This window comes from Spirosoma humi (assembly GCF_054776575.1).
Genome location: NZ_BAAHBR010000003.1, coordinates 517,620 through 562,715, shown reverse-complemented (window position 1 = coordinate 562,715; position 45,096 = coordinate 517,620). Strand labels below are relative to the sequence as shown.

Genomic DNA, 45,096 nt, shown 5'->3' with positions numbered 1-45,096 from the left:
CCCTCTCGAGGGCCGCCCTGGAGAGGGCCGCCCTGGAGAGGGCCGCCATCCCGGCGTTTTCTGTTATCGCGCCCGGTCCGGCCCGAGCCTCCTTTGCCACGAAGTCCGCTGAACCGTTTGGGATCGAACACGGGCGATTTACCCATGCCTAACTCTTCGGTGATCGACAGTTTGTCAACCTCCCGTTCGATGAGTTTTTCGATGTTGACAATGCGGTTCTGGTCCTGATCGCTGATAAACGTAATGGCGGTTCCGGTCGTGGCTGCCCGTGCCGTTCGACCAATCCGGTGTACATAATCTTCGGCGTCGCGCGGAATATCGTAGTTAACCACATGGGTCAGGTTATCAATATCGATACCCCGAGACAACACATCGGTAGCGACCAGGATCGGGAACACTTTATTTTTAAAATCCCGCAGCACGACCTCCCGATCATCCTGCTCCAGATCCGAGCTGATGCCCCGCGAATCGTAACCCAGCTTGCTCAACGCCCGCACAATGCTGTTTACTTCCATTTTACGCGACGTGAACAGCACCATGCTCTGAACAGGTTTTGTGCTGTTCGTGATCAGGTGCGCCAGCAACGGCAATTTCTGGTTGTCGAACGCCAGGTAAAATTGCTGGTCAATACCGGCTGCCGGCTTGGATACGGCCAGTCTTATTTCTTCCGGGTCTGTCAGTAATTTCTTCGAGAACTCCCGGATTTTATTGGGCATCGTGGCCGAGAAAAGAAGCGTCTGACGCTTGGCCGGAATTTTCTCAACGATATTCATAATATCGTCAGAAAAACCCATATCGAGCATTTTGTCGGCTTCATCCAGCACCAGGTAGTCAATTTTATCGAACTTGACGTAGCCTAGCTGCATGTGGGCAATGAGCCTTCCAGGCGTCGCAATAATAATATCGGCGCCTGTTTCGAGGGCTTTGCGTTGCTTGTCCCAGTCGTCGCCCTTTCCACCCCCATAAATGGCAATGCTATTGGCCTGAACGAAATAGCCAAATCCTTCTACCTGCTCGTCGATCTGTTTGGCCAGCTCGCGGGTAGGCACCAGAATAAGCGTGCTGGTATGATCGTGGTCCGTGTGCGAGATCCGGTCGAGGAGCGGAATAAGGTAGGCCGCCGTTTTGCCCGTACCGGTTTGAGCGCTGGCAATCAGGTCGCGCCCTTCGAGGATTTTTGGAATAGCCATCTCCTGAATAGGAGTGGCCTTAATGTAATTCATGGCGTCCACGCCGGACAGCAGGTCGTCGTGGAGATTAAATTCCTGAAATGTCAAGGTAACAGCTAGTGAAAGTGAAAAACCGCTGACCTTAACGTCCGGGCCAGCAAACCGCTTGATTTGAAACAAATATAACGAAAAAGGAACAAATAAACCACTGAATTGAGCCTATTCTCCCAATCTCTGCCTACGAAATGAGAGGAGTAATCAGCGGGATTTCCCAGAGCGGTGGCCACTCAACTCCTCGGCCAGATGGGGAAACGATTGCCGGTTCCTTTCTTTCGAAACCTTCCCGAAATTGGGCTGTTACCTTGTATGAACTACCAGCCTATTACCAACGCATGCGATTCAGACTTCTCGTTTCCGTTATTTTTTTCCTTCCGTTCATAAGTCAGGGGCAATCGAACCAGGCTCCCAGGTTGGAAACCGTCGCTGATTTTGGTAAGCATCAGCCCATTGGTCTGGGGGTTTCGCAGCCAACCCCTACCCGACCAGCCCGCATTTTTGTGACATTTCCCAAGAATCCTGAAAACTACACGTACGGGCTGGCTGAAATCAGCACCCGGAACCCAGGCGCTGACCCACGACGCCCTTACCCAAATGCGGAATGGAACCAATGGGATTCATTGAATCCGCAAAACCGGTTCATCAATGTGCAGGCTTTATTCGTTGACCAAACCAATGCGCTGTGGGTACTCGACCCCGCCAGCCCGGCAGGTCAGCGCGCGCTGCCCGACGGCATCAAACTACTCAAAATAAACCTGTCAACGAACCAGGTGGAGAAAATTTACCGTTTCGAGGACCTGCCCCGTGAGCGCACCGGCCTGAACGATGTTCAGGTAGATACCCGCCGACAAATGGCGTACTTATCCGATCCCGGCCGGGCAGCCATCGTGGTGCTGGATCTAAAAACGGGGAAAAGCCGGACGGTTCTCGAAAATGATAAGTCAACCCAGGCGGATCCGGCCTTCGTGCTTACCATTGACGGGAAAGAGGTGCGCGATACAAAAGGCAACCCGTTTCGAAGCAATGTGAACGGCATTGCCCTCACGCATGACTTCAACTTTCTGTATTTCAGGCCCATTACTCAAACGAAGCTTTATCGCATCGCGACGAACTACCTGGTCGACCCGGCGTTGACACCCGCTCAACTCGCTTCACACGTGGAGGTGATGGGCGAAACGGGTGTTTCTCACGGCATGATCGCCGACAAAGCGGGCAACGTTTACCTGACCGATTCGCCCCACAAAGCCATACGTTACTTTACGCCGGATAAACAACTGAAAACGTTGGTGCAGGATGATCGCCTGCTGTGGCCTGATAGTTTCGGCATCGGCGCTGATGGCTATCTATATGTGACGGCCGCTCAAATTCAGCGAACCAAACGGTATAACAACGGTGAGGATAAGGTAGCCTATCCCTTTCGGTTGTATCGCGTACGGCTGCCGAAGTAATCGCTTATTGGCTGGGTCAGGATTTTTGTTTTTAATCGGGCGAAACTCGCGGCATACCCTTATTTCCCCATCGTTAGCACGTACTTTTGTACGATTAATATTGTCGTGTTATGCTCAATCGTTTACCCTTGATCGCTTCTTTCGTTTGCCTTCTTCTTTTTCAGATACCCCTGGCTGCCCAAACCCCTTCGTCGTCACTGGAGGAGGATACACTCCAATTAAATGAAGTCGTGGTGCGTGGCTACGCTACCAATCGGCGGTTGCTGGAAACGCCTGCTTCGGTAGGACTACTCACCCGCCGGGATTTAAACCAGCGCTTTGGCACACCTACGCTGGTACCCGCCCTGAATACTTTGCCGGGTGTCCGGGCTGATGAACGCTCACCCGGTAGCTACCGGCTGGCGATTCGGGGAAGCGCGATCCGCTCCCCGTTTGGCGTTCGGAACATCAAAACCTACTGGAATGAACTTCCTTTGACTGATGCGGGTGGTAATACTCCCCTGAATGCCCTGGACGTGCGGGCGTTAGGGCGAACTGAAGTTATAAAAGGCCCATCGGGCAGCTTGTACGGAGCCGGAACCGGTGGTACCATTCTGTTCAGTGGCCTGGGTGTTCCGGCAGGTAGAAGCAGCGTAGAAGTCTCGGCCCTGGGCGGTAGTTACGGCCTGTATGGCAATGGCCTTTCGCTGCAGACGGGCAAAAATAATTCCGCCATATCGCTTACCTATAACCATTTACAATCTGACGGCTATCGGGATCAGAGTGCCGTTGTGCGTGATAACCTGAGTTTGATCGGCTCGTTTGCCGTCAGTCCCAAACGAACCATTTCAGTGCTGGCCCTCTACTCAGACCTTCACTACCAAACCCCCGGCGGCCTGAACGAAGCTCAGTTCCGGGCCAATCCACGGGCTGCCCGTCCGGCCACGGCCACCTTACCCGGCAGTGCCGAACAGCAGGCAGGCATTTACCAGAAAGTGGGGTATCTGGGTTTTTCGCACGAATACCGCTGGAACGACCGGATTCAGAACACGACCGTTATTTACGGCTCTACGACCGACTTTGCGAATCCATTCATCACGAATTACGAGAAACGGACCGATCAGGGCCTCGGTGGCCGGACGATTACCCAGATTCGACTGGCCACCAGCTCCATTCCTACCGTCGTGACGGTTGGCGCCGAATACCTGCGCAATTTTACGGTCGATCGCAATTTCGGGAATCGGCGCGGCATCGCTGACACTATTCAGACCGACGAAGAGTTGACCGCCCGCCAGTCGACGGTTTTTCTGCAATCGGAAAGTGAGTTACCCGCTCACTTTCGGCTGACGGCGGGCCTGAGTCGCAACGATGTTCGGTATGGTTTCACCCGCTTTCCAACACGAGCCGTTGGCGCTTTGCCGGCAACGCTGCTCGCCCGGAATTTCTCACCCGTTTGGCTACCCCGAGTGGCCTTGCTCCGCACGTTCGGGCAGAACATCGCAGCTTTTGTGAGCATCAGTACGGGCTATTCAGCGCCTTCCAGCCAGGAGGTTCGCCCATCGGCGGGGGGCTTCAACACAACACTCAACCCCGAACGGGGAACAAGCTATGAAGTGGGGTTGCGGGGTTCGGCCCTCAGCAGTCGGCTTCGGTTCGACGTGGCGGTATACCAATTCAAACTGCGCGAAACCATCGTTCGCCGGTCGGATGCAGCGGGTGCCGAATTCTTTGTCAATGCGGGCCGTACCGACCAGCAGGGTCTGGAAGCGCAGCTCAGTTATGATTTCCTGCCGCCCGCTTATTTCTCCTCCCCATCGGGGCTGTTTCGGCTGCTTCGCCTGTGGAATAGCCTGACATTCACCAACTACCGGTTTCGCGATTATCAGCAGGGCAGCGCCGACCTCTCGAACAACAAAGTGCCGGGCGTTGCGCCAACGACCAATGTAACGGGCATCGACGCGGAAACGAAAGCTGGTTTCTACGGGCATGTAACGTATCAGTTTCTAAACCAATTTTCGCTGAACGATGCCAATACCGTCCTGTCTGACCCCACGCAACTACTCCAGGCTACGCTCGGGTTTCGGCACGCACTGGGCAAAAGCTGGCTACTTGACGTCTACGCCAGTGGCGACAATCTGCTCAACAGAACCTACTCATTAGGCTACGACCTGAACGCCGTGGGCAATCGCTATTTCAATGCAGCACCAGCCCGGAATGGCATCGGGGGCGTTCGCGTAAGTGTAAAATGGTAAGCAATGGCTAAGCTCTGTAGAGTCGAGTTAGTGGGGGCAGGTTCTCAAACCTGCCTGTTAAGGTTTCTCAAAACCGAACGACTCCTGTAGTTCGGTTTTGAGAAACCTCACGAGTCCGTTATAAGTAACGGACTTCACGGAACTCGGTAGAATCAGTTACACATTCTTCACAATCCACCAGTCGACACTTGCTCACCGTCTCGAACCTTACCAAATCCTATAACGGTCATCCGGTTCTGACCGTACCTGCACTTCATCTGCCGCCGGGCGTTCATTATTTCCGCGGTGGAAACGGATCCGGGAAAACGACTTTTTTCCGGACGGTCGCGGGCCTTTTACCCTTCTCCGGGCAAATTTTACTGGAAGACCAGTTCGAGATCAACCGTGATCCGGTAGCTTATCGTCTTCGGGTAAATTACGCGGAAGCCGAGCCGCTCTACCCTTCGTTTCTGACGGCCCGGGATCTGGCTGGCTTTGTTGGAAAAACCAAGAAAGCCCCCGCCGGACAGATCGATCGACTGGCCAAAACGTTGGGGGTCGACGCTTTCTGGACACAACCAACAGGCCAGTTTTCGAGCGGCATGCTTAAGAAATTGTCGTTGCTACTGGCATTTCTGGGAACCCCTCGCCTGGTGCTCCTCGACGAACCCCTAACGACGCTGGATGTTGCCACGGCCGAAAAGCTGTTTGCCTATATTCGGCAACTCGGCTCCGAACAGAACGTTTCGTTTCTGCTCACCTCCCACCAGGATATTAGCCTGACGGGGCTGACCTTAACGGGCGTCTGGCAGGTTGGTCACGGCGTCATTTCACGGGCAACTTAATCGACGATGCTGGCGGTTCTAAACAAGGTTTTTGTTCGTGCGTTCTACGTCAAAAACGCAGGCACTTTTCTGGTACTGATTCTAGTGGCCTTCGGCTTTTTGAGCGCGGTTGAACACAAGGCGCTCATTCTGGCCGCGCTTGGATCGCCATTTTTCCTGGCGCTTGTCTTCGGCTTGTGGGGCTTGTATTTACTAAAAACCATTGCGTTTGTCAGGCAGACATTAACGGCTCCCGAACACCTTTTCCTGCAAACGTTCTGGCTCCTTCCCACAGCCAACCGCTGGCTCCTCTGGCTTGCTGTTCAAACGGCGTTGTTTGCTCCGGTTCTTGGATATGCTGGCTGGATGCTTCAGCTAGCGGCTCAGCATAGGCACTGGGATTCGTTGGCAGCTATTGTACTGGTCAACGTAGCGCTGATCGGAATGGGAGTCGGCATGGCTGATTATCGACTGCGACACCCGAACCCAAACGCCCTCCGTTTACCCCATCTAACCCTAAAGCTGCCCTACGAACTTTTTTTTCCAACGTACTGGCTTCGGCACGAACCCCTCTCGTTGCTGTTAACCAAAACCTTTTCGGGCCTACTGCTCGCTGGCGTTTGCCGCCTGTATCCGACCGATGACTACGACCAGCGATTACTGCTTATTGGCCTGTTACTGGCCGTGCTGGGACATTCGCAGGTAGGTGGCCAGGTGAGCCTGTTCGAGCGGCAGTATCTGCTTTTTCTGCAAAATCTCCCACTAGCCTGGTGGCAGCGTTTCGCTCGGTATACGCTTATGTACGGGCTTCTTTGGCTACCCGAATTACTGATTCTGGTACGAAATTGTCCCGCGGGTATTCCGCTCGATTATGTCTTCTGGCTCTGGCTAACGGGCTGGGGCGGCATTCTCCTCCTGCATAGTCTGGCGTATGGGTATGCGGCTCTGCCTGAACGCTGGTTGTCGGGTGTGCTGGCCAGCTTCATTGGCGGTTTACTGGCCATTATGTTCGGCCTACCCGTCGGAATCTGGCTGGCCTTGACGTGGACGGGCGCGCTCGGCTACTGGTATTGGTCGTTTGGTCGGCGGATGACTGTATAAAGTAGGTTATCGGGCGGTTATCCAGTCCAGTAAGCTACTGGATTTCGCGCCGGTTTCTCCCGTGCTTGGACTTTTTTCTCCGCCCCTGAGTTCATTCACGATGAGTTCAATAAGTGGTTGCTGGACGTGTTCCGGAAACGGAACCGTATGTAGTTCAGAACCCGTTTCGGTCTCGACAGTAATGACAAAATTCTCAAAAAAAGAAAACGTAATCTTCCCGCTTGAACCAACAAGCTGGGTTTGTTCCAGGCGCTGTTCCTTGTTCACCGTAAAGCACCAGTTGCCCGTTCCCACTACGCCCGACTCGAATTCAAAATTGGCGGTAACAATATCGTCGGCAGCATACAATCCGGCCTGATTCCGGGCGATGCCGGTAGCGGTTTTGATGGGTCCAAGGGCAAATTCGAGAAAATCAAACTGGTGGGAAGCCAGGTCGTGGAAATGACCGCCACCCGAAACTTCGGGAGATACGCGCCAGCCGAGTCGGGGTTGCTCATCGGTTTCGCCCTCTTTCGGTTGCCAGTTCAACTGAACATGAACATACCGAATAGCACCGATAACGTTCTGGTCGATCAGTTCCTTTACCTTCAGAAAATAAGGAAGCGCCCGTCGGTAAAAAGCCACAAACAGCGGTACGCCCGTTTCGCGACTTACCTGATTCATCGCTTCGCACTCCGCCGAATTCAGCGCCATCGGTTTTTCGACATACACGGGTTTTCCGGCCCGCATCGCCCGAATGGCATAATCGGCATGACTATCGGGAGGTGTCGCCACGTAAACTGCATTCACATTGGGGTCGTTGATGAGCGCTTCGGCGTCGTCGTACCAGGTTGGCACGTGGTGTCGCCGGGCATAATCGGCGGCCTTTTCGGCATCTCTCCGCATAACGGCTACGAGCGCTGAATTAGGCACTTTATTAAAGGCCTGCCCACTTTTCAATTCGGTAACGTCGCCACAACCAATAATACCCCATTTGACCTGATCCATACGTTTTGTTTCTCCTGAAGATGTATACCGCATCTAAAGTCGCTTCAGGTCAAATACTATTCATTATCCCTACAACTTACCCGGATTGCTGACCCGTTCGGCTGATAAATTTCCGGTTGCCCTGCCACAGTCGGCCGGACTTTCACGTACGGATCTTTATTCATGTATGCTAAGGCAAGTTCGGCATATATTGGTGTGGATAGTGTTTTCAAAACGCTGGCTCTGATAGGGCCAGCGTTTTTTGTTTTCCGTGTCTGAGATGACACGGACGGATCTCATAAAGGGGTATTTCTTCCAAACGGATACTGTTGGCGAATTCCCTTTAGGTCGTTATTAGAGGCATCAATCGCAAAAAAGTGGCCTGACGGTTTTTTGCGATTGGCACTTCATTGAGCCAGTCGACAAGGCGCCACAAATTCATCGCCGTGGCAATAAAGACATTTTGTAGATGCGTTTTGGCTAGGTCAATGTAGCGCGAGCGTCGCATCCCAAAGCCACGCACACCCTGCGAAAGAGTGCCTTCAATGCCTGCCCGATGATTATACAGTAGGGACTAATTGGCTTGACTGCCAGGCTACGACGTTTGGTCAGGGTACATTTTGAACGATCCCCACAAGGTCTGTAGTCTTTTTGAGAAAACCGGATCCAGACACGAAGCTGGCCTTTTTCTTGCAATCGGGCCCAGGATTGAGAGCGATGCCCTTGGGGGTAGGTGGCCTGTTGGATGTTCCAATCGATTTGGAAGTCCGCAGCCGCATACCCCTCACCGGCCATAGCCGGCCACTTCTGGTCTTTCCAGGATGGCCCCACTAAATCGGCTTAAACGCAAGCGTAAACACGATTTACGCCCAATAATGAATATAATATTATGGCTACCCCGAACGGGAGCCCAATGGCGGAATCTACCTGAAGAATGGCCGATTTGGCAGGGCGTTTATTATTGTTTATCCGCTGGATCTGCCTGTTCATTTGATGGACCGGTTAAAATCAGCTACGACTAAACACCGCAAAGAAATTGCCCAGAAACAAATCGACGACTCAGGGCCTGAGCATTAATCCTTACTAATGTTACTAAGGCTGAATAAGTGGATTTAAACTGGGAAGCTTGCTAAAAGTTCAAGTCATTGGTTTAAAGTCGCTCATCCCTTTAACTCGCGGGGTAAATAGCCAAATTTTCGTTTGAAGGCGGTTGTAAAATGTTGCGGATTTTTGTAACCAACAGAATAGGCAATTTCAGCAATGGTACTGTGTTGCTGGCCAATAAGCCGTTTGGCCCGTTGCATCCGTAAATCGGTCAGGTACCCAAATACGGTCTTCTTGAATAGCTGTTTAAATCCTTTCTTCAGGCTATACTCATTCAAGGCTGACAGCTCAGCGATCTGCGATAGCGAGAAGGTCGTATCCAGATTATTGTCCAGCCACTCTTTCACAAAATGCAATTTTTCGACCTCTTTTTTAGGTAAAGGAGCGTACGAATTACCCTGATTATGCTGGTTGAACTGATCGACTTGCAGCGTCAGCAACTCCAGAATTTTGGCTTCCAGATACACTTTTCGCAACATGCCGTCGTAAGGACAATGAATAAAATCCAGGATTGTCTGCTTCATCAATGGAGTGATCGGCAAACATTCGGTGCAGAATTGAGTGGGCCTGTTTTGTACCAGATGGGTACCAAATGCTCCTAAAATGCTTAAGTCCTGATGGAATAGCTTCTTTAAATACGCCGGTTCGAGCAGAATTTCCAGGGTGTATCGATGACAGGCCGGGTAATAAAGACGACCTTTCACTTCAGGGAAGTAAAATAACTGATGCCTGCCATTCAGAATAAGGGTGTTCAGGCAATCTTTAGTCTGGCGAAGAAAATCAGAATGCCCCTCCAGCTCAAACTGCATCTTCAGAAAAGGAAAGTTATGATCGACCTCGATGATCAGGGGTTTACTCATCCACTGATCTCGATGCACCACCCGAATGCCTTCCATGAGTACTTCGTGGGTTGTTCCCTGAAGGGTAGGATAAGGCAAAATACGAGTCCGTTCAATCAGCCCCTGTGTTGTTCCTAAACCTTCCGGGTATTCTTTCACGATAATCAGCTCAGTGAAGTCTTCGCTTCTATAGATTGATCGCATCATCTTTTTTCGGCATAAATGCTCCGTTTGGCGGTACCTCCTCGGAGAAAAACTCATCTACTTTTGCGAAAGTATAAAATTAATTAGAATTAGTCTAAACAAAGGACATAACACTGACTCATGCAGCAGTGATGTTGGCAGGTTTTTAGGCATGACTTATGCCGCTGGTAGTGTCTCCTTTGAGAAAATCACGTATCTATGAAAAAATTATATGTACTTCTGATTGGCTTGCTGGGATTAAGTATATCGGGCATAGCTCAGTCTGGAAAATTCCTGTCCATTCAAGGCAACGTTCTTACAGAAGATCGGCAGCCAATTGCAAACATCCCCGTTCGCATTACCCCGCTTAATAAAGTGGCTGTTACCAATGAGGAGGGTGTGTTTGTATTTTACTCTCTGGCTCCTGGTACGTATACGCTGACTATTTCTCTGCTGGGCCATGCTCCGCTAGTACAATCGGTAACGGTGGAAGCTGGTCAAACGATAAAACCTGTCATCTCGCTTCAAACGGCTGCCTTGCAGCTCAGCGAGGTAGTGGTATCAGCCGCTAAGAAATTCGCCGAAAAACAAAGCGACGACGTGGCCCGATTGCCGCTTAAGAATCTGGAAAATCCTCAGGTGTATACCGTCGTTCCCAAAGAACTTCTTAAGGAGCAGTTAACGACGGACATTGAAAAAGCCCTGCAATCGGCTCCCGGATTAAACACCATTGCAGCGAGTGTCGGGTCGGGCGGAATTGGGCTCAGCCTGCGAATGCGTGGATTTAGCAGTGGTACAAACGCCGGAGCGGTACGTAATGGCCTGAATACCAACTTTAGTACGATTTCAGACCCGGTGAATCTGGAAAGTATTGAAGTAATTAAAGGACCGTCCAGCACCTTATTTGGCTCAACGATGATTAACTACGGTGGACTGATCAACCGGGTTACCAAGAAACCGTTTGATTTTTTCAAAGGAGAGGTCAGTTATACCACGGGTAGCTGGGGGTTAAGTCGCCTGACGGCCGATGTGAATCTGCCCTGAACAAATCCGTATCGATGCGAATCAATACGGCCCTGCATTCTGAACGTAGTTTTCAGGACTATGGCAAAACCAATACTTCTGTTTTTGCCCCTGCTTTCCGTTACACCGTGAATGACCGTCTGACGCTCGACCTGGACTTTGAACTGTTTAAAACGGCCCGCAACACCACCTACATTGGATCTCCGGGTGCTGGGTTGAAAGCCAAAAACTTTGATGACCTTCATCTGGACCCTTCGTTCTCCTATACGTCGGATGAGATTCAGAGTAAGGCTAATGTATTCAATGCGTTCGCCAAAGCCACCTACAAAATTTCGGAACACTGGACTTCACAAACGGCCTTTTCGTATGCCAGTACCGAAAATAACGCCAATTACCTGTTTTTGCTGATGACTACCGATACCTCCCTGACACGTCGGCTGATGAATATACCGAGCAACTTCGGGGTCAATCAGATTCAGCAGAACTTTATCAGTGATGTGAAATGGGGGTCTGTTCGGAATCGTTTGCTGGTAGGTCTCGACTATACGCAGATCACGTCCACAGATCGGCGGGGTACAATCGGGGCCTATGACGTCGTAAAAATAAACCAGGCTCCGGCCTATATTTCGAATGCGGCCTTTCAACAAAAACTGGCAGGCTTACCCTATTCCAGTTACAAACGTAATTTTCAGACATACAGTGTCTATGCTTCTGACGTGATTAATCTGACGGAGACTATTCTGGCGATGGCCAGTGTTCGCATCGACCGGTATACGAGCCAGTTCGACAACTATTCTCAAACGTCGGTATCGCCCAAACTGGGGGTTGTTTACCAAATCGTGAAGAACAGAGTTTCGCTCTTTGGAAATTACATGAATGGCTTTAAAAACGTAGCACCTGGTACTGTAGCCGCTAATCCTACCACAACCACGCCGTTCAAGCCGGAACAGGCCAACCAGCTTGAAGGTGGCATCAAGGCTGAACTACTGGACGGAATGCTTTCGGGTACGCTGAGCTATTACGATATTCAGGTCGTCAACAAAGTACGAACCGATCCCGCCAATCCACTCTATTCCATTCAGGACGGTACCCAGCATAGCACCGGTTTTGAAGCCGACCTGATTGCCAACCCGGTTCGGGGACTAAATCTGATTCTGGGGTATGGCTATAACAAAAGCGTATATACCAAAGCCGAGGCTTCCGTTCAGGGAAAACACCCGTATTCCACTCCTCCTCACGCCGGAAATTTCTGGCTGAGCTACAAAGTGATGCAGGGGAAAGTGAACGGTTTAGGAGCTGGTCTGGGAGGTAATTTTCAGAGTAAGTCCTATCTGGACGATGCAAACACGTTTACGATCAATGGCTTTTCCAAGTTCGACGCTACGGTTTTTTATGATCAGCCTTCATTTCGATTCGGCCTCAAACTCAATAACCTGACGAATCAACACTACATCGTTGCCGATTACTGGGGTGCTTTTCAGCCTCCACGGCAGTTTGTGGCCAATCTTACCTACAAATTCCAGTAATGTATTCCTCCATGAACAGGTTTATAGCTTCATGGATCGCTATCATCGGCACGTTGTTGCTGATGATAGCGATTCCAACGCAGAGCCGTGGGCAGTCATCGACGTTGGTGCTTGGTCAAAAACGAAGTCTGCATTCGGCCATTTTGGGGGAAGAGCGGCACTATTGGGTGCATGTACCGGCCAGCTATGGTAATGCCAAGTATTCCACCCAAACGTATCCCGTTGTTTATCTGCTGGACGGTGACAGCCATTTCCATTCCCTGACGGGTATCAACCAGTTTCTGAGTAAGGGGCCGTATGCTCGTATGCCCGAAATGATCATCATCGGCATTCTTAATACCGACCGTACCCGCGATTTAACTCCTACCCATGCCGATCTGCAATCCTTCAACGGCTTGTCAGCTTCTTTTCCGAACAGTGGGGGCGGAGAAAATTTCCTTCGCTTTTTAACCCAGGAATTGCTCCCCACGATCGAATCGGCCTACCGAACCAATGGCTACCAAATACTGATCGGGCATTCCTTCGGCGGGTTAACCGTCATGAATACCTTTCTGAAGCACACAGAGGTATTCAACGCCTATGTAGCCATTGATCCGAGTATGTGGTGGGATCAGGAACGGTTGTTACGTACCGTTCCTGACGCGTTTCAGAAAGACCGGTTTGCGGGCAGGAACCTCTACGTAAGCCTGGCTCACAAGGAGCATACGGCCATCGATACAACCACTGAACATACTCGGGCCATCCAAAAACTGGCAAACTTGTTACAGAAAACCGCCCCTAAAAACCTTCGCTGGAAGTACCAGTATTTTGCCGATGAAGACCATGGCTCTGTTCCGTTAGCCTCGGCGTTATATGCCCTGAAATTTATTTTTGATGGCTACCAGACGCATGTTAAAGAGTTGGCCATCAAACCAAAATTATACGCGGAATCGTACCAGCGGCTTTCCAGACAGCTTGGCTTTACGTTCCTCCCACCCGAATACCTTACCGACGAGATTGGGCAATACTGTCTGAAAAACAAAAAGCTCGACGCTGCCCAGGCTTTTTTTGAACTGAATCATCAGAATTATCCGAAAAGCCAGCACGCCCTAACCGTACTGGCTGACCTTTACCAGCAGAAGGGAGAGACCGAAAAAGCCAATCAACTAAAAAAGCAGCTTTCTCAACACTGAACGAGTATGAAAAAAGATACGGTACCTGCTTCTAAAAAAGGGAAATCCTGGCTTAGCCGAACCATCGCCTGGATTCATTTATGGCCCAGTCTGATTTCGGGCGTATTACTGGTTTTCATCTGCCTGACGGGGACAATTATTGTCTATTGCGACGAAATCATTGATGTTGCTAACCGGGATGTGTTATACGTTCCTGAAGTCAAATCGACTCGGTTACCCATCGAGACCTTACTCGCCAACTATAAAAAGGCGTATCCCAAACGCAGGAATCCGGGGTATACGGTCGTGTATAAAGATCCAGCCCGGTCGGTCAAAATGAATTCCTACGACCCGAAGAATGGATTACGGTTTGTGTTCATGGACCCCTACACCGGGAAAATTCTCAAAGAAGACAGTACCATTCATTTCTTTTATGTTACGGCTCACCTGCACGCCATGCTGCTCTGGCATGGCGTCGGTGATTGGATCGTAGCCATCGGAACCATCATTTTTCTGATTGAACTCATCACGGGCCTGGTGTTGTGGAGGCCTGCCAAATGGACCAAAGCGACCCGTGATGCCAGTTTTACAGTCAAATGGAAGGCTTCGTTCAAACGACTGAATTACGACTTACACAACGTAGTGGGCTTCTTTGGACTTTCCATGGCCATTATCCTGACCCTGACGGGTTTGCTGATTGCGTTTCAACCGCTGGCAACATTCACTATCGAGGCTCTTGGGGGTAAGGGCGATCTGAAAGCTATTCAGAAACACTTCCCTGTTTTTCAGGGCGATAAGCCTTCGACCTCGCTGGGGTCGGCTCTCGAAAAGGCCTTTCAGAAATATCCTGACAAAGCCCAGGCTCAGCTATACACATTCAATGCGGACTCTACGGGTTTTTATACGCTGGTGGTAGCCAAACGAATCGGCTTGAAAAGTGCCGATGATCCTGCCTTTTTTTTCGTTGATCGCGTAACGGGACGGGAAGTCAACCGCCCACAGGAGGCCCAGTGGTACAAACAGATTGAGAATGGGTATTGGTCTCTGCACATGGGAACATGGCTGGGGCCAGTCGGCAAATTCCTGACGTTTTTGGGAGGAATTATCTGCACCAGTTTGCCGATTACCGGATTTTTGATCTACTGGAACCGCCGGAAGAAAAAGCCTGTAGCCCAGCGGAAACTGGTGTCACGGCTGAAACCAAATGATAATGAACGGATTCGTCTGTCATAGCGTGAGCAGGCACTATAATTAACTACAAATCAGTATGTTTGCCGCACCGGCGGACCGGTCGGATGACAGGAAGTGTAGCGAAAGAAGTTTACTAAGCTTCCATTTTAGCGAGGCTTCCGAGTTGTTTTCAATTTCAGACCTAAATCTACTGTCCACGGCAAACCGATACAAAGACGCATGTAATGTTGAAATTGATTTTGTAAAGTAAACATGCGGCCTGGTGCAATGCTTATCCCCTTTTTCAGGGCAACTTTATAGAGGGTGGTTGTACTCAGTTCGTTCGGTAACTCGACCCATAGAGCAAGACCTCCCTGAGGTTGACTTATTTTCGTTCCGGGTGGAAAGTAATCGGAAACCTGTGGCGCCTTGTCAACTGGCTGAATGAGGTGCCCTTAGCCAGGACACGCCAAGCAGCTTTTGTACGATTAATCCCTCAAGACTATGCCACTGCTTAGATTCGCCAACAGGATCCGTTAGGAAGAAGACCCCCATTAGGGAGAGGGACTTTCACCCTCACGATTATCAAGTTATCAAGGTGTTATTTACGTTCACCTTGTCATCCGTCCCTGAGTTATTCACTCATAAGCTATTCTGCTTTTAATACCCTTCCCAGCGAATTGCGGTAATCAGTTGGCGTCACACCCGTATACTTTTTAAAAACGGTAGCGAAATACTGCGAAGATGAAAAATTAAGCTGGTAGGCCGTCTCCGTAACGGTATTGTCGCCGGTTCGTTGCAACAGGACTTTGGCTTCCGCAATCCGTAAGCGCAGAATGTAATCCGCCGGGGGCATACCGAACTCTTTTTTAAACCAGCTCTTGAAATGCGAATCCGAGAAGTTCAACTGGACGGCCAGTTCGTCGATGGTGAGGTTGGTGTGTAGGTTGGCGCGAATGTACTGACTGATCTTAATTTTCTGGTCGGACGGCCGCGATTCCATGCTCTGGTGAGAGCACTGAATCACCGTTAATAAAAAACTGGTCAGCAGGTTCATAATCTGAATCCGGCGCAACGAATCGTGAGGATTCTTGTACAGCGTAAACAGATCATCCAGTATTTTTTTCAGCGTTCGGTTGCCTTTGAAATGGCGGCTGGGCAACGTGAGCAACGCCTGGGTCAGCGCCGATGCGTCCGAAGCCGCGAAGTCCAGAAATGGCCCCTCCGTGGGCACCTTGATAATGAGCCAGTACAAAGCCCCTTTCTCTTCGGGATGGTGGGCAGTACCGTGCAACTCGCCGGGGAAGGTGACGAACACATCCCCTCCTTTCACGTAAAACTCCTGCCCGTCTACCGCATAGACCTGCAATCCCTTTTCGCAGTAACAGATTTCCATCATCCCTTCGTGAGCGTGCTCGGGCAGGCCACTCTGTGCGTGCGTGTAGCGATAGCGACCAAGTCGGTGCACGTCGGTGATATTAAATGCATCGAGCTGGATAATGGTGCGCTCGGCCGTCGAGCGGTTTTCGAAATCATCCATGTATGAAATTGTATGTTCCTACTATAGCGAAAGACAAACCTCTGCCCGATCGCTACTTTTGACTAAACTATTTGCCCCGAGACGAAAAATACAAAATATACTTATAGAACCCGCTCATGACTACTCCGCTCTTAACGCCCGAACAGGTCCAGTTTTTCCGTGAGAACGGCTATCTGATTGTCTACAACCTGGTTTCTCCCGAAGAAGTAGAACAATACAAAGCCATTTACGATGATTTTTTATCGGGACGGATTGACGCCGGGCTGAACCGCTCGGATCTGGGAGCAGGAATTGGGACAAACACCGGCAAAGAAAACATCACCCAGATCATGTGGCCCAGCGATTTTGTACCGCAAGTTCTGGACATGCCGTTTCACCAGCGCGCTACGGCCATTTGCAAAGAACTGCTCGGCGATGACTCCGAAATGGACTTCGACATGCTGATCGATAAGGCCCCCCACACGGATACGATTACGCCCTGGCACCAGGACGAAGCCTATTGGCTCAACGTACCCGATAAACGGGCGGCTACCTGCTGGCTGGCCCTCGACGATGCCAAAGTCGACAACGGTTGCATGTGGTTCGTGCCCGGCTCCAACCTGAACGAAGTGCGGGCGCATCGCTTTGCCGGGGCCAAAGGCGGGGCGCTCATGTGCGATGCGACCGAAGAAGAAGGCGTTCCGGTGGAATTGCCGACAGGTTCGTGTACCTTTCACGGGGGACGTACCCTGCATTACAGCCGGGGGAATTGCACTGACAACAAACGACGGGCGTTCATCATCAATTTTCGCCCCAAAGCGATGATCGAGCTGGAACGCGCCAATGGCTTCGATCATGGCCGCCAGAATGCCAGTGACCGAAAACTGAAAAACGAAGAGTTTGACAAAGGAAACTGATTCGTGTAAAACCGCCCGAATCTTTTTATACCCCACTAAACCAATGACTGTTTCTTACCTTGACCTTTCGACTATTCATAAACGCGTTACGGATTTGTTCCATTGGCCGGAAACCGCATCCGACTGGGATCAATATCGGCTGACAGATGATCAGATTAGCCACTATCAGGAATACGGCTACGTCAGTAACATCAAATTTTTCGATGCCCACCAGGTTGACGAGTTGACTCGTGAATTGCAGGGAATCGTTGATCCGGCGCATCCGGGTAATGCATTTTTCCATGAGTTTTACGCCAACGAGTCTTCTGATCCGAATGCAACACTATTTCATGCGCTGGGTGCCTGGCGAATCACCCCCGGTTTCCACGACATTCTCTGGAATCCGGCGTTTGTGATGGCGGCCAGTCAGTTGCTGGACGAACGTGCGGTACGTTTCTGGCACGATCAATTGTTCTATAAACCGGCGTTACACGGGGGCGTAGTGGCCTGGCACCAGGATTATTCGTACTGGACCCGCACGATTCCGATGCACCACCTGACCTGCTGGATCGGCCTGGACGATTCCACCACGCGCAACGGTTGTCTGTATTACGTGCCGGGCAGCCACCGGTGGGGATTGCTCGATAAGCCGGAGCTGGCGGGTGACATGAACGGTCTGGACCAGTACCTGACGCCCCAGCAAAAAGCGGAATTCAAACCCGTACCGATTGAATTAAAGCGGGGTTACGGCACCTTCCATCACCCCCTGCTGGTACACGGTTCGTACGAAAATAAGTCAGAGCGTATGCGCCGGGCGGTTGTCCTGAACGTATTCGCCGACGGTACGTTGTCCGACACCGATAACGCCTTGATGCCAGGGGCTATACCGATTCCGAAAGGCACCCAAATGAGCGGCCAATTTCATCCGTTGTTGTTTGACCCTTTAACAGACGTAGCATGAAGATTCTTTTTTTCTGCACAACCTGGGGACAAAAACAATCGGGCTGGACTGATTTTTTTCGCCAGGTCAAAGCCGCTGGCTACGATGGCGTTGAAACGGGATTGCCGCCCGAACAGGAAGCCGACGAGTTTGTCGCTGGACTTGAACGACATAGCCTTGCGTTCATTGGACAGCACTGGGAAACGGCAACGTCGGATTTTGACGCGCATGTACGATCGTACGAACAAGTCCTGAGCAAGCTGGCTGCGATGCGTCCCCTACTGATCAACTCGCATACGGGCAAAGATTATTTCCGGTTCGAGCAAAACCGTCGGCTGATCAACCTGGCGGCCACCATCGAGGCTGATTCCGGCGTACCGATCACGCACGAAACACACCGGGGCCGGTTTGCCTTTGCCGCGCACGTAACAGCTGATTACATACAGGCTATACCCAATTTGAAACTGACGCTGGACATTTCGCACTGGTGTACCGTAGCCGAAAGTTTACTGCAAGACCAGCCGGAAGCCGTGGATGTAGCCATCGCCCATACGGCGCATATCCACGCCCGGATCGGTTTTGAACAGGGGCCGCAGGTTTTCGATCCAATGGACGAAACGAGTAGAGATGCGCTCAATTTTCATTTGCAATGCTGGGACAAAATCATTCATCAGCAAAAAGAGCGGGGCACTACGCAGATGACGATTACCACCGAGTTTGGCCCGTCGCCCTACATGCCGGGGCGACAACCCGCCGTTAATCAATGGGCGTACAACGTCCAAATGCTACGGCTGCTAAACGAACGATACACCGACTAACTTGATATGAACGGTAAAGACTACAGAACCTCAGGCACGGATCGGGTTTACAAAACTCTCCGGTTGTTTTCAGGACAAGACAATGGTTATTATTGCAGAACTTTACAATAGGTTATACCCTTTAGTCACTTGTGCTGACCGTCTACCCAACTGATGAAAAAAAAGGAATTACAGGGAGTTAAGGAAATAGCCCGACGAGCTAACGTAGCGATTGCCACCGTTGACCGGGTGATTCATAACCGGACTGGCGTTTCAGCTAAAACACGGGAGAAAATCAACAAAATCATTGCTGAGCTTAACTACCAGCCAAACCTGTTAGCCCGACGACTAGCGTCGGGAAAGATTATCTCAATTGCTGTTTTAATTCCTTCTGTCACTGAGGAGACAGATTTTTGGGAGGCTCCTTTACAAGGCATCCGGCAGGCCGAAGCCGAAATTAGATCGTATGGAATCAATGTAAATCTGTTCTTTTTTGAACTAAATGACCCTGACTCCTTTATTACACAGACAAATCGAATTCTGGATTCCCACATCGATGGTGTTGTCTTAGCCCCTTCATTTGTTGATGAAGCTCAGGAATTCACCACTGCCTGTCAGGCAAAAGGTATCCCCTTTATTTTTATAGACGCCGATATACCGAGCCAACAAAGCCTGTCTTATATCGGGCCACCTTTATTTGAAAGTGGTTATCTGGCCGGAAAACTAAGCACATACAAACTTCAGGAAACCAGTAAACTGCTGGTTGTCAATATTGCTACGTCGATAGATAGCTTTACGTACAAGCAGATTGAGAGCGGTTTCAGAACTTATTTTTCGGATCATAAACTGACGTATCCAATTCTGCGAGCCGATATTCAACAAACTGATTTTTCGTCTATTGCGAACCACCTTCAACAGGTATTTGATGCGCACACCGGCATTGATGCGGTTTTCGTTAGTAATTCCAGAGTGTTCTCGGTAGCTCGCTTTCTAGCTAGTCGGCAGTCCATTCAAAAGCCTCTCTTGATTGGCTATGATTTTGTAAACGAAAACATCCGCTTTTTAACCAGCGGAATCATCGATTTTCTAATCTGCCACCAACCCAAAGATCAGGGCTACCGCAGTATAATGGCGCTGTATCAACATCTGGTTCTATCAATTCCCGTCGCCAAAGAATACTACATGCCAATCGATATTGTCACTCGGGAGAATCAGGCTTTTTATCGAAACTAGTTCACTAGACAATAGATCATTTCACCAGGTCGTACATACCCAAAATTTTAACCAAGTTTTTTCTTAATTCCCTTCAAGCTTAAAATTGTTTGTATATTTACGGGTACGTACCCGCAAATCGAGTGATTTCCTAAAAACACCCCTTTTTATCTGTGATAACTGGGGCAACAACCCGCCGTTAATCAATGGGCGTATAACGTCCAGATGCTGCGTCTGCTAAACGAACGATACACCGACTAACTTGATACGAATGGTAGAGACAACCCAAACCCGGACACGCATTGGTACTTATCGCTGGTTTATCTGCGCCATGCTGTTTGCCGCGACCACCATCAATTACCTGGACCGGCAAATTCTGGGCTTATTAAAACCGACCCTGGAGAAAATTTTCAGCTGGACAGAATCCGATTACAGCTACATCGTCATGGCCTTTACGGCAACGTACGCCTTTGGTCAGTTGCTCTATGGGCGCGTCATTGACCGCATCGGCACCCGATTGGGTTACCTTATTTCGGTGAGTGTCTGGAGCATCGCAGCCATTCTGCACGCGTTCGTCCGTACGACATTTGGTTTTGGTCTGGTGCGGGCCTTGCTGGGCGTCGGCGAATCGGGGAACTATCCGGGCGGGGTGAAAACGGTGGCCGAGTGGTTCCCCAAAAAAGAACGGGCGCTGGCCATCGGGATTTTCGATTCGGGCTCCAACATTGGTGCCTGCGTTGGTCCGATTCTGGTGCCTTTTATCCTGGCGATGTACGGCTGGCAAATCGCGTTTATCATTACGGGTTCGCTGGGGTTTATCTGGCTGCTGGTCTGGCTGTTCGTTTACGACGTTCCGGCCCGGCAAAAACGGCTGACCCGGGCCGAATACGACTACATTCACAGCGATAACGAAGTAGAAGACGTTTCAACCGGCAGCGTATCCTGGGGGAAACTGCTCCGGCTACGGCAAACCTGGACGTTCATTGCCGGTAAATTTTTCACCGATCCCATCTGGTATTTTTTCCTGTTCTGGCTCCCCGCTTATTTCAATGCCTCGTTCCACCTCGACCTGAAAAAGCCCAGTCTACCCCTGGTGATCGTTTACACAGGTACCATGATTGGCAGCATTGGTGGGGGCTATCTGTCGTCGTGGCTGATTCAGAAAGGATGGCCCGTTTACAAAGCCCGCAAGATGGCGCTGCTCGTATCGGCCATTGCCGTCGTCCCCATTCTGATTACCCGCTACACGACCGACATGTGGGTGGTGGTTTCGCTGATCAGTCTGTCCGTAGCTGCCAATCAGGCCTGGAGCGCCAACATCTTTACCATCGTGTCGGATATGTTTCCCAAACGGGCCGTGAGTTCCGTGGTGGGACTAGGTGGTATGGCCGGGGCCGTTGGTGGCGTCCTGTTCGAAAGCCTTATTGGCTACATTCTGGACGTATTCAAAGCCTCGGGCAATATCGTGGTGGGCTATAACATCATTTTTCTGGTTTGCGGCAGTTCGTTTCTGCTGGCCTGGCTAGTCATCCACTGGCTCACCCCGAAAATGGAGCCGGTCAACCTGTAGATGCCTCGCTAACCACGGATCAATCCGACTGAACAGACCCCATTCTAACGCCCGCTAATCGAAGCCCGACATGGAAAATAACCTCACCATTCCGCAGACCACCACCGGTAGCTATACGCGACAGGTGATGATTATCGGCTTCTTCTTTTTCACCTTCGGCTTCGTCACCTGGGTCAACGGAACGCTCATTCCGTACCTGCGCATTGCCTGTGAACTGGAAGAGTGGCAGGCTTATCTGGTCACCTTCGCGTTTTACATTTCGTATACGGTCATGGCGCTGCCGTCCAGCCGGATTTTGCAGGCAACGGGTATCATCCGGGGCATGCAGATCGGCCTGCTCATTATGGCTTTTGGCTGCCTGTTGTTCGTTCCGGCGGCACTGCTCCGAACGTATCCGTTGTTTCTGACCGGTCTGTTTGTCGTTGGAGCCGGCACGACCTTGCTTCAGACCGCCGTTAACCCCTACATTACCCGACTCGGTTCTCCCGAACGGGCCGCCCAGCGCATCAGCATTATGGGCATCTGCAACAAGTTTGCCGGTATTCTGGCCCCGTTGATCTTAGGCGCTATTATTCTGAACGATTCCGACGGCCTACTCCAGGAACTCGCTCAGTTGAACCCGACCGACCGAGCCGCCCGACTGGACGAACTGGCCCGCGCGGTCATCGATCCGTACCTGGTTCTGACGGTACTCCTCGTCGGCATTGCGTTTGCGCTGAAATTCGCCCACCTCCCCGAAATTGAACTCCCCGACGCTACGACGAATCAGCCATTACCCGCGATCAGCAGTCGCCAGAAAAAGGAATTTGCAGCTGGATTTATGGCTATTTTCGGAACGGTAGCCGTCGAGGTGATTGCGGGCGACACGATCAGCAACTACGGTATCTATCAGGGCGTTCCACTGAACACGGCCAAAGAGCTAACGTCCTACACCTTGGCCGCGATGCTGGCGGGCTACGTATTCGGAGCGCTGTTTATTCCCCGGCTGATCACCCAGGGCAAAGCGTTTTTGTACTCGTCCATGCTGGGCTGCATCCTGATTTGTCTGGCCGTGTTCATGCCCGGACAAACCTCCATTGCGTTCATCGCGCTGCTGGGCCTGGCCAACGCGCTGTTGTGGCCCGCCGTCTGGCCGCTGGCTTTACATGGATTGTCGGGGCGGCTCTTGAATCTGGGATCGGCGATCCTGATCATGGGGATTGCGGGCGGGGCCATTTTGCCGCTGGTGTACGGTTGGCTGGCGCAACTAACCAACAACCAACTAGCCTACCTGCTGCTGGTGCCCTGCTATCTGTACAACATCTATTATTACGTCTCACGAAGCCGGATGATCAATGCTTCGCCAAACCCGGCCAGTCTATGAAACAGTTTCTGCTTAGTACACTCGTTGCCCTCGCTACAGTGGCCCATGCAGCCGATGTCAACGTAGTATCGTTCGGTGCCAAAGGCGATGGCAAAACCGACAATACCGTCGCCATCCAGAAAACCGTAGACGCCTGTGCGAAATCGGGGGGCGGTTTGGTGATGTTTCCCGCGGGTAATTTCCTGACTGGCACCATTCAGCTCAGGAGTCATGTCGTGCTTCACCTGTCGGCGGGTTGTCAGATTACGGGTACGACCGTGTTGGCAAAATACCCCTACCAGCAGCATGGGGTCAAGTTTTACGGGGCCGAGTGGGCCAGGCAAAGTTTGATCTACGCCCATCAGGTGGAGGATGTAGGCATTGAGGGTTACGGCACCATCGACGGACAGGGGGCCAGTTTTGCGACCACGACGCTCAAAAAGCCCGACCGGTACCGGAACCGGCCTTATCTGTTGTGGTTCATTGCGTGCAAAAAAGTCCGGGTGAGTGGGGTCAATCTGCGCAATTCGGCTTTCTGGATGCAGCACTACCTGGGGTGTGAGGACGTGAGCATCAATGGCATCAGCATCTGGAACCACTCTAACAAAAACAACGACATGATCGATATCGATGGCTCGCGAAACGTGACCATCCAGAATATCAAAGGCGATTCGGACGATGATGGGCTGACACTGAAAAGCACGTCTCCCCTGATCTCGGAAAATGTAACGGTGATGAACTGCGTACTAAGCAGCCATTGCAACGCGCTGAAGCTGGGCACCGAATCGACGGGGGGTTTTCGGAACGTAGTGATTACGAATTGCGTCATCAAGCCCTCGGCGCAGAAAGCCACCATTTACGGAAAACCGGCGGGCATCAGCGGGATTGCCCTCGAAATGGTGGATGGGGGCGTTATGGAAAACATATCCATCAGCAACATCATCGTGGAAGGTCCCGAAGTGCCCATCTTCATTCGGTTAGGCAACCGGGCGCGCAGGTACGACGAACAGGCTTCGGCACCGGGGCTTGGGCGGGTGCGTAACATTCGCCTGTCGGGCATCACAGCTACGGGTAGCGGCAAAACAGGCTGTTCCATTACGGGCATCGAAACCGCCAAACTGCGGGAGATCAGCCTGAACGACATCACCATCGACGTTGCGGGCGGGGGCGAAGCAGGCGATATGACCAAATCAGTCCCTAAACTGGACGATCTGTATCCCGAAGCAACGATGTTCGGTACGTTACCCGCCTACGGTTTTTACATCGCCCACGCCGAAAACGTCCAGCTTAGCAACATTCGCTTTACCTGCCTGAACCCCGACAACCGACCGGCTCTGGCACTCGACGACGTAACGGATTTCACGCTGGACCGACTCACCCTGCCCACGACGGCAGAGGCCGGGGCTGCGGTGTACGTAGCGGGCGATAGCCGGGGAACCATCCGCCACAGTACGGCCTCCGGCCCGGCAAAAAGCTTCCTGGCCAAATCGGGAAATCAGACGCAGGTGAAGCTGATCGAGAACGACCATCCGCAGATCCGGATCCCGGAAACAACGATCCAATGAAACGAGCCATGATCCTTTTACTGGGACTACTGATCGGTTTCGTACTGACGCCGGGAATAGCCATGACCGTTCCGGTGCTGCCGTATCCGCAACAGGTTACGGCAGGCAAGCCGATGCGGTTGCTTCCTTCAACGCTCACGTTCGCAGGAACTGGTGTTGAATCGGGCATCGTGAGTCGACTTACGGCAAACTGGCAGCTTCTGAAAAATGAGCAGCCTGCCAGAGGTGCTACTCAAACCGTAACCCTTATTTTATCCGGCAAATCAGCCAAAACAAACGCATTAGCCGAATCGTACGTACCCGGCTGGTCGGCGAAAGTCGGTCCCGAAGGCTACATACTGGTGCTGAATGCCAGGCAGAAATTGATTGCGGCCAACACCGAAACCGGACTTTTCTACGGATTGCAATCGCTGAAACAACTCACCCGCGCGGGCTGGCATCAGGAACTGGTCATTACGGACTGGCCATCGTTTCCTGATCGGGGCATTTACGACGACATCAGCCGGGGTCCAACGCCCAAGGTCAGCACCATCAAAAAGCAGATCGAACGGCTGGCGGAGTTGAAATTTAACTCACTCTCGTTCTACATCGAGCACGTGGTTCAGCCCCGCTCCTACCCCGATTTTGCCCCCGCCGACGGAAAGTTAACGCTGGACGACATTCGGGAGCTATCGGCCTATGCCGCCAACTTTCACATGCAGTTGGTCGGCAGTTTTCAGTCGTTCGGGCACTTCGCCAACATTCTGTCGCAGCCGAACTACCAGTCGCTGGGCGAAACTTCCACGATGATTTCTCCGCTCAATCCGGAAGCGAAAACGTTTCTGGCGAGCGTCATCACGGAGTTGTGCGGGGCCTTCAATTCGCCCTATTTCAACGTCAACTGCGACGAAACCTTTGATCTAGGCAAAGGCAAATCCAAAGCCTATGTCGACAGCGTGGGCGTAGCGAAATACTACGCCGACCACATCCTGTTTCTGTACGACGTGCTGAAAAAACAGAACAAACAACTCATGATGTGGGGCGACATTGCGCTGCAACACGAAGAGATTCTGGACCGGCTGCCCAAAGACATCATTTACCTCACCTGGGAGTACGGCGACCAGAAATCGTACGATACGTGGATACAACCCTTCGTCAGGCGGGGGCTAAAATTCATCGTTTGCCCGGGCATCGTCAACTCCAACCGGCTGTTTCCCGACCTGGTCATGGCCAAAGGGAACATCAGCGGTTTCCTGAAAGCCGGTAAGCAGGCGGGCACGTCGGGGGTGCTAACAACCATCTGGGACGAGGGGCCGATGTGCTTTTTCCACAGCGACTGGTACGGCGTGTACACAGCTGCCGAAAAAAGCTGGAACGTCGATCAGGCCGGGACGGAGTCCTTCAACGAACGCTACGAACGGAATGCGTATGGAACGAGCAACGGGAATTACGTGAAAGCCCTCTTTACCCTGATGGAGCTTCGGAGTATTCCGCTGACCTACAACCTGGCCGAGCAAATCTGGCTGCAAAAGCTCCTGCCGGATAGCGGCAAGCGATTGATTCTCAATAATCAGGACGTACCGAAAGTCCAGGCGATTGTCAACAAGGGGTTAACGTACGCCAATGCCGCCGAGCCAAAAGCCAATCCTACCGATGGGCAGTTTCTGCAATTCACGCTGCGTCAATATCAGCTATTGATGGACTCCCGATTGGTATTGGCCCAGGCCGCCGATACGTATCGAACGGCCCAAAGCCAGCACAATGCCGCAAGCTTATCCATTATCATTGAGGCCATTTCAGGCTTGCAGGCCAGGTATCTGGCCTTAAAAGAAACGTACCGCAGCTTGTGGGAAGCCGAAAATCAGCCCTACTATCTCGCCATCAATCTGAAAGGATTCGACACTAAAATTAACCAGTTGCAGCAGCTCAGCACCCGATTACAGACGCTCGTTTCGTCATCGACTAGCCTGCCTTCTGTTACGTCGATTGGGCTGGACATCAAAGCCAGCAACGCCTTCTACTTCCAGAACTGGCTTCTGACAGGGCCGTTTAAAACGTCTGCTACACCCCCTTTTCTGTATTCCGAAGACCCTGCCTACAACAAACCACCCAAGCCCGGCGACATGGCCCAATTCGGGGGCAAAACCTACCGTTGGATGAAATACATCTCGCAGGAGGGCGGTATCATCGATCTGGGTGATTACTACAAAACCACGTCAGATGCGGTAGCCTATGCCTACTGTTCCATCACGACTGATAGCGCTCAGACCGTTACGGCGCTGCTGAGCAGCCAGGCGGGTGAGCTATTTGTAAACGGCGTTCAGATGAAGGCAACCGGATCGGCCAACCAGGACGAGACGCCGTTCGCCATAAACCTGACCAAAGGCGTCAACCACATCCTGCTCAAACTGCCCGCTTCGTCTTCCTGGACGTTCACTTTTCGACTGGATACCCCGAAACCCATTACCAATCATAAACACAAGTATTCTTTAAATGCCAAAACCTCCGTTCATGAAGCCGATTAATCGACTCGTTAGTATAGCGGCCTGGGGTATCCTGGGCCTGCTATCAAGTGCCCATGCTCAGGTGAAGAAAGAGGTCGCCGTGAAGGCCATAAACGATATGGCGACCTACATATCGACCACTATGCTCGATGAACAGGGAAAGTCGCGCTGTGACTATAACCTGACCGAAGGCAAATGGTACCCTTATGAAGTGCCCTGGCATACCGGTCAGGCGGTGTACGCAATGCTGGCAGCTTACAAGCAAACCAAAAACCCGAAGTGGCTGGCGACGGCCCGTAAAGCGGGCGACTACTGGATCAGTCTGCAAATCAAAGACCACCCCAAACTGAAAGGCATGCTGGGCGCGGTTCACGGCGACGCCATCGGCGATTCGACCATCGTGTTTGCGACGATTTCGGACGGTACGCCCGGCATTTATGAATTGACCCGCGTAACCGGCGACAAAAAATACGCGCAGGTAGCCACCACAGCCGCCGAGTGGATGCTGAAAAATATGTACTACCCCGAAAAAGGCGTTTGCTACGACGCCGTTGATCTGGGTACGGGTGTGGTCGAAAAAGAACGTAGCGAATTCTGGAAGAATAAAAAGGAGCAGTCGCTCTACGACGTTTCGCGGCCCAACATTGAAGGGTGGATTTTTCTGGATGCCTACGATTTCAACAAAAATAAAGCGCTGTTAGACGCCCACATCAACCTGGCAAACAAGCTTGTCGAGCTGGAAGAAAATGGGTTATGGATGCAGTTCACCCCGAATACAAAAGAAGAAAACTCGTTTCATCCACGATTTAACCTTTGGTATGCCGAGTCGCTGATTCACACCTGGCAGAAAACCGGCGACAAGAAATACCTGGAAGCCGCTGCCGCTACGGCCCGTACCTACGCCAAAGCCCAGCAAAAAGACGGCACCATCTACTACGTCAATTATACCGATGGCAAGGCTCCCGACCGCAGTTCCATCACGGGTTCGGCGGTGGCGATGGCCGGTATCGTCTGGATCGAATTGGCCAAGGCCGGGTATAAGGAATTCCTGCCCCATATCGAGAAATCGGCAACCTGGATTATCCAAAATCGGTACAGCATGGATCACCCCGACAAAAACCTGCGCGGGGCCATTCTGGAAACCCGGATGCGCGGTCGTAAGGATAAAATCTGGCTCGTCAACCGGGACATCGGCACCAGCTTCTCGATCCGTTTCCTGGCCGACTATCTGAATTTTAAGGGTAATAACTAACGAACCCGCCGAACGTATTTCCTCCCACTTTCTATAAAACCGTATTGACTATGAGACATTCTACTGTTCATTTACTCCGGTTATCCTGTCTGATTATCCTGCTTTTCGTCATCAATGTAGTATCGGCCACGGCGCAGACCAAAGGAATCGTTCGTGGTAAAATCATGGACGAACTGGGTGGTGCCCTGCCGGGTGCCTCCATTCGAATCAAAGGCACGACGCAGGGTACCGTCACCAACCTGACCGGCGATTATACCCTCAGCGACATTACGCCCGGCACGGTCAATCTGGAAGTTTCTTACATGGGTTTCAAACCGTACGATCAGCCGGTTTCGGTTACCACGGGCGAAACAACCGTGCATAACATTACGCTAACCAGCGCCACCAACATGCTGAAAGGCGTAACGGTTACGGGGATTATGGAAGGGCAGCAAAAGGCGCTGAACCAGCAACGGAATGCCGATAACTTTAAACAGATCGTATCCGCCGACCTGATGGGTCGCTTCCCGGATCTGAACGTAGCGGAATCGTTGCAGCGGCTCCCCGGCGTAACGATTGGCCGCGAACAGAACGAAGGATCGACGGTACAGCTGCGCGGTACGCCGGGCAACTACACCAACATTAACATGAACGGCGAACAGATCATGGGAACGCAGGAACAGGGGCAACGGAACGCCCAGCTTGACCTGATTCCGGCCAACGTGCTGTCATCGATGGAAGTGGTGAAAACCCTGACGCCCGACCTGGACGGCGACGCCATTGCCGGGGCCATCAACATGAAAACGCCGACAGCCGTTAGTCTGAAACCCCGTATTTCCGTCGATCTGGCGGCTGGCTACAACAAGCTGCGCGATAAGGCGAATGGCATCGTCAACCTGAGCTATAACCAGCGTTTTTTACAGACCGATAAAAGTCCGAACGGCAAATTAGGCCTGGCCCTGTATGGCAGTTATTACCGCACCAACAATGGCTACGACGAGATCAACGCGCAGGTATGGCAATCGAAAGATTTTAATGATGACCAGGGTTCGATTCTGTTCCCGACCGACATCCGGATCATTCACCTGAACAACCTGCGGACACGTAAGGGTCTTACCGCCACGATTGATTATAGCTTTAACCCAACGGCGTCGATTGTCTTCAACGCTACGTATACCAATCTGGATAACGACGCAGAACGCTACCGCAAACGGACGCGGATGCAGACGGCCAACACCACCCGTAACAGCGAGGGGATCTACACCACGACGCGGGGCCGGGGCTACAATGAGTACCTGAATCGCAGCATTAACAACGGCAACTTTAACATGAGCCTGGAAGGCGAAAAACAGTTTAGCCGGTTGAAGCTAGACGGTGGGTTATTCTATACCAAATCGTTACTCGAACAGATGGCCAATACGTACAATTACATCACCGGTAACGTCCCATTGACAATCGCTCAGATAGCGGGCGATTACATTCAGGCCACCGGCTCAACGGACGCCAAGAACAACGCTTCGCTGTATACATACAACACCATCGAAGCCAATAACTACAACAGCGAGGGCACCAACTTCGTGGCCCGCCTGAATGGTACGTATAACTACAAGATTGGTGCTAACGACGCGTATGTCAAAGCCGGTGTCAAGATGAAACGGATGCATAACAAACGGTATCGGCCCAGCTACAGCACATCTACGTACAACGGCCCGGCTGCCACGGGTAACCTGACCAACTTTCTGGGCGCTGCCGAGCTGGACGATCAATTGCTCGACAACAACCTTACGTTTGGCCGGGCCGTGGACGGCGATGCGACCGCCAGTTTTCCGATCAATAACCCCAATTATTTCCCCACCAGCGCGGCACTCAATCAGGTAGCCATTGACACGTATTTCTACGACGCCGAGGAGAACGTAACATCCGGCTACGTCATGAACCGGATTCAGTTTAAAAAGGCCATGCTGTTGGGTGGACTGCGCGTAGAACAAACGGGGGTTAATTACAATGCGAGGCTGGTCAATCAGGATGCGCAGGGCAATTTAACCTCATCGGTACCCACCAATTCGGTATACAGCTATACGAAGTTTCTGCCCAACCTACAGGCGAAATACGACGTAGCGCCCAACACCATTGCGCGGGGTGCCCTGTCGTTCGGCTATTCCCGGCCGAACTTCAACGAACTTGTTCCGAGCCGGGTTGTCAGCATCCTGAACGCTACGTTGACCGACGGCAACCCGGATCTGCAACCCGCATCCACCACGAACTACGACATCTCGTTCGAGCATTACCTGAAAAATCTGGGGATTCTGTCGGTGGGTGGTTTTTATAAGCACATCACGAACTTCCAGTACAACAGCGTCGTCACGCTGACGGGATCGGAGTTTCCGGGGGCCAGCAACTACCTCAACTACCAGTATTACAAAACCTACAATGGCGACGTAGCGACCGTGTATGGCCTTGAGCTAAACGCCCAGACGAACCTCACGTTTTTGCCTGGTTTCCTGAAAGGAATTTCGCTCTACGCCAACTATACGTACGTTTATTCCCGGGCCGATGCGCAGTTGCGGAAAGGTCTTCGCTTGCCGGGTCAGGCCGACCACACCGCAAACGGCTCTCTGTCGTACACCTACAAAGGGTTCACCGTACAGGGCAACGTCAACTACAATGGAGCTTACACGGTTTTCCTCGGGGCTAACGATGCCAACGACGTCATTCGCGCCGAACGCGTTCAGCTGGACGCGAATGCTTCGTATCGAATCACGAAAAACCTGACGGTTTACGCCGAAGGGACCAACCTGCTCAACTCTCCCCAAACGGATTACCTGGGCGTCCGGTCGCGCATATACGCCAAACAATTTTATGATTACACCGGCCGGGCCGGCATCAAGTATCGTTTCTAATGGACTGATGGTCCAGCGTTTTTTGTCATTCTTCTTTTTCATTCCATGCAGCAATTAACTGTAGACAAACTTTCCGTTATCATTTTTCCGAATCGCCAGCAAATGGGTCAGGCGGCCGCCACGGATGCGGCCGCCTGCATCCGGCAACTTATCACGGAAAAGGACGAGGTCAATATGGTCTTTGCGGCCGCTGCGTCGCAGAACGAATTCCTGGACGCGCTCGTCGCTGAACCAGACATTGACTGGTCCCGGATCAATGCGTTTCACATGGACGAATACACCGGCTTATCCCGATTTCATCCGCAACGGTTTGGCAACTTCCTATATGGAAAAATCTTTGGTAAAGTACCTTTCAAGAACGTATTTTACCTGAACGCAACGGGTCAGGACAATCCGGACGAATGCGACCGGTATAGCGCGTTGCTGGAAGAGCACAAGACGGACATTACCTGTATGGGCATCGGCGAAAACACGCACCTGGCGTTCAACGACCCGCATGTAGCGGATTTCAATGATCCACATCTGGTTAAAATCATCGACCTCGACGAGCCGTGTAAGCAACAGCAGGTCAACGACGGCTGCTTCCCATCGGTCAGCGACGTTCCGCCCTTAGCGTATACCCTCACGATACCTGCTTTGCTCCGGGCACGGTATATTTTCTGTATGGTACCGGGGACAAATAAAGCCCCGGCCATTAACCACACGTTAACCGAGCCCATCACGGAAACGTACCCCTCGACCATACTCCGTACCCACCCGAATGCCCGACTATACCTGGACGCGGACAGTGCCGCCCAGATTTCAGAGGCCAGTAACCCATAGATGAGCTTATCCCGTCGTCTCTCATTTATGGCTACCAGCGTCTTTCTGCTGACCCGTCGTAGTTCCAGACTACTGCTTTGGCTACTGGGTATGGGTCTGCTTTGTCTGGCCACGCGACTGAACGCTCAGGTAGTTTCGCCCCGCGCGCTGTACGCCGAGGTGTTACTCGATATGACCAAAGCGTTGGTGGAGCGGCAAAACAAACACAGTGGCCATCCCGACCACGGCGGTATCTGGTGCGCGGACGGGAAACTATACCACACCCGGGCGGCCGAAGCGATGTATCCATTTGCCGTGGCCTACACCATCACGCAGCAGAAGGTCTATTTACAGGCAGCCATTCGGGCGGGGAACTGGCTGATCCGGCAGCAGCAGCCGGACGGCAGTTGGAAAGAAACCCCCGAAGCGTGGACCGGGACAACGACAGATCAATTACTGATGATGTTGCTCACATACCCGTACGTGCAGTCATCGCTCAGGGAAGCCGAAAAAAAGAACTGGCAATCAGCCATGCGAAAGGCCGCCGACTATCTGAACCGGGTGATGAGCCCCCGCTTTGCCAGTATCAACTACGTAGCCACAACAAGCGCCACCCTGGCCAAAGCCGGGATTTTCTTCAACGAACCGGCCTATCTGACAAAAGCGCGCCAGTTGGCTCACCTTACGGTAGCTAAAATGGACGAGGATGGCTTCATCAACGGGGAGGGCGGTCGCAGCTTCGGGCAAAAAATGGGCGTTGATCTGGGCTACGATATGGAAATGTCGCTATGGGGACTGGGGTATTACGCCCGCCTGACAAAGGATGACGTAGTGAACGAGGCCGTACAATTGGCCCTAAAAAAACACCTGAATTTCATGTACCCCGATGGGTCGATGGATGGTTCATGGGGCATTCGCTCCAACAAATGGACTACGTATGGCAGCGCAACATCGGACGGCTGCGTTGCCTTGTTCGCGATGCACGCAGACGAAGATCCAGCGTATAGTACGGCCTCCCTGCTGAATCTGAGATACATCCAATCCTGCACCCGACAGGGCATCCTGGGGTATGGGCCGCAACACGCCGAGATTTTTGGCCGCGAGATGTGCATTTACCCTACGTTTACCAAAGCGAAGAACATTGCCTTTGCGTGGGAGTTGGACAGTGCTTCGCACCGAACGCTTGCGCCTTTGCCTACACAGTTAACGGGCTGGACCCATTACTACCCAACGTTGAATATCGCGCAAGTACGAACGAAATTATGGATGGCCACCATCACGGGTTACAATTATAAAGACTATGCCGCCCGCTCAAAAAGCAAGTACATGCACCGGCCAGCGGGCGGAGTCATATCGAATCTGTGGGTACAGGATTACGGCTTTTTACAGGCGTCCAGCCAAACCGTTTATTCGCGTCCGGAGCCGATGTCATTCCCCGACGCACCCGACCTACTCCCCCTCACGCCCCGGATCGAGTATACCGACAGCAGTGGTTATTTCACAAATTTATACAATTTCGATTGCCAGTTAACGGTCGATACGTCCCAGCGAGCAACACCCCGCATTTCGGTCCGGGGCGAACTTTGTGAGAAAGACTGGATGGCGGGAAGCGTATCCTATCACATGACGTATCAGTTTACGGATACGTCGCTGACAAAAACGATTCAGCTACGGTATCACGATGGGCAGCCCGTTATCAACATCATTGAGCCGTTCATTCAGTATCCGGACGCCCGTTTTGTCCAGACGGATTCCAATACGGTATTGATTACGGCTAAGAACAAACGGTTCGAGTTCAAAGTACACTCCGCTAATACGTTAATAACACTTGGCACCAACGCCGACCGCTATGGGTGGCCCTATCCGGCCCTGAAAGCCTATCCCATTACACTGACCGTTCAGCCCCCAACGTCAGGCTGGTCAACGACGGTTGAATATCAGGTCCGTTTGCTTCCCTGACAGCTGCTTAAACTGATACGCGATTGATACATTGACCATACATCATCAACATTCCCAAAAATCGCTCCTACTTGAGACGAACAAGACAACTTTCTGTCTGTTTCAAAACTGGGCCGTTTATCAGTAAGCACTGTTCATTACCAAGTTCAATCCTGCTTAGATATGATCTTAACAAAGGCACTACGATTGGATTGCTGCCGGTTAAGAAATCAGGAATTGAGTATCCGAAGAATGAAAAAGTTGACGTGGCTTGTTTATCTCCTCAAAAGCTGGTTTGGGTTGATGGGGTAGCGTCTTGGTGACAGCTAGCACCTTCTACTACAGAACATATTAGTCCAATGGAAATCGAAACGCATCAAATCAAAGACACTAAAATTGCCGAAGTCATTTCAGCAGGCATACTCATTAGAACCATTGAAGACGGTTCAGATTTGTTAGGCAATTTATACTACCAAGACTACGACAAGATCATTTTGCATCAGCAAACTATCACCCCGGAATTCTTTGATTTAAAAACCGGATTCGCTGGCGAACTTCTTCAAAAGTTTTCAAACTATCGGGTTCATCTGGCTATTGTGGGTGATTTTAGCCAGTATTCAGGTAAAAGCTTCAAGGCTTTTATGGTTGAGAGTAACAAAGGGGGACAAATTAATTTTGTTGGTTCCGTATCAGAGGCTTTATCCAAACTCTCCACTCACTAAACAAAATCTGATGGCTGATGCTGGTAGATGCATTTGGGTCGCCAGAAGTTGCCTCCTCCAGTAGGGCGTATTTGAAGAATCAATATAAGCAAATTTGGGCAAGAATCCTGACAAATTTGTCCCAATATTTGATCAAAACTAAAGCCTTAGTTGCTTAACGTGTAAATCTGCCCCGTTGGAAGAAGGCCATAAACATCAAGACAACATCAGCTTTTTTTCTGCTTTCCGGCCACAACCTGTTTCTCGGCAATGGCGGTGATCGCCGTCACGAGCCGGTCGAGATCTTTAGGTGTATGATACACATGGGGCGTTACCCGAACGCCGTGAATGTTTTCCCAATCGATGGGCGATGTATGAATCTTGTATTTACCCAGCAACTGACTTTCTACCTCCCCGGATTTCATACCGTCAATGGAAAACAGAGCAACGGCTCCGGCATATTCCGGCTTAAGCGATGTATGGATTTTTACCCCCGGTAGCTCCCGAACCCGCTCCATCCAGTAGTTTTTCAAGTAATGCGCCCGGGCAAACTTACGGGCGGTGCCGATGCCGTTGTGAAAATCAATAGCAGTGCCGATGGCCATCTCCGAGGCAAAGGAACGCGTACCTAAACTCTCGAATTTACGGATGTCGGTTCCGTCGGGTTCATTGTTCGAGAGCAGCGCCCATACGTTGCGGATCTTGTTCTGGCGAATGTACAACATACCACTGCCGAAGGGCGCACAAAGCCACTTATGGAGGCTGGTGGCGTAATAATCAGCCCCGAGGTCGGGAATTTTAAAGTCGAATAATGCGAAGGAGTGAGCCCCGTCGGCAATCACCTCAATGCCGCGCTTGTGCGCTTCGTCGGCAATTTTCCGAACGGGCAACACCTGCCCTACCCAGTTAACGACATGCGTGATATGCACCACCTTTGTCCGCGGGGTGAATGCCTTTACAAACTGCTCGACAAGGGCATCCTCGTTTTCGCTGGGCAAATCCAGGTTCAGGTAAACCAGCTTTACGCCATCCCGTTTTTCCCGCTGTTTCCAGGCGTTGAGCATGTTTGGATAATCCTGCCTGGTCAACACGACCTCGTCGCCGGCTTTCATGTTCAACCCGAAGATCACCGTATTGAGCCCTTCGGTCGCATTTCGGTTGATGGCGATTTCTTCGGCGGAGCAGCCTGCCAAATCGGCCAATTTCTCGCGCAGGGTTTCGCGCCCCTGATCCAGAATACGCCACATGTAATAGGATGGTGCTTCGTTGGCATACTGATAAAACCGAATATGTGCATCCTGCACCACTTTTGGCTGCGGGCAAACCCCGCCATTGTTGAGATTCAGTAACGTTGGCGAAACGGTATATTCCGATTTCACCCAGGCCCAAAAGTCCTCATCCTGCGCCCACTCGGCAGCCGATTTCAACACCCTATCGGCGGTTTCGAACGGACGAGCGTAAGCATCGGGCAGGAAGGACGGCAAGGTGAGCGCTCCGGTCAGGGCAGCTCCGGATTGTCGAAAAAAGGTTCGGCGAGACGTTGGCATAGTTTGGTCTGGAATTGAGGATGAGCGAGCTACAGTAAAGCTACTGATTTTCCTGACGTTACGCCTATCCCTGCTGAAAACGTCCCATTCGCCCTAGTTTATTTCCTACTCCTATTTCCCGGAGGCATCGCTGTTTCGAGGTAATTGATTCAACCGCTGGCTTACCATAAAAAACGTCCGACTTTTCAGCCGGACGTTTTGTTCTATCGTCGTGTTAAGGAAACTTCGGAAATTTACTAAAGTCGGGTTTCCGTTTTTCCAGGAAGGCGTCTTTTCCTTCTTTCGCTTCCTCGGATAAATAATAGAGCAGGGTGGCATCACCCGCCAGTTGCTGAATACCCGCCTGTCCGTCCAGTTCCGCATTGAACGATGCTTTGAGCATCCGCAGGGCTAGTGGACTTTTTTCGAGCATCTTGCGGCACCACGAAATGGTCACTTCTTCCAGCTCGTCGAGTGGCACAACTTTGTTGACCAATCCCATATCCAACGCTTCCTTGGCGTCATACTGGTCGCAGAGGAACCAGATTTCACGGGCTTTTTTCTGACCGACAACCCGCGCCAGATACGACGCCCCAAACCCACCATCGAACGAGCCCACTTTAGGGCCGGTCTGCCCAAAACGGGCGTTTTCGGCGGCAATACTCAAGTCACAAACGACGTGCAGGACATGCCCCCCTCCGATTGCATAACCGGCAACCATCGCCACTACCGGTTTTGGTATACGTCGAATCTGCATTTGCAGATCCAATACGTTCAAACGGGGCACTTTGTCCTGGCCAACATAGCCACCGTGCCCACGAACGGACTGATCGCCCCCCGAGCAAAAGGCTTCTCCGCCTTCGCCGGTCAGGATGATCACGCCCACGCGCTCGTCCTGCCGCGCCAGTTCCATCGCTTCCGACATTTCGGTGACCGTGAGGGGTGTAAAGGCATTGCGCTTGTGCGGCCGGTTGATACTGATTTTAGCTATACCGTCGTAATAGCTGAACAGAATTTCCTGGTATTCCTTTATCGTTTCCCAGGGGTAGTTGCTTTGCATAAATAAAGAGTGAAAGTGCGAAAGAGTGAATGAGCGAAAAAGCGGCCCTTTTAACACGCTCTTTCGCTCATTCACTCTTTCACTCATTAAAGGAAACTTCGTGATACTGCACGTCCCAGGTGTGGTCGGCCATCATCCGAACGGTGGCGAGGCAGCGTTCGAACGGGAACTTGCGGCCCCATTCGGTGGGGCCGATCATCGACAACAGATCGGTGCCGTTTTTGCGTTGATAGAAATAATAGGTATGCCCGACAACGGGTTCAAAACTCATCTGGGCGGAATAAATTCGCTCCGATACTTCGACCCGGTGTCGGATCGCCGTAGCCTGTTCGGCCAGCAACTGCATTTGCTTGTACAGCTGGCTCAGTTGCATATCCGTTTGCTCGCGCATGGCGGATACTGCCCGACCCGTGATTTTCCCCTTGTCTTCGGGCCGAATGACAGCGCCACCGGCCGTGTGCGCGTAGGCCAGCAGGCCCGGTGCTTCGGCAACTTTATCCGGCGAAATGGGATTGACGAATACTTTTGCTTCTTCCATAGTTCTTGATTGGGTAACCGCCCGGCAAACAGATTTGTTTGCTGTCGTTGAATGACAAAAAATAACGCATATTTACACCGTCAAACAGGCGAAACGCCACAAAAGTACGCTAAAACCGGTATGGAAACCACCCTTCACCCAATGGATAATGCGTTAATGCCACGCCACGAATTTTTTCGCCTTGTCGGCACCAGCATTGGCGCTATTCTGTTGTCGCGCTGCATGGCAGGCTGCGCTGGCATGGGAGACCCTGACCCTACGCCTGACCCCAGTCAGAAAGTTGATTTCACCCTTCATCTGGACGATAAACTAAACGCCAACCTCCTGGTCAAGGGGGGTTATGTGACAAGCAACGGTGTAATTGTCGCCCAAACCAAAGATGGTCAGTATGTTGCGGTATCGGCCAACTGCACCCACCAGGGCACCGAACTGACCTATAAATCGGTTGAAAATCAGTTCTACTGCCCCCTCCATTTATCGCGGTTTGACACCACGGGTAAAGTGATTGTTGGTCCGGCAACCTTGCCCCTCACCCAGTATACGGTTGAGTTAAATGCGGCCAACCGGACGATACGGGTGCATAATTAACGGATGACTGATCGACAAAAAAGATCATTCTTCGGCTCAGCACGCGACTAACCAATGCTCGTTAACCCTGTATATCCCGACACCTGGCCAGCTCCACAAACGCCTTATGAGGCCGAAGCGCTGGCTTTTTGCCGGGCCTGGCTGGCCGATCAGCAACACTTCACTCTCTTCACTTCCGGTTCGACCGGAACGCCCAAGCCCATTCAGCTTACTCGAGCGCAGATGAAAGCGAGTGCCCACCTAACTGGTCAAACACTTGGTTTGCGGGCTGGTGACCCGGCTCTCGTCTGCCTGAATACCCGTTATGTAGCCGGCATTATGATGCTCGTTCGGGGCCTGGAATTAGGACTACCCATGACGATCCTGGAGCCAGCCAGCAATCCTTTGACTGGGCTAGACCCGGCCAGCCAACGGTTTGCGTTTACGGCCCTCGTTCCACTGCAGTTGCAGACCATTCTATCAAATCCAGAGCCCAAAAGCAGAGCGGATCAAGTAACTATCCTCAACAAAATGAAGGCCATTTTGGTGGGTGGAGCCGCTACGAGCCCGTCTTTGGAGCAGGCACTACAAGAGATTGACGCCCCCGTCTACGCCACTTATGGCATGACCGAAACCGTTTCGCATATTGCTCTCCGTCGACTTAACGGTCCCGATGCGAGCAATTTATTTACCGCCCTCGCGGGTGTCAATCTGGGTATCGATGCGCGCGAATGCCTTCATATTACGTCAGCCGCCACAAACTTTGAGCGCATCCAAACCAATGATGTAGTCGATCTGATAACTGATACCAACGGTAAAGGTCCAAAATTCAGGTTGCTTGGCCGAGCCGACCGGGTAATCAATAGTGGTGGCGTTAAGGTGCAGCCTGAGCCAGTCGAGTTGCTGATTCAATCGGTGCTGGCTACCAATAAAACTACTTCCGACAGACCGATACCCCGCCTGTTTGTAGCGGGTTTGCCCGATGAGCGACTGGGACAACGGATGGTGCTGATCATTGAGCAGGAGTTGATCGACGCTGACCAGTGGCAACGCATCCAGCAGGCCGTTCGGGAGAGGATTGGCCCGTATGCCGTACCGAAAGAACGCATCACTATAGCCCAATTTGCCGAAACACCTACGGGTAAAGTGGATCAGAAGGCGACGATAGCGCAAATAGGTTAACTTTGCGCACTTGTTAACCGACGCGTTATGTCATTCAAAAGTCTTCACATTCGCTACCAGACGGCCCGGTCGCTTCCTGCCCCCTATTCGTATTTTTACACGCTGTCCAGTACGACCGTTGCCGCGAACGCCGTACAGGTGGATCTTGCTATTACCTATCCAGATCGCGAAGACATCGACGACGACGAGCTGATCGCGGAAGGGTACACGCGCGATGACGACTATGCCTGGTCGGGACGGCTACCCCGAGCCTGGTGGGATTCGCTGGCGGCTTTGGTACGCAAAACCCGCTTACAACCGTTGAATGAGGAAGACCTGGATGAAGAGGATGATTTCTGGGCTATCACCATCGAAACGGATAGTAGCAAAAAAATTTCGGGAAGGCCCGAAAACCCCGACGACTGGCAATACCTGATGCAGGAGTTGATTCAGGCAACGTATGAAGCCATGGGCCGCGAGCGACCTTTTGAGCTGACTTACCTGAACCTGAGCGACCCCAGAGAAGACCAGGAACTCCGGCTGACCGCTTCCTTCGCCGAACGAACCGTCAAGCTAACAACGGTTGAAAACCAGCGCCAACAAGCGAAAACACTCGCCTGGCCGACATTGCAACACGTGATGAGCCAGGTCTACAAGTACGATTATGACCCGGACGATGCGCAACTGAAACGCCCCAAACGCGACGGCCAGTGGCTAAATCTAGGCACCGAAGAATGGTATGAAATCAGTAATTATCGGGCCCTGGGAAAGCTCTTTCGGGATCTTTAGGGGTGGGTTTGTGTAGCCTGACGTATCCACACTTCGGCTGACACCATACCGCCCACCTGAGCGGTACGCTCCCTCAGGGACAAATTTGCATTCCGTAAGCCTTGCTGCCAGTTTACCAGTCGGTTGGCTTCAATACCAGCCGTTAGCCGAAAAAAGCAGATCATTACCCACAAAAGCACTTTCTGCCACCAGGCAGGTGGCTGAATGAAGTCGGTAACCAGCCACAACCCGCTTGGGTTGAGTACGTTCAGGAGGGGCGGGATAATTTGGTTTTGCAGGGTCGTTTCGGTGAAAAGATCCAGAACAAAGGGGGTAATAATCACGTCGAACGACTCCGTTGGCAACAGGGCCGTTTGGTCGCCGACCCGAAAATCGACGAACCCTGTAAGTGATTTTCGGATCATCCGCCGACTGGCGCGGGCCACCATTTTAGGCGACGTTTCGAGATACACGATCCGGTTGGCCGTACCGCGCATCAGGAGTTGTTCCAGTAACCAGCCCGTTCCCCCTCCAACCAGCAGGACGGAGGCACCGGCTGGAATTCGGTCCAGAAAAATCACCTGCGCCCGTTGTAATTGATGGCCAAACACCAGAAACGCAAGGGCGTCGTAGATGGGGGCCACCCAGTTAAAATCCCCTCCAACGTTTGGTTTAGCGTGCATATGTGGGGTAGAAAAGTGGGCTATAAGGATGTTTTTCACACGGTTCAAACGCAGGAAACCAAATCCAAATTTGATTGTTTTTTGTCATTGCGACGATAGGAGGAATCTCATACTTGACTAACGGAGAACTCAAGATTCCTCCTATCGTCGCAATGACAAAAAAGAGCCTGGTTTTATCTAGAAGAGAATTTAGGCAGCTTCGTTATGGCTCACTACTCCTCGCCAAACGTCAGAAAATCCTTGTACATGGCGCATTCCCGAATCATTTCCTTATCGAATAAGCTTCGTCTGTGATTGTTGTAAAAATCGGTGTAGGCGCTGGCGTACTTCGTCTTGCGCAACACCAGCATATTTTTCACAAATGCTGGATCTTCCTCATACACATACCCATTACGGATTTGCTCAATGGAGCGCTGTACGGCAAACGCATGGGCTTCGCAACGGGCGGCCATATAAGCCGAGCGGTCGGCAAGGGCGAGGGTTTTAGCCGCCTTTGCCGATTGCTCAAAATACGCTTTTGCCTGTGATGTTGTATAATAATCCGTATTCATCAGTACATCGAAGCGTTTCTGTTTGGCAACGGGGTCGGTCGGCACATCATAAACGGGCGGTTCTCCCGCGCTCCAGTACGACTTCACGAGCAGCCAGGCATTGCCATACCAGCTCAGATTCCAGGCTCCGCACCCCAGTTGATAGTATAACTCAGCCGCCTGATCGCCCGTAGCGGATTTCGCCTGCGTCTCTAAATCGGCCATGCGTCGGGCAAACTGCGCTGGCGTGTACGGATTAGCCCGCGGTTCTGCCGGAAAGTTTACCCCTGTCGAAGTCGCTGCGGTTTTGGTTGCTCCCGTTTGTTCAGTGGCTACGAGTCGGGGCATTTTTATGGCGAACGGGTTCGTGTTGAAGTAGCGCGTGAAGGGTTCCGTCTGCCACTGTTTAGGGTCAACTTTACCAAACGCTTCGGCGGCTTCGGCATAATGGTGCTCCATCATCAGCCGACGACCAAGCAATAGCGTCAGTTGGTCACTGGTCAGGGTTGATAACCGGATCAGTCGTTTGTCAAAGTCCGTTTGATTTGGCTGACTGATATACCGAATTGTTTCCCGAATAGTAGCTGCCGAAACCGTATCGTCGACGGCATGCAGCTCGGTTGTGCTCTCAAAATAGGTACCGGTACCGGGTTGGGTTGTCAGGATGGTAAACAGATAGGACTTGGCCTGATCAGCGCCATTTACCGGCTGCGTTTTGGTCCGGCTACAGCTCGACAGCCAGCCGCGTTTGGGCGCGTCCTGGTACTTGTACTTGCTGGCAAACTGCTTACATACGGTAATGTAGGCGTTGTTGATCCGAAAATTTCCGGTACTGTCGAAGGCTTCCAGATAGCCAATTAACTGATTTTCCGTTTCGGGTGTAATGACATCCGTCTGAGCCGATAACAGGAGCATACGCTGTACGGCAATCTGCGTTGTCAACACCGTGTTGGCTGGAGGCAACAGAGCGGCCTGGTCAAGATGCGTTTGAGCCGCGACGTAATCTTTGCCCAGGTAGTCCAGGTACGCAGCCGCCGTGTACCAGAAGGCTGGGTTAGCCAGTGCTTTATTATTGGCCGATTCGAGCGCAAACGAACGTAGTTTTTCGAAATACGAAGGTGCCTGGCTTTTCCGGTTGACAAATCCCAGCGAATCAGGCGTCTGGGTCATGTTGTTATGGGTATACTCGTCGTCGGTCATGAAAAAGTAGTATTCATTCCGATTGATCTCCCGGGCCATGATCAGTTCGATCAACGGATTTTTGGGCGTCAGCCGAACAACTTCCTTTAGCATGGCCAGCGCATCGGCTCCTCCGAGCGGAATGCCTGGCTGAATGGCACAGAGCGCGTAGACGGCGGCCCGCTCCCCGTCCGTTTTAGCATACTCCAGCGCCTTTTCCCGAAACTGGATACCGTATTTCCGAAGGCTCGTTTCGGCAGCCTTCCGGCGCGATGGACACCGGTCGAATACCTGCGCGAATTCATAAATAGCCATCGCCGTATCGCCCAATGCCAGGCTGCCCCCCGCCCGCCGACACAAGCCCCAATCGCTGATAAACGTCTTTTTAGGCAATGAACCGATCAGTTGATCGTAGAGTTGCTGCGCCTGCTTAGGGTCGCCCAGTTCGCTGGCAAGCTTTACCGCCTGAAAAGCATATCGTTCCTTCAGGAAGGCGTCTTTCGTTGTCTGATACCGTTTTTTAGCCTCATCAAGTTCCTGCGGTACGTTTGTGCTATCGACCTTTAACGCGTTGGGATTCCAGAGAGGCCCCTGGCCATTGTCGGCTGCCCAGGCGAAAGTTAAATACGTGAGCGCATCCGGGTTCTTCTGCGCCAAACTCGCTGTCAGTACCCGAACGGCGGAGGGCTCTTCGTCATATATTGCCCGGCTCATCAAGGTGGCCCGAAGCGTACCTCCCGTATACTTTACCCAGGCATCTATGTTCTCGTCAACCACGGGAGCCGGACTCTCCCCATACTGCGCAGCGAATTCGGGATCATTATAAAACTGCGGGGTAAAGATGTATCGACTGTCCTCCGGCTGGGTATTGCCCGCTTCGGGCATGAAAAAACTCATAAACTCGTTGGGATCAAACGAGGGGCCGCAGGCAAAGCCTATCAGCACAAAAAACAGTAAAGCGGGCCTACGGTAGCGGCCCATTGCCAAGAAGTGTTTGAAGCGTTTCACGTGAGTAAGCAGCTAATGCCGTCGAATCGAGGTGGTACAAAGCAAATGTAATCCGTTGGTTCCGAATCAGGCGCAAGAGCCGTTTTTTTTCATTCACCAGGGTTTCCGCCCTGACGGCCTCGGCCCGAAACAAATCTCCCCGTTGGATGGATAACCCCAGCGCGACGGTGTCACGCGTGGCCACATACCGCATGCTATCGGCTTGCGGGGCCAGAAATGGGCTGTTCATCAAGGCTTTGCGGTCGACATTGTTCAGAAAGGTGAGAAAGCGATTGTGCCGGTATACGACCGTCCAGCGAAACAGGGGCCAAACAACATCCAGCGGCAAGGGATAGGTAGGCACAAAAGACAAGTATTGATCCGCCACGTCAGTGTCATAGATCGAGTTGCGCGTATCGGCCCGTTTCCAGTCGGCTACGTTATACAGCATGAGCATCCCGCGCGAAACGGGCGGTATACCCGTTTGGTCCGTGTATTTGATTTGATGCAGCCGGATGGTTGCCGTAAGTGGACAGGTAAACTGTTTAGTCAGCAACGTGAGCAGCCGAAAATACCGATCGCGGGTTCGGGGACTCCAGTCGCAGTCGAACTGCACTTCACCGAAACCGATCTTGTTCTGCTGGCTGATTTGGGTAACAGCCTGTTTAATATGGGTAGCCAGCTCAGCCAACCCGGCAGGCGACAGGTTCAGGAGTGTCCGATTGGTGATAAAGACGACCGGCACCACGGTTCCAATGGGTTTCTGTCGGAACCGCACAAACGCTTTGGGCACCGGCCGATGCGTTCGGGCTTCCCAATCGACGTCGAAAAAATGGAGATACAGCTTCTGAACGTGCAGCGTCTTCAGAAGATCAAGTTCCGGGCGGGTTGGCGCATAAGTCGATTTCCAGTGATAAAAAGCAGGCGTAACGGTAGCTGATGATTCCGCTTTCTGCCGTTCGGTAGACTGGCAGGACAGCCCTAAAAAGCAACTCACCAGTAACCAGAAGGCCGACCAAACGCGGAGGCATTTCGCTTGCGTTTGGCCGGCCTCTACCCGGATACATTGACCAATCATTCTACAAACTATAGGTGTAACTGGAAGAATGAATCAGGCGATAACTTTACTACTAACCGTTTTGTGGCTTTCGGCTTTTATCGTCACGTCTTTGCCAAGTAGCTCAATGGTAATGGGTTGCCCCGAAAAATTATGCACCGTTACCTCCTGCTGAGTGGTCGTTACCTGCAGCAACACCCCCCGAAAGCGAATCTTGAACGATATCGATTGCCAGTTGTCCGGGCAGTACGGATTGAGAACAACCCGCGATTCGGTGCCCTTTCCGGTTTCGATCCGGAACCCGCCGAAACCTTTCACGACCGCCAGCCAGGTGCCCGCCATACTCGTAATGTGGCAACCGTCTTCGGTGTCGT

At 51.9% G+C, this 45,096-nt stretch carries 37 protein-coding genes (1 of these 37 cut by a window edge); 25 read left to right on the top strand and 12 right to left on the bottom strand.

All coding sequences use genetic code 11. The features are described from left to right. The coding region (locus ACYU8Y_RS05980; protein WP_460935199.1) for a DEAD/DEAH box helicase at positions 1-1,223 on the bottom strand (1,223 nt) is incomplete at its 3' end. A gap of 191 nt (positions 1,224-1,414) precedes the next feature. On the opposite strand from ACYU8Y_RS05980, the gene ACYU8Y_RS05975 reads away from it, so the two are divergent. From ACYU8Y_RS05975 to ACYU8Y_RS05960, 4 genes are all read left to right on the top strand, one after another. Then, positions 1,415-2,674 (top strand): SMP-30/gluconolactonase/LRE family protein, encoded by a 1,260-nt coding sequence (locus ACYU8Y_RS05975; protein ID WP_460935177.1) that lies wholly within the window; start codon positions 1,415-1,417, stop codon positions 2,672-2,674. Between the two features lie 110 nt (positions 2,675-2,784). Continuing rightward, entirely contained in the window at positions 2,785-4,905 is a 2,121-nt protein-coding gene (locus ACYU8Y_RS05970) for a TonB-dependent receptor (protein WP_460935175.1), read from the top strand. Between the two features lie 188 nt (positions 4,906-5,093). Next, the gene (locus ACYU8Y_RS05965; RefSeq protein ID WP_460935173.1) at positions 5,094-5,729 is read left to right on the top strand and encodes an ABC transporter ATP-binding protein; all 636 of its coding nucleotides are present in this window, start codon (positions 5,094-5,096) and stop codon (positions 5,727-5,729) included. 6 nt (positions 5,730-5,735) lie between these two features. Beyond that, the gene (locus tag ACYU8Y_RS05960) at positions 5,736-6,809 is read left to right on the top strand and encodes a hypothetical protein (RefSeq protein WP_460935171.1); all 1,074 of its coding nucleotides are present in this window, start codon (positions 5,736-5,738) and stop codon (positions 6,807-6,809) included. Positions 6,810-6,815: 6 nt separating this feature from the next. Here the strand turns inward: ACYU8Y_RS05960 and ACYU8Y_RS05955 are convergent, their stop codons facing one another. Both ACYU8Y_RS05955 and ACYU8Y_RS05950 read right to left on the bottom strand, forming a co-directional pair. Continuing rightward, complete coding sequence (locus ACYU8Y_RS05955) at positions 6,816-7,796, bottom strand: Gfo/Idh/MocA family protein (protein WP_460935169.1); 981 nt, start codon at positions 7,794-7,796, stop codon at positions 6,816-6,818. A 322-nt stretch (positions 7,797-8,118) separates the two neighbouring features. After that, on the bottom strand, positions 8,119-8,283 hold the full coding sequence (locus tag ACYU8Y_RS05950) for a hypothetical protein (protein WP_460935167.1): 165 nt from the start codon (positions 8,281-8,283) through the stop codon (positions 8,119-8,121). Between the two features lie 313 nt (positions 8,284-8,596). On the opposite strand from ACYU8Y_RS05950, the gene ACYU8Y_RS05945 reads away from it, so the two are divergent. After that, positions 8,597-8,797 carry a transposase gene (locus ACYU8Y_RS05945; RefSeq protein WP_460935165.1) on the top strand — a complete coding sequence of 67 codons (201 nt, stop codon included), beginning with the start codon at positions 8,597-8,599 and terminating at the stop codon, positions 8,795-8,797. A 138-nt stretch (positions 8,798-8,935) separates the two neighbouring features. Here the strand turns inward: ACYU8Y_RS05945 and ACYU8Y_RS05940 are convergent, their stop codons facing one another. After that, the gene (locus tag ACYU8Y_RS05940) at positions 8,936-9,925 is read right to left on the bottom strand and encodes a helix-turn-helix transcriptional regulator (RefSeq protein ID WP_460935163.1); all 990 of its coding nucleotides are present in this window, start codon (positions 9,923-9,925) and stop codon (positions 8,936-8,938) included. 195 nt (positions 9,926-10,120) lie between these two features. On the opposite strand from ACYU8Y_RS05940, the gene ACYU8Y_RS05935 reads away from it, so the two are divergent. From ACYU8Y_RS05935 to ACYU8Y_RS05920, 4 genes are read left to right on the top strand one after another with little or no spacing between them, the layout of a single operon-like run. Further along, positions 10,121-10,945: a carboxypeptidase-like regulatory domain-containing protein gene (locus tag ACYU8Y_RS05935; RefSeq protein ID WP_460935161.1), complete on the top strand. Its 825-nt coding sequence runs from the start codon at positions 10,121-10,123 to the stop codon at positions 10,943-10,945. A 14-nt stretch (positions 10,946-10,959) separates the two neighbouring features. Further along, the gene (locus tag ACYU8Y_RS05930) at positions 10,960-12,450 is read left to right on the top strand and encodes a TonB-dependent siderophore receptor (protein ID WP_460935159.1); all 1,491 of its coding nucleotides are present in this window, start codon (positions 10,960-10,962) and stop codon (positions 12,448-12,450) included. A gap of 11 nt (positions 12,451-12,461) precedes the next feature. Beyond that, on the top strand, positions 12,462-13,622 hold the full coding sequence (locus ACYU8Y_RS05925; RefSeq protein ID WP_460935157.1) for an alpha/beta hydrolase-fold protein: 1,161 nt from the start codon (positions 12,462-12,464) through the stop codon (positions 13,620-13,622). A 6-nt stretch (positions 13,623-13,628) separates the two neighbouring features. Then, positions 13,629-14,834 carry a PepSY-associated TM helix domain-containing protein gene (locus ACYU8Y_RS05920; RefSeq protein WP_460935155.1) on the top strand — a complete coding sequence of 402 codons (1,206 nt, stop codon included), beginning with the start codon at positions 13,629-13,631 and terminating at the stop codon, positions 14,832-14,834. 586 nt (positions 14,835-15,420) lie between these two features. On the opposite strand, the gene ACYU8Y_RS05915 is transcribed toward ACYU8Y_RS05920, so the two are convergent. Then, entirely contained in the window at positions 15,421-16,311 is an 891-nt protein-coding gene (locus tag ACYU8Y_RS05915; protein ID WP_460935153.1) for an AraC family transcriptional regulator, read from the bottom strand. Between the two features lie 116 nt (positions 16,312-16,427). Between ACYU8Y_RS05915 and ACYU8Y_RS05910 the strand changes: the two genes are divergently transcribed. From ACYU8Y_RS05910 to ACYU8Y_RS05850, 13 genes are all read left to right on the top strand, one after another. Beyond that, entirely contained in the window at positions 16,428-17,207 is a 780-nt protein-coding gene (locus tag ACYU8Y_RS05910) for a phytanoyl-CoA dioxygenase family protein (RefSeq protein WP_460935151.1), read from the top strand. 43 nt (positions 17,208-17,250) lie between these two features. Further along, positions 17,251-18,147, top strand: a complete 897-nt coding sequence (locus ACYU8Y_RS05905) for a phytanoyl-CoA dioxygenase family protein (protein WP_460935149.1) — start codon at positions 17,251-17,253, stop codon at positions 18,145-18,147. Further along, a complete protein-coding gene (locus tag ACYU8Y_RS05900) occupies positions 18,144-18,944 on the top strand; it encodes a sugar phosphate isomerase/epimerase family protein (protein ID WP_460935147.1) in 801 nt (266 codons plus the stop codon). The genes ACYU8Y_RS05905 and ACYU8Y_RS05900 overlap by 4 nt, the downstream gene beginning before the upstream one ends. Positions 18,945-19,097: 153 nt before the next feature. Continuing rightward, a complete protein-coding gene (locus tag ACYU8Y_RS05895) occupies positions 19,098-20,156 on the top strand; it encodes a LacI family DNA-binding transcriptional regulator (protein WP_460935145.1) in 1,059 nt (352 codons plus the stop codon). Between the two features lie 250 nt (positions 20,157-20,406). Then, positions 20,407-21,705, top strand: a complete 1,299-nt coding sequence (locus ACYU8Y_RS05890) for an MFS transporter (protein WP_460935143.1) — start codon at positions 20,407-20,409, stop codon at positions 21,703-21,705. A gap of 70 nt (positions 21,706-21,775) precedes the next feature. Then, positions 21,776-23,068: a glucose/galactose MFS transporter gene (gluP, locus tag ACYU8Y_RS05885; RefSeq protein ID WP_460935141.1), complete on the top strand. Its 1,293-nt coding sequence runs from the start codon at positions 21,776-21,778 to the stop codon at positions 23,066-23,068. Further along, positions 23,065-24,612 carry a glycoside hydrolase family 28 protein gene (locus ACYU8Y_RS05880; protein WP_460935139.1) on the top strand — a complete coding sequence of 516 codons (1,548 nt, stop codon included), beginning with the start codon at positions 23,065-23,067 and terminating at the stop codon, positions 24,610-24,612. The genes gluP and ACYU8Y_RS05880 overlap by 4 nt, the downstream gene beginning before the upstream one ends. After that, the gene (locus tag ACYU8Y_RS05875; RefSeq protein ID WP_460935138.1) at positions 24,609-27,116 is read left to right on the top strand and encodes a family 20 glycosylhydrolase; all 2,508 of its coding nucleotides are present in this window, start codon (positions 24,609-24,611) and stop codon (positions 27,114-27,116) included. The genes ACYU8Y_RS05880 and ACYU8Y_RS05875 overlap by 4 nt, the downstream gene beginning before the upstream one ends. Next, the gene (locus ACYU8Y_RS05870) at positions 27,103-28,347 is read left to right on the top strand and encodes a hypothetical protein (RefSeq protein ID WP_460935136.1); all 1,245 of its coding nucleotides are present in this window, start codon (positions 27,103-27,105) and stop codon (positions 28,345-28,347) included. Before ACYU8Y_RS05875 ends, ACYU8Y_RS05870 begins: the two co-directional genes overlap by 14 nt. A 50-nt stretch (positions 28,348-28,397) precedes the next feature. Continuing rightward, a complete protein-coding gene (locus ACYU8Y_RS05865; protein ID WP_460935134.1) occupies positions 28,398-31,226 on the top strand; it encodes a TonB-dependent receptor in 2,829 nt (942 codons plus the stop codon). 45 nt (positions 31,227-31,271) lie between these two features. Continuing rightward, entirely contained in the window at positions 31,272-32,048 is a 777-nt protein-coding gene (locus tag ACYU8Y_RS05860) for a glucosamine-6-phosphate deaminase (protein ID WP_460935132.1), read from the top strand. Positions 32,049-32,075: 27 nt separating this feature from the next. Continuing rightward, positions 32,076-33,986: a prenyltransferase/squalene oxidase repeat-containing protein gene (locus ACYU8Y_RS05855; RefSeq protein ID WP_460935130.1), complete on the top strand. Its 1,911-nt coding sequence runs from the start codon at positions 32,076-32,078 to the stop codon at positions 33,984-33,986. Between the two features lie 338 nt (positions 33,987-34,324). After that, positions 34,325-34,687 (top strand): DUF4180 domain-containing protein, encoded by a 363-nt coding sequence (locus ACYU8Y_RS05850; RefSeq protein ID WP_460935128.1) that lies wholly within the window; start codon positions 34,325-34,327, stop codon positions 34,685-34,687. Positions 34,688-34,893: 206 nt separating this feature from the next. Here the strand turns inward: ACYU8Y_RS05850 and ACYU8Y_RS05845 are convergent, their stop codons facing one another. From ACYU8Y_RS05845 to ACYU8Y_RS05835, 3 genes are all read right to left on the bottom strand, one after another. Then, positions 34,894-36,213, bottom strand: coding sequence for an aminotransferase class V-fold PLP-dependent enzyme (locus tag ACYU8Y_RS05845; RefSeq protein ID WP_460935127.1), 1,320 nt, complete (start codon positions 36,211-36,213; stop codon positions 34,894-34,896). Positions 36,214-36,427: 214 nt separating this feature from the next. Next, complete coding sequence (gene menB / locus ACYU8Y_RS05840; protein ID WP_460935125.1) at positions 36,428-37,252, bottom strand: 1,4-dihydroxy-2-naphthoyl-CoA synthase; 825 nt, start codon at positions 37,250-37,252, stop codon at positions 36,428-36,430. 79 nt (positions 37,253-37,331) lie between these two features. Further along, positions 37,332-37,790, bottom strand: coding sequence for a DUF2452 domain-containing protein (locus tag ACYU8Y_RS05835; RefSeq protein ID WP_460935123.1), 459 nt, complete (start codon positions 37,788-37,790; stop codon positions 37,332-37,334). Positions 37,791-37,910: 120 nt separating this feature from the next. On the opposite strand from ACYU8Y_RS05835, the gene ACYU8Y_RS05830 reads away from it, so the two are divergent. Genes ACYU8Y_RS05830 through ACYU8Y_RS05820 form a run of 3 tightly spaced genes read left to right on the top strand, consistent with a single transcriptional unit; the run spans position 37,911 to position 40,307 of the window. Further along, on the top strand, positions 37,911-38,378 hold the full coding sequence (locus ACYU8Y_RS05830) for a QcrA and Rieske domain-containing protein (protein ID WP_460935121.1): 468 nt from the start codon (positions 37,911-37,913) through the stop codon (positions 38,376-38,378). A gap of 54 nt (positions 38,379-38,432) precedes the next feature. Continuing rightward, complete coding sequence (locus ACYU8Y_RS05825) at positions 38,433-39,539, top strand: AMP-binding protein (protein ID WP_460935120.1); 1,107 nt, start codon at positions 38,433-38,435, stop codon at positions 39,537-39,539. 27 nt (positions 39,540-39,566) lie between these two features. After that, complete coding sequence (locus ACYU8Y_RS05820) at positions 39,567-40,307, top strand: hypothetical protein (RefSeq protein WP_460935118.1); 741 nt, start codon at positions 39,567-39,569, stop codon at positions 40,305-40,307. Here ACYU8Y_RS05820 and ACYU8Y_RS05815 read toward each other — a convergent pair. The 4 genes from ACYU8Y_RS05815 to ACYU8Y_RS05800 all read right to left on the bottom strand — a co-directional run. Continuing rightward, positions 40,304-40,969 carry a class I SAM-dependent methyltransferase gene (locus ACYU8Y_RS05815; RefSeq protein WP_460935116.1) on the bottom strand — a complete coding sequence of 222 codons (666 nt, stop codon included), beginning with the start codon at positions 40,967-40,969 and terminating at the stop codon, positions 40,304-40,306. The genes ACYU8Y_RS05820 and ACYU8Y_RS05815 overlap by 4 nt on opposite strands. Positions 40,970-41,181: 212 nt before the next feature. Continuing rightward, positions 41,182-43,659 (bottom strand): hypothetical protein, encoded by a 2,478-nt coding sequence (locus tag ACYU8Y_RS05810; RefSeq protein ID WP_460935115.1) that lies wholly within the window; start codon positions 43,657-43,659, stop codon positions 41,182-41,184. After that, entirely contained in the window at positions 43,643-44,743 is a 1,101-nt protein-coding gene (locus ACYU8Y_RS05805) for a hypothetical protein (RefSeq protein WP_460935113.1), read from the bottom strand. Before ACYU8Y_RS05805 ends, ACYU8Y_RS05810 begins: the two co-directional genes overlap by 17 nt. Positions 44,744-44,776: 33 nt before the next feature. Continuing rightward, positions 44,777-45,096, bottom strand: partial view of a glycoside hydrolase family 65 protein gene (locus tag ACYU8Y_RS05800; RefSeq protein WP_460935111.1) — the final stretch only. It continues 2,017 nt past the right edge of the window; the window shows 320 of its 2,337 coding nt (coding positions 2,018-2,337); its start codon lies beyond the right edge, outside the window; it ends in the stop codon at positions 44,777-44,779.

What these genes read in the sequence shown, in the direction of transcription:
- ACYU8Y_RS05860 (WP_460935132.1), top strand. Translation starts at nt 31,272, where the DNA reads ATGCAGCAATTAACTGTAGACAAACTTTCCGTTATCATTTTTCCGAAT.
- ACYU8Y_RS05850 (WP_460935128.1), top strand. Translation starts at nt 34,325, where the DNA reads ATGGAAATCGAAACGCATCAAATCAAAGACACTAAAATTGCCGAAGTC.
- ACYU8Y_RS05825 (WP_460935120.1), top strand. Translation starts at nt 38,433, where the DNA reads ATGCTCGTTAACCCTGTATATCCCGACACCTGGCCAGCTCCACAAACG.
- ACYU8Y_RS05805 (WP_460935113.1), bottom strand. Translation starts at nt 44,743, where the DNA reads ATGATTGGTCAATGTATCCGGGTAGAGGCCGGCCAAACGCAAGCGAAA.
- ACYU8Y_RS05940 (WP_460935163.1), bottom strand. Translation starts at nt 9,925, where the DNA reads ATGATGCGATCAATCTATAGAAGCGAAGACTTCACTGAGCTGATTATC.
- ACYU8Y_RS05865 (WP_460935134.1), top strand. Translation starts at nt 28,398, where the DNA reads ATGAGACATTCTACTGTTCATTTACTCCGGTTATCCTGTCTGATTATC.
- ACYU8Y_RS05890 (WP_460935143.1), top strand. Translation starts at nt 20,407, where the DNA reads ATGGTAGAGACAACCCAAACCCGGACACGCATTGGTACTTATCGCTGG.
- ACYU8Y_RS05950 (WP_460935167.1), bottom strand. Translation starts at nt 8,283, where the DNA reads ATGCGACGCTCGCGCTACATTGACCTAGCCAAAACGCATCTACAAAAT.
- ACYU8Y_RS05975 (WP_460935177.1), top strand. Translation starts at nt 1,415, where the DNA reads ATGAGAGGAGTAATCAGCGGGATTTCCCAGAGCGGTGGCCACTCAACT.
- ACYU8Y_RS05945 (WP_460935165.1), top strand. Translation starts at nt 8,597, where the DNA reads ATGGCCCCACTAAATCGGCTTAAACGCAAGCGTAAACACGATTTACGC.
- ACYU8Y_RS05855 (WP_460935130.1), top strand. Translation starts at nt 32,076, where the DNA reads ATGGCTACCAGCGTCTTTCTGCTGACCCGTCGTAGTTCCAGACTACTG.
- ACYU8Y_RS05960 (WP_460935171.1), top strand. Translation starts at nt 5,736, where the DNA reads ATGCTGGCGGTTCTAAACAAGGTTTTTGTTCGTGCGTTCTACGTCAAA.
- ACYU8Y_RS05970 (WP_460935175.1), top strand. Translation starts at nt 2,785, where the DNA reads ATGCTCAATCGTTTACCCTTGATCGCTTCTTTCGTTTGCCTTCTTCTT.
- ACYU8Y_RS05875 (WP_460935138.1), top strand. Translation starts at nt 24,609, where the DNA reads ATGAAACGAGCCATGATCCTTTTACTGGGACTACTGATCGGTTTCGTA.
- ACYU8Y_RS05830 (WP_460935121.1), top strand. Translation starts at nt 37,911, where the DNA reads ATGGAAACCACCCTTCACCCAATGGATAATGCGTTAATGCCACGCCAC.
- ACYU8Y_RS05925 (WP_460935157.1), top strand. Translation starts at nt 12,462, where the DNA reads ATGAACAGGTTTATAGCTTCATGGATCGCTATCATCGGCACGTTGTTG.
- ACYU8Y_RS05900 (WP_460935147.1), top strand. Translation starts at nt 18,144, where the DNA reads ATGAAGATTCTTTTTTTCTGCACAACCTGGGGACAAAAACAATCGGGC.
- ACYU8Y_RS05845 (WP_460935127.1), bottom strand. Translation starts at nt 36,213, where the DNA reads ATGCCAACGTCTCGCCGAACCTTTTTTCGACAATCCGGAGCTGCCCTG.
- ACYU8Y_RS05955 (WP_460935169.1), bottom strand. Translation starts at nt 7,796, where the DNA reads ATGGATCAGGTCAAATGGGGTATTATTGGTTGTGGCGACGTTACCGAA.
- ACYU8Y_RS05815 (WP_460935116.1), bottom strand. Translation starts at nt 40,969, where the DNA reads ATGCACGCTAAACCAAACGTTGGAGGGGATTTTAACTGGGTGGCCCCC.
- ACYU8Y_RS05910 (WP_460935151.1), top strand. Translation starts at nt 16,428, where the DNA reads ATGACTACTCCGCTCTTAACGCCCGAACAGGTCCAGTTTTTCCGTGAG.
- ACYU8Y_RS05870 (WP_460935136.1), top strand. Translation starts at nt 27,103, where the DNA reads ATGAAGCCGATTAATCGACTCGTTAGTATAGCGGCCTGGGGTATCCTG.
- ACYU8Y_RS05915 (WP_460935153.1), bottom strand. Translation starts at nt 16,311, where the DNA reads ATGGATGATTTCGAAAACCGCTCGACGGCCGAGCGCACCATTATCCAG.
- ACYU8Y_RS05835 (WP_460935123.1), bottom strand. Translation starts at nt 37,790, where the DNA reads ATGGAAGAAGCAAAAGTATTCGTCAATCCCATTTCGCCGGATAAAGTT.
- ACYU8Y_RS05880 (WP_460935139.1), top strand. Translation starts at nt 23,065, where the DNA reads ATGAAACAGTTTCTGCTTAGTACACTCGTTGCCCTCGCTACAGTGGCC.
- ACYU8Y_RS05905 (WP_460935149.1), top strand. Translation starts at nt 17,251, where the DNA reads ATGACTGTTTCTTACCTTGACCTTTCGACTATTCATAAACGCGTTACG.
- ACYU8Y_RS05810 (WP_460935115.1), bottom strand. Translation starts at nt 43,659, where the DNA reads ATGGGCCGCTACCGTAGGCCCGCTTTACTGTTTTTTGTGCTGATAGGC.
- ACYU8Y_RS05930 (WP_460935159.1), top strand. Translation starts at nt 10,960, where the DNA reads ATGCGAATCAATACGGCCCTGCATTCTGAACGTAGTTTTCAGGACTAT.
- ACYU8Y_RS05920 (WP_460935155.1), top strand. Translation starts at nt 13,629, where the DNA reads ATGAAAAAAGATACGGTACCTGCTTCTAAAAAAGGGAAATCCTGGCTT.
- ACYU8Y_RS05935 (WP_460935161.1), top strand. Translation starts at nt 10,121, where the DNA reads ATGAAAAAATTATATGTACTTCTGATTGGCTTGCTGGGATTAAGTATA.
- menB (WP_460935125.1), bottom strand. Translation starts at nt 37,252, where the DNA reads ATGCAAAGCAACTACCCCTGGGAAACGATAAAGGAATACCAGGAAATT.
- gluP (WP_460935141.1), top strand. Translation starts at nt 21,776, where the DNA reads ATGGAAAATAACCTCACCATTCCGCAGACCACCACCGGTAGCTATACG.
- ACYU8Y_RS05820 (WP_460935118.1), top strand. Translation starts at nt 39,567, where the DNA reads ATGTCATTCAAAAGTCTTCACATTCGCTACCAGACGGCCCGGTCGCTT.
- ACYU8Y_RS05895 (WP_460935145.1), top strand. Translation starts at nt 19,098, where the DNA reads ATGAAAAAAAAGGAATTACAGGGAGTTAAGGAAATAGCCCGACGAGCT.